Genomic DNA, 57,671 nt, shown 5'->3' with positions numbered 1-57,671 from the left:
TCCCGACGAACTGGTTGCGGGAGAGGCGGCGCGGTTCCGCTTCCTCGTCGACGGACAACCGGCATCGGGATTGAAGGTGACGGTGGTGCCCGGCGGCAAACGCTATCGCGATGCCGAGGGTGCGCGCGAGCTGACGACCGGCGCCGACGGGGTGCTGGCGATCGATTGGCCGGCGGCGGGGATGTATTGGCTGAACGCATCGCACGAGGATGCGAAGCCGAGCGTCGCGCGCGCGACCGCCCGGCGCATGGGCTATGTCACCACGCTGGAGGTGATGACGCCCTGAGCCCGCCGCCGCGCATCGTGCTGCCGACCGAACCATCGGCGGCGGCACTGACAGATCACGATCCGGGCGCAGCCGTCGCGACCCTGTCCGGGGTTGCGATGGGGACGCGCTGGACGGTTACGTGCGCGCTGTCCGAAGGGGCCGACGCGGACGGGCTGCGCGCGGCGATCGATGCCCGGTTGCGCGACCTCGTACTGCAGATGAGCCATTGGGAGCGGGCGTCCGAGCTCTGCCGGTTTAACGCGCTGCCTGCCGGGGGCTGGGCCGATCTGTCGCCGGACTTCGCGGCGGTCATCGACCTGTCGCTGCGGGTGGCCCATGCCAGCCACGGCGCGTTCGATCCCGCAATCGGCCGTCTGGTCGATCTGTGGGGGTTCGGGCCGCCCGGACCGCAGCCCGAACCCGGTATCGCCGCGATCGCCGCAGCGCAGGAGACTAAAGGATGGCATCGCCTTCGGCGTGATCCGGCGGGACGACGCCTGCGCCAGCCCGGTGGTTTGGCGCTGGACCTGTCGGGCGTGGCGAAGGGCTATGCCGCCGATGCGATTGCCGACCTGCTGGCCGAACGGGCGGTACGGCATTGTCTGGTCGAAATCGGCGGGGAATGCGTCGGGCGGGGGATGCGCCCGGATGGTGACCCATGGTGGGTCGACCTCGAAGATCCGCTCGACACGGGGCACCCGCCGTTGCGCCTCGCGCTGCACGAATGCGCCGTCGCGACCTCCGGCAACTATGTCCGCGGTGACCATTCGCTCGATCCCCGGACGGGGCGTCCGGCGACGAACGGGGTCGTGTCGGTCAGCGTCGTTGCCGGGACCGCAGCATTCGCTGACGCCGTGGCAACTGCGATCCTGGTGGCGTACCCAGATAATGGTTTGGTCGAAGAACAGAATATCGCGGCACGTATTTTGGTGACAACTGGTACTTCTGTGAAAGAAATTCTGACGCCGCAGTTTGCGCGTATGATCATTTAAAAATTTGTTCGATAACTTACGTAACAATATTCATAATTCTATAATAATGATCGCGCGTGTTCTCGAAGAACGTTCGTATTCGCAAAGCGCCATTTTAGCGGTCAGTGTTATGGATGTGTGGCGGGGTTGCGATAAAAAAGTAAATATGTGTCCGATGGTGAGCAGGGTTTAGCCAAATGTAAACGTAGATTTCTGGATCCGGTCAGGCGGTCAACTGCTGACCACTTTCGGATCTGCGACGGTAATAGCGGAAATCCTATAAGGACGTTGTTGACCTAGATGTTTCAATCGACCGGTGATTTCCAACGGCCGGATTACAAGCAGGAAACGGAAATTTATCTTCAGGAAACTTATCCGCATTTTATATCGACGATATAACCTTCGCCGTCCACGATCAGGTTGATGCGATCCTGCACGAAATCCATCGTCGCCATGTCACCCGGCCGCAGGATACGCACTCGCGAGTTGTTGGCAGCCGCCCGGCGGACATTGTCCGAAAGCTTTGCACCGACCTTCACGTTCGCGAGGCCGCATAAGGCCAGTGTAGGACCAAGATCGATGCCGGCACTACGCCCGGCCGGTGTTCCCGGTCGTGGCGGCGGCGATGCCTGAACCGTCATCGCGATCACTCCTGCCCAGATGAAAATCGACATATATCCCTCGATCGACACCGGTGCAGGCAACGCGCCTGCACCGGTGCTGCGTGGTATCAGGCGTACGCGGCCGGCATGTGGGTGCCGTCGTTCATGGCATACACGTAATACCCGTCCTTCATCCCCATATAGACGAGACCCTTCGTCGCGTCCAAACCGTCGATGGCGACCCGGTCCCCGCTGTTGCCCATATCGAGATTGAGGAGCTTGTTCGTTCCCAAACCGATATAGCCATCACGGTTGCCGTCGCGGATCGCGCGGGTCGTGTATAACCGGTCGTCCGACGCGAAGTCGGTGATGCGGTCCATTCCAGACGTACGGGCGTTGTCGAAGAAGAAGATGTCCGCGCCTGCCCCGCCGGTAAGGATATCCGAACCGGTGCCACCGTCGAGCCAGTCGCGGCCCGCTCCGCCGTTCAGCGTATCGGCACCCGCCGCACCGAACAGCTTGTCGTCGCCGCGCATGCCATGGAGTTCGTTGGCAAGGCTGTTGCCCGTCACGTTGTCGTTACCGTCACCGGTTACGGCATTCTCGATCACTGTCTTCGCGCCCAGGGTGAATGCGACCGTGCCGTCGAAGCTGTTCTGACCGCCCTTGGCGAGATTGATCGTCGCATCGCCGGAGATCGCCGCCGCGTTGATCCAGTCGGTGCCACCATTCGTATCGATCAGTGCGCCACGCCCGGACTCACCCGCAATCGCCGCCATCGCGAAGAATTCATCGGTGTACGTGTAGACGTCGTTCGCGTCGGCCTTGGCACCATACAGGTCCAACTTGACGCTGTTGATGGTCGTGACCGCCGATGAATAATGCTCCTGAAACTGAAGCGTCCAGGTGCCCTCGGTTTGGACGCCACGGAACCCGGCGAAGCCAAACGTAAAGGACTGATCACCCGCAACCGGCGAAGCGAACGCGTTCAGCGTATCTACAAACGCTTCGGTACCGTCGGGCGCGATGAGCTTCAGCTTGAGCGTGCCGAGCGACCCGGGAATGGCACCCCGTCCGGTAAAGTCATACAGGCTGCTGTAATTGATGGACATGTCGACGTGTTCGAGGTCGACATTGCCGTCGATCTTGAAACTGAACGACGTCGGCTTGGTCGAGAAATCGTTGTTTAGAGCGTCTCCGGAATAACTGTCGCCAGCCGCAGCAACCAGATTGACGGCAAGGGTCGGCGTCGACAGCTTCACCTCGTTCGCCGACGTGCGCGCCTCGCCGAACAAACCCCATACTTCCGACATGCGCACCGCGTTATAGGCGTTGACCCCGCCGAAACCGTAATCGGTGGAGTAATGATACGCACCACCGTTCCAGTTGGCGTCGTCGCCGGCCAGCTTGAAGGTCGAATCGTTCAGCACGAAGTCGGTACCGCCAAACTCGTACGTGGTGCGCGGCGTATCGAACGGGACCGGCATCGTCGCCGATGCGGCCAGAATGTTGGAAACGTCGCGCCAGCCCAGATCCGGGTTCGCATCGAGCATCAGGGCGACGACGCCCGTCACCATCGGTGCGGCTGCCGACGTGCCGCCGAAATCGTCGGTATAATCGAGCTTGCCGCCCGGATCGCCAACCAGATTATACCCGTCGCGACCCAGAAGATCGGTAGTGACCACGCCGTTGCCACCGAGTTCAACAAAGTCGCTCGAGGGTGCGGAAACCAGCAGATGAGCACCGCGTGTGCTATAATAGGACGAGCTGCCGTCCAGATCGCGATAGGCCCCGACGGCGACGACATGCCGATCGGTGGTCGAACCCTGCCCCTCGCCGTCGATACGGTTGTTGCCGGCGGCCTTCACGCTGATCGTGCCCAGCCCGTTGCGCCCGGCTTCGGCAACATAGGCGAACGTCTGTGTTAGCGTATATTCACCCGTATTCTCCGTACCCCGATCGCCGCCGGTGCCATAATAGGCTCCGCTGCCCCAGCTATGATTGACGACGTCGAACTTTGCCGCCTGGTTCATTGCCTGGTAGAAAAGCGTCAGATCGTTGGCATTGACGAAGATGCCCTGATCGAGCTTGCCACCGGAATAGGGGTCGAAGATGTTCGCGCTGCCGATCGTCGCCTCATAGGCGATGCCGACGGTGCCTTCGCCATTGCGTTCCGCGGCGATGATGCCAGCGACCGCGGTGCCGTGCCCCCCCGAAGCCGGACGATAGTCGCCATCGAACCGCTTGCCGTCGATAACGATATCGAGGCTCTTGTCATAGTTGCCGTCCAGATCGGTGTGATCATATTGTACGCCGGCGTCATAGACTCCGACTTTCACGCCATTGCCGGTATATTCCTGCCACACCGTATCGAGACGACCAATCTTAGCCAGATGCCATTGTTGGGCGGCGATGGGGTCGGTAACGCCGCCGATGGCGACAGACGACGTATTGGATGTCGATACACCGCCGATACCGGTCGACGGCATCAGATGATATTTGCCATCTCCCGACCCGATGATCGCGAAATCTGCGTTGTTGGAGATCGTGCCGGGAAGCCCGTAACGAATATTGGTGCTGGCTGTCATGCTGTTCGCCCCCATGGAAGTTTTCAACGGCCGCCAGCTTCGTCCCACGACGAACCTCACTGGCGTAATCGGACCGCAGGTCGGCACGGACGTCGCACCGAAGCGATGGGATACATAGTGAAGGCTACTATTAGCATGTCAACATTTTTGTAACCATTTTTGTGGGGCGGATGCGCAGGGGTAGGGCACATCGTTCTTTTGGATGTGGCCGATCGTGCGGCGGTTTGAAGCGTCCCGGGTTTTTTGGAAGGCTCCTATCGATGAGCAGGCGCGGAGACGGGCGCTGACGTCGATCGCCGGGAAGGTCGGTTGCACGACCGGGACACTGCGCCGTTGGTGCCACGAGCAGGCCAGCCGACGAGCGGTACCAGCGGCGCAAGCCGCCGATGACCGGGAATGGCTCAAATTACCGGAGCGGGAGGCGAAGGACTTGCGTCGGGCGACCTCTACAAGGTGGAGGGGATCCACAGATGAGGAACGCCCTAGCAGAGGTAAGTACCGAGCAGCGCGTCACGTCGTACGATGCCGAACATCATTCGGCCGTGAACCGCGTCTTCGTTGACGATGTTCAACACCTAGACGTTACGGGGGGCCATGTGTCGTTCCTGCCTGACGAGCAGTTCAGGCTGGAAGCGGACGGTATCTGCAAACGACCATTGTCCTGCGGGATAAGAAGTGTGTCAGACCGCTCCGCAGCAAAGAAGGCGACCGGCGCCTCGCCGCTGCGGCCTGCCGCGCTTTTGCGACGTGGCCGCAGGTGAAGCGCCAGCCGGCGTTGCAGTTCAGCTGCTGCCGATCCTGTGCCGCTACCGGTACGACCGTAGCCGGGCCGACTCCGGTCTGCGTGATGGCGGGCGTGGCGATCGAGCTCCGGCAACAACAGCGGGTTGCCGGCGTTCGCCCGCCATCGATCGGCAACATGTCGGGAAGGTTCGCTCCTCGTTTCGCTCCCTCAAAACCGCCGATGCGGTTGGTCAGGCATTTCTCAGATCACGGCGAAATCAAGCTGGTAGGATCGGCCCGCCTGCGCGGTGAAGACCGTCCATGGTCCATCCCGGCGCATCCGGATCGTTGTCCCGTCGTCGCGGATCGTCGTGATCCGCTGCCCCGGCGGCGCGAGGATCGCCTGATCGCCGGTCCGCGATGCGGTCAGCATGGCGTCTTGCACCGCACCCGCGGTCCAGCGCAGGTCGACCGTCGCCCCGCCGCGCGCGCGCAGTCCGGTGACCGCTCCGTCCTTCCATGCAGGCGGCAGCGCCGGTGCGAAAGCGATGCCGCCGTCATGGCTCTGCACCAGCATCTCCGCGATCGCGGCGGCGATGCCGAAATTGCCGTCGATCTGGAACACCGGCCGCGGATTGGCGGGGTGGGTGTCGAACAGGTTGGCGGCAAGGCTCTTGCGGACGAACTGGTCGACCGCATAGCCGGCGTGTTCGCGGTCGCCCAGCCGCGCCCAGATGCACGCCGACCATGCCCGGCTCCACCCGGTCTGCGCGCCGCCATTGGTCTCGCGCCGCTGCATCGACACCTGCACCGCCTTCGCCCATTTCGGCGTCTGCCGCGGCGTGAACTCGCCACCGGGGTAGAGGGGATAGAGGTGCGAGATATGGCGCTGGCCCGGCTCCGGCTCGGCGAAGTCGTGCGACCATTCCTGCAACTGGCCGTACCGGCCGATCCGGTAGGGTGCCAGCGCCGCGGCGAGCGCGGTCAGCCGCTTCGCGAACGCGGCATCGGTGTTCAGGATCGCGGCGGCGGCGACGCAATTGGCGAACAGTTCGCGGGTCAGCGCCAGGTCCATCGTACATCCCGCGCTGACCGCCGCGCGCTTGCCGTCGGGGGTGAGGAACATGTTCTCGGGCGAGGTCGACGGCGCGGTCGTCAGGTAACCGGTGTTCGGGTCCTTGATCAGCCACGCCGCGCAGAACTCCGCCGCGCCGCGCATCAGCGGATAGGCGGTATCGCGCAGATAGGCGACGTCGCCGCCAAAGGCATAATGTTCCCACAGGTGCTGCGCCAGCCACGGCCCCGCCATCGGCCAGTTCGCCCAGTTGGGGTCGCCCTTGCCCTCGCCCACCGGATTGGCGATCGCCCACAGGTCCGAATTGTGGTTCACGCACCAGCCCGGCATCCCGAAATAGCCCGACGCGACCCGACGCCCGGCGCGCGCGACATGGGTGATGAAGTCGATCATCGGACCATGGCACTCCGCCAGATTGGCGGTCTCCGCGTGCCAGTAGTTCATCTGGATGTTGATGTTGGTGGTGTAGTTGCAACTCCATGGGGGCCGGACCATGTCGTTCCAAATGCCCTGAAGATTGGCAGCCTGCGTGCCCGCACGCGAACTTGCGATCAGCAGGTAGCGGCCGAAGTTGAACAGCAGCGCCGCCAGCGCCGGTTCGGGCACCCCGTCATTGTCGCTGCGGCGGCGGTTGGTCGGCACGTCGTTGCGCGGCACGCCGATCGCCAGCCGGGACCGACGGTATAGCCGGCGGTGGTCGGCGACATGCGCCGCCTTCATCGCGTCGAACGTCTTCGTCCGCGCGGCGTCGATCTGCGCGGTCGCGGCCGCGACGATCTCCACGACCGGGCGATCCGGCGCAGCATCGAAGGAGCGGAAGCCGGTGCCGGTCGCGATCCGCAGCACGATCTCGCTGGCGCCGGTGACCGTCACGGCGTCGCCCTGCGCGGCGACGGTGCCGCCGGTCGCCGCGACGTCGACGATCGCGGCGAACGCCATGCCCCTGCCGGGCACCGGGTCGTAGATCACCGGGTCGGGCACGTTGCGATATTGCGGCTGCGACACGGTCGGCGCCTTGCCGGTCAGCACGACGCGCGAACCCGTCGCGGCCACCGTCCCCTGCAACGGCGTCTTCAATCCCACGCGGCACGACAGCGACCCCGGCCGGTCCGCCGATAGCCGGATCACCATCACCTGATCGGGATGCGACACGAACATCTCGCGCCGATGGCGGATACCGCCCTGCGTATAGCCGACGCTCGCCACCGCGCTGTCGAGATCGAGCGCGCGCCGGTATGCGCCGACCGCACCGTTGCCGGTGATGTCGAGGATCAGGTCGCCGAGCGGCTCGTACGCGTTGCTGAACGGGCCCTGCATCTGCTTGCTCAGCCCGTCGGCGTGGACATAGTCGCCCGCGAACACCGCCTCGCGCACCTGCGGCAGCACCGCGAGCGCGCCGGGATTGTCAGGGTTCGACGGCTGACCCGACCACAGGCTATCGTCGTTGAGCGACACGATCTCCCGCGCGACGCCGCCATGGACCATCCCGCCGATCCGGCCGTTGCCGATCGGCAGCGCCTCGATCCATCCATCCGCCGGTGCATCGAACCAGATCAGGTCGTGTTCGCCGATCGTGGCGGGGCCGTCCGCCGGTGCCGGTGCGGCGACCGCCTCTACGACGGTGCCGGCCGGTCCGACCATCGCAGCCATGCCGCTTTTCAATAGACCACGCCTGCTCCAACGTATCATGACGTACCTTCTTTCAGAACGATCGTATTTTCATCGAATGCGACAGCGACGCACCAAAAATTAGCATCCGACCTTGTTTCGCGATATATCGTCGATGGACATCATCCGTACGAAGTGCCCGGCGGTGATCGTTTGATATCATGCCGCGCCGTCTGCGCGCATCGTTACCGACATTGCCCGGCCGTTATAGGGTACGTCCCGCGTCGCTTTTTCGCCGGACAGCACGATGTGAAGCTGTCGCAACTGGACCTTTGCCATACGCGAACCGCGCGGCGCGGAGATCGACAGCGTCCGGTCGCGGTCGTTCCACGCGAAGTCGACCCAGGCGAACCGGCCCTCTTCGTACTCATAGCTGGTGCCGTCATCCTCATACAGGCTGAACCGGCCATCGGCGCCGGGATAGATGCGCAGTTCCAGGTCGGCGTTGGTCGCCTGCACCGTCGATTGCGCGACCGGCCCGAGGGGCACGATGCTGCCCGCGCGCGCGTGCAGCGGGACACGGTCGATCGTCGCCGCGACGCGGTGTTCGGTGCCGCCGGTGCGGCGCTCGCCCGTCCAGAAATCGTGCCAGCCGCCCGCCGCCTCGGGCAGGTAGACCGGCCATTCGGTGACGTCGGGCGCCAGCACCGGCGCGACATGGAACGCGTGCCCGAACATATAGGCGTGGCGCTGCGCCATCGCGCGGCCGTCCCGGGGGAAGTCCATGACCAGCGGCCGCAACATGCTGGAATCGCGGTGGGTCACCAGCGCCGCCTCGCTATAGACATAGGGCAGCAGGCGGTATCGAAGCTCGATCAGCGCACGCGCCAGCCCCTCGACCTTCGGGCCGTAGCGCCAGAATTCGGTGTCGGTCTGATAGCCATGGACCCGCTGCATCGGCAGGAAGGTGGCGTACTGGANNNCCCGCCGGCATCGACCGTCCAGTACGGCATCCCGGCGGCGGCGAAGTTCAGCCCCGCGGCGACCTGCCGCGCCAGCGTGTCCCAGTCGTTGCCGACATCGCCCGACCAGGTGATCGTGCCATAGCGTTGCTGCGCCGGCGCGGCCGAGCGGGTCAGCGTCAGCACCCGCTTGCCCGGGGCGTCGCGGCGTTGCCCCTCGTATACCGTTCGCGCGACCTGGAGCGGATAGATGTTGCGCACCGTCTCGCCGATCCCGGCCGCGGTCGTGTGGCCGGCCAGCGCATCGTTTTCCGGTTCGACCGCGTCCTGCCAGAAACAGTCGATGCCCAGCGACAGCAGCTTGTCGCGCTCGTTCTTCCAGTAGAAGGCCGCGGCCTCGCCGTTGAAGAAGTCGATCCATTCGGTGCCGGCGACGTAATAGCCGTGCGCGGTCATCTGCTTGCCCAGATCGGTGTCCAGCCCGACCTTCGGCCAGACCGACAGCATCAGCTTCATGTCCAGCGCGTGCAGGTCGCGGACCATCGCGGCGGGATCGGGATAGCGATCGCGGTCGAACACCATCGCGTTCCAGCCGTGCTTGCCCCAATATTCCCAATCCTGCACGATGATGTCGATCGGCAGCCGCCGCTGCCGGAACTCGCGCGCGTTGCTCAGCAATTCTTCCTGCGTATGGTAGCGTTCCCGGCTGTGGACATAGCCGAACGCCCAGCGCGGCGGCATCGGCGCGGTGCCGGTCAACTGGCGATAGGTCGACACGATCCCGGCGCCGTCGTCGCCCGCTACCACGACGTAATCGAGCGCCTCCGCCACCGGCGACCGCAGCACCGTGTCGTCCTGCGCCGCGCCGAAGAACAGGACGGGCGCGTTCCGGGCGTCGCCGATCACCCGCACCCGGTGCCGGCCGGGCGCCAGATCGGCGAACAGGCTGGTCGTCGGCGGCAGCCAGTGATTGGCGAAATCGACCAGCACCGTGCCGTCGATCTCCAGATGATAGCGGTTCGCCATCTCGCTGCCGACGTCGAGCAGCAGCGCGTGGCGGCCGGCATGGGTCGTCTCGAAACTGCCCTCGAACACATTGTCCTGACGGCGCTGCGTGCTGGAGCCGGCGGCGGTCGTCACCGTCTCCTCGCGCCCGGCCCCGGCCGCGGCGGCCCTGGGCAGCGCGACCGAATGCGGCAGGGGGTTGAGGTCGGTCAGCCCGTAATTGTGCCACAACACGCCGTAGCCGGCGCTCGACACGAAGAAGGGCAGGCTGACCTGCGTGTTCACCTGCGTCATCCGCCGCGGCAGCCGCTTGATGTCGAGGAACCCGTCCTGGAACTGGCCGCCGCCGAACAGCGTCTCGCCGGCCGGGCCGACGAAGGTCTGTTCGACCGCCAGCGTCGGCTGGCCCCGTACCGCCGACGGCGCGGCGCGGCCGGCCGGCGCGCGCAGGATCTCATGCCCCCGGGCGTCGGTGAAGGCCAGGTCCCCGGTCGCGTCGTCCAGCGAACAGGTCAGCCGGGCCAGCGACAGGGTCGATGTCCGCTTCGTCCGGCGCACCCGGCAGCGCGGCATCCCGGCGGGCAACAGGAACTGGCTGGCGGGCGCTTCGGCGCCGTCCGGCGACAGGCGGATACGCACCGCATTGTCGCGCAACGGCATGACGCTCAGCATCCCGCCCGGCACGCGGACCTGTAGCGGCGGTGCGGGGGCCTGGGTCACCGCGGCTGCGAGCGGCGGGCCAAGGCCGACGCCGCCACCCACGCCGGCGATCTGCAGAAACGAGCGTCGGTCAACACGGTATGACGGGCTGTTCATATTCCGACCTTCTGGCACAGGTTGCCGCTTATCATCGGCGGCTTGACCAAACCATTCGTTATCTGCGGAAGGCGCTCAGGTAAACGCACGCATCGTTCAGCGACCGCCAGAGCCGTTTCCACCGTCAATGCGGCCGCGGCGTGCGGCGACGAGAGTGCACGTGAAGCTGTACCGTGGCAGGTTGCCGCCGACCCTCGACGCCGACGAGCAGGATGGCGACATTCTTCGGGAATAATGGAATGGCGGCTTTTTCGATGCGATCGCGTTGCGCCGGGATGGGTGGGACCCAGCGGCCGCTGACGCCGAATGGGCCGATCCATGCCCCGGCGGTTCGGGGAAATGCCCAAGCAATGTTGCGCGCGACCTGACCCGCCGGACTTGGTGGACGATCTTTGTCGCGCCGGATCGACCAAGCGCTACCCGCCCGGAACACGGACGGGGAACACGGCCACGATACGATACGCCCGCTTATTTGGGGAAATGGATCCCGCAAAGCTTGTTGCCGTCGGGATCGCGCACGTACGTCAGTTCGATCGTGCCCATGGACGCCGTGTTGCGCGGCCCCGGCGGCGCTTCGATCGAGGTGCCGCCATTGGCGACCGCGATATCGTGGAACTGCTTCACCTGCTCGGGCGAATCGCACGCGAAGGCGACGGTACTGCCGTTCGCGACGGTTGCCGGTTCGTCGTTGATCGGCTGGCTGACGATGAAGTTGGTCCCGTTGCCGTTATTGTAGATCAGACGGGTATGCCCGCTGTCTGCGATGTTGAGCGTCGCTTCGCCAACGCCCAGGGTGCCGAGCACCGTGTCGTAGAAGCGCTTCGATCGCTGGATGTCGTTCGATCCAATCATCGTGTGAAACAGCACTTTATTCTCTCCTGCTCGGGGTATTTTCCAAACGAACCCGAACCGCGTCCGGTTGCACGGTTGCTGTGGGCGGCCATCCAGTTCCTGCACGCCGCTGCTGCGGTCGGCATAGGCGAACCGGGCGGGAGCGAAGTCAGGGCACGCGCCATCGATGCAGCGGTCGCGGGCGCACAACTTTTCGCGAGGGGCCGATCGGACATCGCGCTCTTCGATGCCACGATTGCCAGCTACCGGGCAGTCGGGCTTCTGCCGGTTTGATTGCAGCTGGGGATTGCTGATCGACAACGTGTTATATGCACGGTGCCGGAACCCGGGTTTGTGCCTGTGCGGATTTGGTGTGCTACAGGCGGGATCATGTCGAAATCCCGAATGAACGCCGGAACCGTTACCGTCGATGGTGCCAGCTATGACTGGCACCTGCACAGCGAACCCCACCAGTCGGATGACGAGGGGTGGAAGGGCATGACGATTGCGCTGCTCCAGCAAGACGCCAAGCGCGAAGCGCTGGTCGAATTTCCGCCGCCCAAGCGGCTGCTGAAGGGTTTGCCGCGCGGTCGGCTCCAGCTTGACGATGCCACGATCGCGCGCTGCGTGCGCTCGGCGGTGTCGGCCGGCTGGGAGCCGATGTCGCGCGGCAGGCCGATCGTGGTCATGGTCGACGCCGAAGGCAATTAAGCCACCTCTCTGCCCGCCAGGAAAGCCCGCCCCACCGGGATTTGCCTTGTCAGGAACTGTCGGGCGGGCCAACCTCATCTCAGATGAAGTTACCACCAATTTCCGATGAATATGCCCGCGGACGACGCGATGGATTGCGCATCGCGTTGTCGATCCTCGAAGCGGAGGAAGCGAAGTGGGAAGCGCGGCTCGGTGAGAGCCCATCCTGGCGGACGAACGCGATGCGGGTCATCCGCCACAAGGCGTATCAGGTCGCACGCAAACGCGTGGAGACGGCGCTTCACCGGCTGCTGCCCAAGTCGGAAGCCGCCTTGCCGGGTGAGGTCGCGGAGATGATCGAACAAGCCGGCCTGTAGGTCGATCCGCCACCTTCTCACGTCGGAACGGGGAAGCAAGAGGGAGGCGTACCGGTTCCGGATCGACGCCCTATTCAGATGCCGACCGCATACAGGGCGTGGTGCGCGAGGATATAGAGCGTGCGACGGTCCGGTCCGCCGATCAGCAACTGGAGCGGACGTTCCGGCACGTCGATGCGGCGAACCTCACGACCGTCCTTGTCATAGACCCAGATCTGTCCGTTCGCGACGTAGAGTTCGCCATCGGCACCGCGTGCCACGCTTTCGCCGCCGCGCGGCGCGACGACGCGAAGATCCGTCAGCGCCCCGCCGCGCGTCACCGCGCCGCTATAGGTCAGATTCTCGGACGCGTTGGTCAGGTAGATCCGCTCGCCCACGCGCGCGGTTACCAGCCCGTAGCTGTCGAGCGTATCGGACCAGCGCCAGCCCTGATGATCGTCCGGCCCCTGATTCCACACGCGGAATGCGGGGATCGCGACCGACCCGTCGGGCGATACATAGGCCTGCCGCTTCGCTTCGCCCATCTTGTCGGTGAAGAAGGACGACAGGGGCGGGAATGCGTAGGTCTTGCGATCGATGCGGTCGGCGAATTCGCCGTTCGCCCAGACAATGACCGGCAACGCCATCGCGCTGCCCGCGCGCGGCGCGGTGGCGGCGATCGTGCGGACGGCGTCGGGTGCCTTGGGATCGATGCTGTAGACGGTGCCGTCGCGCCCGGCCCCCGACAGCACCAGCAGCCGCCCCGACCGGTCGACGGTCAGGTTCACCGGGTCGAGGCTCGTCTGGCTCACCGTGGTCAGTCCCTCGGACGGCGACCAGCCATGAATGCGTTGGTGGAAGCGGTCGATGAAGTAGAGCTTGCCCTGCGCATCGGTTGCGCCCCCTGCGATCGAGTAGAACCCGTCCGCCAGCTTGCGCACGCCGGGCGTTACTGGAACCCCGACGGACGCAGCCGGGCGCGGGGTGGCAGCAGGCACGTCCAGTTTCGCGAATTCGCGCTCGCGTACTTCCTGCCCGGTCGTCAGGTCCTTGATGGCGTTCTCGAACGGATATTTGCTCGCCCGGACGAACGTGCCGCAGCCTTCGGTGTCGCAATGGGCATAGGCGCTTTCGGCATTCACATGGACGTTGCGGAAGCGGATGTCGCCCGAATTGAACAGCCGGACGGCGGTGTCCATCGGCTTGGCGGTGCGGGTGACGCGATAGCCGTGATAGTTGGCGAACAGGATGTTGCGGCTGTCGTGGAACTCGGTCGACACCGCGTAGACGCCGTCGCGGACCTCCTGTTCGGTCTGGGGGGCCAGAAACTCCCAATTCTCGACGTTGCGCAGCACGATCTCGTTCTTGAAATGATGTTCGGCCGACAATTCGTAGACGTGGCCGGGGGTTTTGGTGTCGCTGACATAGAAGCCGGTGGAGGCGAGGCCGTTCGGGGTCCAGATCGCGTTGAACGTGCCGCCGCCGCCATCGGTGACCCAGATGCTGGCCTGCTGCCCGTCCCAGCGCGCTTCGGGATCGATGCCGCCGCCACTGGCCTTGCCCTGATTGTAGATGACCGGGCCGTGGATGCGGACGTCGTTGACCATCGACCGTTCGCCCGCGCGCCAGATCAGGTTGGACGCACGCGGGTTCACGCCCCCGGCATAAAGGCCGAGCCCATAGAGGATCGCGCTGCCGCCCCGCGCACTCTCCACCATCGCTTTCGCGTCGCCGATGCCGGCGAAGCGTGGCGCGTTGTCGGGCAGGTAAAGCTGCGTCTGGTTCGGGTGGAGCGCGATCAGGACGCTGTCGGGGCGCAGCTTCAGCGTATCGGTGATGCGGTAGCGGCCGGTCGGGAGATAGACGACGCGGTGGGCATCGACCGCGCGTTGCAGCGCGGCGGTGTCGTCGGTCTGGTCGTCGCCCTTGGCACCGAGCGTTCTGGCGTTCGCCCATTCGCCGACGGGCGGCAGCAGCGGCAATGCCGGCGCGGGGCGTGCCGGGGCAGTGGCGAGCGGCGTCATGCTGATATCCGTTGCGATCTTGCCCATCTCGCCGACCTTTGCGAGCGTCAACCCGTGCGAAAAGTCGGCGACGCGCCACTGCGCGCCTTGCCCGCGGATCGTCCGGCCGCTCTCGCGGAACTGCGCGAAGACCGGCGTATTTACTCCGACCGCATTGTCGAACCCGATCTGGGTGAAGACGCTTTGTTCGCTGGAGATGACGACGCCGGCGCGGCTGACATTCTCGAACCGGACGTTTTTGCCCCATAGCGAGTCCGAATAGCCGCGATCGATCTCGATCCCGACCGGCGTATCGCGGATCGCAACGTTCACCAGCGTCAGGTCGACCTCATGCTCGCGGATCGCCGCGTCGCGCTGGCCCGAAAACTCCGAATCGATCAGCGTGAACTGCCATGCCGGCGACGTCTTTTCAGTGACGATGCCATAGCGGCCACCGAAGAAGCGCAGATTGTCGGCTTCGTTGCCCGCCTGATAGACGCCGGCAAAGCCCGAGCCGAGGCGGAAATCGATATGGCGCAGAAACCCGTGCTGCGCGACGCGGGAACGTACCGCGACGGCACCGGCATTGCCGTTGCCGATCTCGAAGTCGACATTCGCCAACGCAGAGTAGAAGGTCGTCGAGGTCGCATCGAACACCGCGTCATTGGCCGGAACGCTGGTGGGCGGCGGCACCGGCGGCTTGCCGGCGCGATACTGATCCTCGCCGGTGAAGCTCAGCATGGCCCCGATGCCGGTCGCATAGCCCGGCGTATTGTCGCCAAGGACGAAGACGGGACGTGTCGGTCCGATGCCGAACATCCGCACGCCCGACCGCAGGAACACGGTGCGCGAGATGCGATAGCGGCCGGAGGGCAGGAAGACGACGCCGCCCCCGCCGCGCTGCCGGTCGGCGGCGACCGCGTCGATCGCCTGCTGGATCGCGGCGGTGTCGTCCGCGCGTCCATCGCCGACGCCCCGGACCGTCACCGCGCGCGGATCGTCGGGGGCGGTCAGGAACACCGAGGTTGACTGCGCAAGGGCAGGAACGGGCGCGAGCAGGGTCGCGGCGAACAGCAGGCCGTACACCTTCATGGGGGAGGCTCCGTCAATATGGGGTTCCGGGGCGGGTGCCCCGGACAAGTGTCAGGCGGGGTGCGGCACCAGCAACTGCGCCGCGATCGCGACCTGCGTGCGGTTCTGCACGTTCAGCTTGCGCATCAACGCCGTCATGTGCGCCTTCACCGTCGCTTCGGCGATGCCGAGGTCGTGGGCGATCTGCTTGTTGAATTGTCCCGAACGGACGCCGCACAGCACCTTCACCTGTGTCGGCGTCAGTCGCACCGCCGAGCCGATGTCGCAGCTTCGCGACCTCGTCGTCGTGCGCGCTTCCATGGCTGCCCCTTTCATCGCACTCTCCCAAGTGACATCGCCCCGTGCTGCCGCGTCGGGCGGTCGCGGGGCGGGTATGTTTCGTTCCGGTTTGCCCGGAATCGGTTGGACAGGTTTCAGTATGTTCGACTATGACGATCATATTCAAGCGGTTTTTTCCGAAAAACCGATATGATCTGTTGGACAACTCGCACGGCTGACCGCAGCGGGTGCGCTTTGGGGGAGGGTGTCGATGCCGCAGCGAAACATGCGTGGGGTCGCCCGATGACCGGTGGCGGTGACCTGCGGCTGGTCGCAGCCGCGATCGCCGGTATCGCGCTTGCGATCCTGATGATCGTGCGCGGCCGGCTGCACCCGTTCATGGGGTTGCTGTGCGGTGCCTTTGCGGTCGGACTGCTCGCCGGACTGCCGCTGATCGACACCGCAAAGGCCGTGCAGAAGGGCGTCGGTGACATCATCGGCGGCACCGGGCTGGTCGTAGCCCTCGGCCTGTCGCTCGGCGCGATGCTGCATCTGTCGGGCGCGGCGTCGGCGCTGGCCAACAGCGCGCTGCGGCTGACCGGGCCGCGCGCCGCGCCATGGGCGACGCTGGGCATCGCCATCGTGATCGGCCTGCCGCTGTTCTTCGAAACCGGGCTGGTCCTGCTGCTGCCGATCGTGGTCGCGGCGGCCAAGGCGATGGCGGACGGCGCGACACCCGAAGCGCGCGACGCGGCGAAGCTGCGCCTCATCATGCCCGCGCTCGCCGGGTTGGGCGTGGTCCATGCGCTCGTCCCGCCGCACCCCGGGCCGTTGCTCGCGGTCGAGGCGCTGGGGGCCGATCTCGGCCTCACCATGCTGTATGGCGTGGTGATCGCCATTCCGATCGCGATCCTCGCCGGACCGGTGCTGGCGCGGTTCGTAACCCCCGGCATCCGCCTGATCGAGCCGGTGCTCAGCGATCCGGTGATCGACCTGGCCACGCCGTCGCGGGGGCGGGCGATGTTCATCGTGCTGCTGCCGATCGTGCTGATCGCGTCGGGCGAACTGGCCAAGCTGGTGCCGGCCCTTGCCGACTCGGCGATCCTTGCCGCCGCCGCCAATCCGGTGCTTGCGCTGTTGATCGCCAACCTGATGGCGTTGCCGCTCCTGTTCGGGCGGCGGTTGAGCGAGGCGGCGATCCAGGAATCGATCTGGCACGAAACCATGGGCGCGGCGGGCGCGATCCTGCTGGCGATCGGTGCGGGCGGCGCGTTGAAGCAGGTGCTGGTCAGCGCCGGACTGTCCGACCTGCTCGCGCGGGTGGTCATGATGTATGCGATCTCGCCGCTGCTGCTCGGCTGGCTGGTCGCAGTCGGTATCCGGCTGGCCGCTGGCTCCGCGACCGTCGCCACCATCACCGCCGTCGGCGTCATGCCCGGCGTCGTCGCCGCATCGGGGGCCTCGCCCGAGCTGGTCGTGCTGGCGATCGGTGCCGGGTCGGTGTTCTTCAGCCATGTGAACGATCCGGGCTTCTGGCTGGTAAAGGGCTATATGGGCACCAGCACCGCCGATACGTTCCGGACCTGGTCGCTGCTGGAAACGGTGATTTCGGTCGCCGGCCTCATCATGGTCGCGGGACTGAGCTACATCGTCTGACTCGATCAGCGTGACGGAGAGGACGGGCAGCCGTGACGGGCGAGAGACTGGCGGATCGCGCCTATACGGCGATCGTGCGGATCATCAACGAAGAGCATTTGGCTGCGGGCGACCGGCTGCCATCGGAAGCACGGCTGGCCGAGATGTTCGGCATGTCGCGCACCATCGTGCGCGAGGCGCTGGTCCGCCTTGCCGCCGATGGCATTACCGAGGCGCGTCGCGGTGCCGGTTCCTATGTGAAGCGCCGCCCGTCCGAACGGCTCGGCGCGCATGTGCCGCTCGACGGGCTGGCGGCGACGCTCGGTACCTACGAAGTGCGTTTCGTGGTCGAGGCGGAGGCGGCGCGGCTGGCGGCGCAGCGCCGCTCGCACCATGACCTCGACGTGATCGAGAAGCGTCTGGCGGCCCTGCGCGGCGCACTCCTGTCGAGTGCACCGGCGCATGACGAGGATTGGCAGCTCCATCGGGCGATTTCCGAGGCGACCGGCAACGACGCCTTCGTCGCAATCTTCGACCAGTTGCAGGACGGGGTGATGCGGATTCTGCGCGCCGGGGTCGACATCTCGCGCGCTCGCCCGCCGCAGGTGATCGAGGCGATGATGGAAGAACATGACGCGATCGTCGACGCCATCCGCACGCAGGACGGCGACGGTGCGGCACTGGCGATGCGCTGGCATCTGTCACAGGGACGCAAGCGGCTGATGCCGTAGCGATCGATCGCGGCAGTCGACCGGATCCGACGGGCAGGGTCAGCCGACCGGCTTACGCGTGAACGTACCGCAGCACGGCCGCCGCCAACCGTTCGACCGGCCAGCAACAGGGCAACACCAGCGCGCGCTCGTCCGGCGCGGGGCGTTCTAGCGTGGCGAACTGGCTGTCGAGCAGGCTGGCGGGCATGTAATGCCCCGCGCGCGCGGCCAGTCGTTCGGCGATGGTCGCCCGTTCGCCGTCGAGCAGCACGAACAGCAGCGGCACGCCGCTCACGCGTTCGAGGTGCCGGCGATAGTCCCGTTTCAGCGCCGAGCACGCGGCGACGGCGAGGCCATCGTCCCGCACCGCCGCCCCGATCGCCGCGCCGAGCCGGTCCAGCCACGGCCAGCGATCCGCATCGTCGAGCGGATGACCGGCACGCATCTTCGCGACATTGGCAGCCCCGTGAAACGCATCACCTTCGAACGCGGCGCAGCCCAGCCGCGTCGCGAGGTGGTGCATCAGTGTCGTTTTGCCGCAACCGCTCACCCCCATCACGACGACCGCGCGGTGGGCAAGGGCGGCGGGGGGCGATGGTGCGGGCAGGGGGTTCGTCCTTGCTCCCGGTCCGGCCGCTGCGGCCGGGGCGGTTCCTGCGCGGTTCCTGCCCGTATCTGCCGGTACTTACCATCGCGACCTTGGTCGTACCCATAAACCGCGACCATGGTCGTAGATGTTACCGCGAACATCATCCGCTATGACCGCTGCAACGGTTCGCGCCCTCGACGGGTGACGGATCGATCAAAAAGCTTTGGGGGATGGATGATGGATCGCTTTTCGCCTGATCGCTGCCGTCTGGGCACGAGCCTGTTCGCGCTGGCCTGTGCGCTGGGTGCCGCGCCGGCCTTCGCGCAGACCACGCCTGCCGTGCCGGCCGCTGCGCCACAGGACGTGGCGCCCGAACGCGAGCAGGCACCGGAACAGGATGCGGCGGACATCGTTGTCACCGGCAGCCGCATCGTCGCCAACGGGTTCAACGCGCCGACGCCCACCACCGTCATCGGCGAGGAGCAGATCGCCAACAACGCTCAGCCGAACATCTTCAACACGATCCAGCAGCTGCCGTCGTTGCAGGGGTCGACCGGCGCGTCGACCGGGACCTTCAGCACGTCCAGCGGGACGCAGGGGCTCAGCTCCTTCTCGCTGCGCGGACTGCAACCGATCCGCACGCTGACGCTGCTCGACGGCCAGCGCGTCGTCGGTGCCAATGTGACCGGCGTGCCGGATATCAGCATGTTTCCGCAGCTGCTGGTCAAGCGCGTCGACATCGTCAACGGCGGTGCGTCGGCATCCTATGGATCGGACGCCGTCGGCGGCGTGGTCAACTTCATTACCGATACCCGGTTCAAGGGGTTCAAGGCCAACGTCCTCGGCAGCATCACCACCTATGGCGACGACGAGACCGCGCTGGTGCAGGCCGCCTATGGCACGTCGTTCATGGGCGACCGGCTGCACCTGATCGTCAGCGGCGAATATGATCATGAGGGCGGGGTCGGCCCCGGCAATTACGGCACCGACCTAGCCGGCCGGCGCGACTGGCACCGCGCGTCGACGCTGCTCAACTCCGGGATCACCAGCGGACCCGGACCGCAATTCACCTATTCCGATTTCGCGCAGCCCTATCAGTACGCGAAATACGGCCTTATCAACAACGGCCCGCTTCAGGGAATCGCCTTCGACGCGAACGGTACGCCGGTCAATTTCAACTACGGATCGGGCGGCACGCCGCTCGGCAATGGCCGCGTGTCGAACTGCTATCCGGGCAATTCCTTCTGCGTCGGCGGTGACCTGTCCGGTGCGCCGGGATCGAGCGCGTCGCTGAAATCGAAGCTGGAGCGCATGAACGGCTATGGCCGGATCGGCTTCGACCTCGATGCCAGCAACGAGATCTACGGCACGGTCAACATCGCGCAGGTGAAGACCAGCAACCAGCCGAGCCCGGGCTATAACCGCCCCAACCTGACCGTACAGTGTGCCAATCCGTTCCTGCCGCAGCTGATCCGCGATCGTTGCGCCACCGCCGGCATCACCTCGTTCAACTTCGGGTCGAGCAACGGGCAACTGCCCAACCAGCTCGTTCAGACCGATCGCGACCAGTATCGCTTCGTCGTCGGGGCGAAGGGCAAGGTCGCGGTCGTCGGGACCGACTGGACCTATGACGCCTATTATCAGCACGGCACGACTAAGGTCGCGATCGATGTCGACCGGATCGTGCTGCAACCGCGCTACGTCGCGGCGACCAATGCGGTGGTGTTGAACGGCGCGATCGTGTGCGCCGATGCGCGCGCCCGCGCGCTGGGGTGTCAGCCGATCAATATCTTCGGCGATTTCCGCCCGAGCCAGGCCGCGCTCGACTATCTCATGCCGCAGGCCGGTCCGCTCCAGCGGACGACGCTGAAGCAGGATGTCGCCAGCCTCAACTTTTCGGGCCAGCCGGTCGATCTATGGGCAGGGCCGCTGTCGGTCGCGTTCGGCGGCGAATATCGCCGCGAATATTACCGGGTCCGGGGCGACGCCTATGGCGCGGGCGTGGCCGACGTCAGCCCCAACAGCGCGCTGTACCCCGCCGATCCGCTGCTGAACTCGGCGCAGGGCAGCAACTGGGCGGCCGGCAACTACAAGAACGGGACGGGCAAATACGACGTCCTCGAAGGGTTCGTCGAGGTCAATCTGCCGCTGGTGGACAGTGACGTGGCCGGTCGCGCCAATCTGAACGCCGCCGCGCGCCTGACCGATTACAGCACGTCGGGAACGATCTGGGCATGGAAGGTCGGCGGCACCTGGGCCACGCCGTTCGACGGGCTGACGCTGCGCGCGGTCACGTCGCGCGACGTGCGTGCCCCGAACCTGTCCGAACTGTTCGCCGCACCGACCGTCACTACGCTGCCGAGCTTCAACGACCCGTTCCGCAACGTCGCGGTACAGGTGTTCCAGAACACCGTCGGCAATCCGAACCTGCGGCCCGAAACCGCGCGCGATACCGAACTCGGCATCGTCTATGCGCGGCCGTCGTGGTTGCCGGGGCTGAGCCTGTCGGTCGACTATTACCAGATCAAGCTGAACGGCGTCGTCTCCAGCCTGTCGCCCGACCAGATCGTGCGCTTCTGTTTCGAAGGGGATCAGACGTTCTGCGGCGGCTTCCAGCTGGACGGACCGCAGGGCAGCAACTTCGTCAATGTGCAGCCGTTCAACCTCGCGTCGTGGAAAACCAGCGGTTTCAATCTGGAGGCCAGCTATCAATGGCGCCAGCCGCTCGGCCTGCCGGGCAATTTCACGATCCGCGCGCTGGGTACCCATGTCCGTGAATTCATCGTCGATGCCGGGATTGCGGGCGTCGCCAAACGCGACGACGCCGGTGCCAACAGCGGTGCCATCCCCGACTGGAAATGGCTGGCGACGCAGACCTATGACAGCGGCCGGCTGACGCTGACCGTGCAGGAACGCTGGTTTTCCGATGGCGTGTTCAACAACAATTATGTCGTCTGTCAGACCGCCTGCCCGGTTTCGACCGGCAATTACAACACCGTCAATTTCAACCGGATGAAGGGCGAATTCTACCTCGACCTCGGTGCCTCGTTCAAGATTACCGACAATGCCGTCCTGTATGGCAAGGTCGACAACGTCATGGACAATGATCCGACCCCGTCGCCGCAGACCAACACCGGCCTCGACGTAAACCCGGCGCTCTACGACACGCTGGGCCGTACCTACCGGGCGGGCCTTCGTTTCACCTTCTGATCCCGATCGGTGTCGGCAATTCTACGGCCTGCGGGCAGGGTCAGTCCGACGACGCGACGAAGGACATTCTGGTGGCCGTATCACGCCGCGCGGCGACCGGCATCGGCGCGGCGACCGCCTCGCCGATCAACAGCAGCGCGGGGTCGCTGTCGCTGATCGCGTCGACCAGAAAGGCGAGCGCCGATAGCCGCCCACGGATGATCCGTTCGGTCGGCAGCGATACGTTGACCGCGACCATGACCGGCGTGTCGGCGGCACGGCCGGCAGCGATCAGCTCGCGCGCGACCTCCTGCGCGGCGGCGCGGCCCATATAGACCGCCAGCGTCGCATCGGCGGCGGCCAGCATCTGCCAGTCGAGGTCGAGCGCCTCGCCGGCACGGGCATGGGCGGTGACGAAGGTCAGCTTGCGCGCAAGGCCGCGCAGCGTCAGCGAAACGCCGCCCGACGCCGCCGCTGCGCTGGCGGCGGTGATGCCGGGGCAGATGCGCGTCGCGACGCCGTGCGCGGCCAGATGCTCGATCTCTTCGGTCGACCGGCCGAAGATCGACGCATCGCCGCCCTTCAGCCGCACGACGCGCTGGCCCGCCAGTGCGGCGTCGGCGAGCAGGTCGTTGATCGATCGCTGATCCTTCGAATGGCGGCCCGACCGCTTGCCGACCGGGACGCGCGCGACCTGCGCCGGGATCAGGTCGAGCACGCCCGGCCCGACCAGCGCGTCGTAGAAGACGATGTCGGCGGCAGCGATCAGCCGCTCAGCCTTGCGCGTCAGCAGGTCGGGGTCGCCGGGACCTGCCCCGACCAGCCAGACCATGCCGTGCGGGAAATCATGCGGCATGGGTCGATCCTTTCTGGAGCAGCAGCTTGGCGAGCGCGGGGCGACACGAGCCGCAATTGGTTCCCGCACCGATGGCCTTGCCGATCGCAGCGACGTCGGTCAGCCGCTGGTCGGCGATGGTGGTCAGGATGGTATGCAGGCCGATGTCGAAGCATGCGCAGACGATCGGACCACGGTCGACCTGCACCCCCGGCGCACGGCCGGCGAGCAGGGTCGGCGCGGCGCTCGCCTCGGCCAGTTGCGCGACCAGCCAGTCGCGCGGCGGCAGCGATCCGTCACGGGTGACGAACAGGGCGGCGGCCAGTCGTCCGTCTTGCAGGATCGCGGTGCGACGGGTGCCGCGCGCGATGTCGATCGCCTCGATCCGTTCGCCACGCGGGAGCAGCACGTCGAGCCGGGCCGCATCGCCGTCGCCAGCCAGATCCCAGACAGTGCCGCAGGGGACCGCGATGCGCGTCGCCCACAGGCAATCGGGTCGCGCCGCCGCCTCGCCGCGCAGGATCAGGAAACCGCGCCAGCCGCACGCGACGGCGGTGATGCGCGCCGGGGTCGCCTTGAACCCCGGCTGGCCCGATACCGGATCGGCCAGCGGGCGGGGCAGGCGGCCGGAGCGGCCACCGGTCGAGGTACGATCGGTCCAGTGGATCGGCACGAACAATTCGCCCGGCCGCTGGGTCGGCGTGACCTGCGCACGGTACAGGCTGTCGCCCTGCGGCGTTGCGACCCGGGCGAGGCCGCCATCGGCGATGCCGAGGCGTTGGGCATCGTCGGGATGGACCTCGACCAGCGGCTCCTCGCGGTGGCGCGCCAGTTTGGGGCTCAGGCCCGTGCGAGTCATGGTGTGCCACTGATCGCGATAGCGCCCGGTGTTCAGCGTCATCGGCCAGGCGTCGAGCGTGCCGGCGACCGGTTTCTGCGCGACCGATACCATGCGGGCGCGGCCGTCGGGGGTCGAGAAACGGCCATCGGCGAACGGCGTCTCGTCCCAGCGGAACGGCTGCATCGCGTCATAGTCGGTGTTGCCGCGTGCGGCGTGCCCCGGCAGCGCGAAGCGGCGCGCGCCGTCATTCTGATAGGTCGACAGCCGGCAATGCTCGCGCCAGATGTCGGCGGGCCGGTCATAGGCAAAGGCACTGTTCCAGCCCATGCGCTGCGCGACCTGCGCGATGATCCACCAGTCGGGCTTGGCCTCGCCGGGCAAGGCCATGAAGGCACGTTGGCGGCTGACGACGCGTTCCGAATTGGTGACGGTCCCGTCCTTTTCGCCCCACGCAGCGGCGGGCAGGCGGACATGGGCATAGGCCGACGTATCGGTATCGGCGATCACGTCGGACACGACCACGAACGGACAATCGGCCAGCGCGGTGCGGACGCGATCGGCATCGGGCATCGAAACGGCAGGGTTGGTCGCCATGATCCACACCGCCTTGACCCGGCCTTCGCCCACGGCGCGGAACAGATCTACCGCCTTCAGCCCCGGCGCGGTCGCCATATTCGGTGCGGCCCAGAAGCGGCCGACCCGGGCCACATTTTCGGGCGCGAAGTCCATATGCGCGGCGAGCGTGGTGGCGAGGCCGCCGACCTCGCGCCCGCCCATCGCATTGGGCTGGCCGGTGATCGAAAAGGGCGCGGCACCGGGCTTGCCGATGCGGCCGGTGGCGAGATGGACGTTGACGATCGCATTGACCTGATCGGTGCCGGTCAGCGACTGGTTGATCCCCTGGCTGAACATCGTGACGGTGCGCGGGTTGGCGGCGAACCATTCGTAGAAGCGGCGCAGGTCGGCGGCGGGCACGTCGCAGGTTTTCGCGACCGACCACAGGTCATAGCCTTCGGCCAGCTTGTCCCAGAAACCATCGGGCACCGCGACATGGGCGTCGAGATACGCTTCGTCGAGCGCGCCGGTATCGCGGCACCATGCGAGCAACCCGTTCATCAGCGCGACGTCGGTGCCGGGCTTTACGGGCAGATGCAGATCGGCTTCGTCGGCGGTCTCGGTCCGGCGCGGATCGATCACGACCAGCTTCGCCCCGGCGTCGCAGCGGGCGCGGATGCGTTGATAGACGATGGGGTGGCACCATGCGGTGTTCGACCCGACCAGCACGATCAGGTCGGCGACGTCGAGGTCGCTGTAATTGGCGGGAACGACGTCCTCGCCGAACGCGCGCAGATGTCCGGCGACCGCGCTCGACATGCACAGCCGCGAATTGGTGTCGATGTTCGCCGATCCGATGAAGCCCTTCATCAGCTTGTTGGCGACGTAATAGTCCTCGGTCAGCAACTGGCCGGAGACGTAGAAGGCGACGCTGTCGGGGCCGTGCTGCGCGATGGTATCGCGGAAGCGTTTGGCGACGAGGTCGAGCGCCTTGTCCCAACTCGCCTGCTTGCGGCCGATCATCGGTGCGAGCAGGCGACCCTCGAGGCCGATCGTCTCGCCGAGATGGGTGCCCTTCGAGCACAGGCGGCCGGCATTGGCGGGGTGGTCGGGGTCGCCGGCGATCGTCGCGGTGCGTGCGCCGGTGGGCGTGGCAAGGATGCCGCAACCGACGCCGCAATAGGCGCAGGTGGTTTTGATGCTCATAGCCCTCTCCCCCTTGGGGGAGAGGGTTGGGAGAGGGGGAGTGCGGGGCAGTCGTTGCTATGCACGACCCCCTCTCCCCGACCCTCTCCCCTGGCAGGGCACCCACGAAAGTAATACTTTCGTGGGACCCGGATGGAGAGAGGAAGAGTCACGCCGCCACCTTCAGCGCACTGGCGCGACAGAGCAGGACGCGGCCGCCGCTGATCCTGACCGGCACCGTCGGCGTGCAGCCCTTGTCCTCGCCCATTGCCTCGCCGGTCGCCAGCGCGATGCGCCAGTTGTGGAGCGGACACGCGACCGCACCGCCATGGACGATGCCTTGGCTCAACCGCCCGCCCTTGTGCGGGCAGCGGTCGGCCAGCGCGAAGACCTTGCCCTCGCCGGTGCGGAACACGGCGATATCGTCGCCGCCGGTGACCTGTACGGTGCGGCTGCCGCGCACCGGGATTTCATCGACCCAGCCGATATCGAGCCATTCGCCGATCATGCCATTTCCTCCGTCGCGCGGGTGGGGGTGAAGGTCGCCATTGGCGCGTGATGTTCGCGTTCGGCCCCGGCGACGCGTGCCGCCCACGGATCGTCCTGCATGAACTGCTGCGAGAACGCGAAGCGTTCGGCCAGCGCGTCGCGGCCCGCCGCATCGTCGGCGATGCGCGCGCGGACATACTCGACACCGACCCGTTCGATCCACGGCGCGGTCCGCTCCAGATAGCGCGCTTCCTCGCGGTACAACTGGATGAAGGCGGCGCAATACTGCATCGCCTCTTGCTCGGTCGCGACCTTGCACAGGAAATCGGTCGCGCGGACCTTGATCCCGCCATTGCCGCCGACCGACAATTCATAGCCGCTATCTACACAGACGACGCCAAAATCCTTGATCGTCGCCTCGGCGCAATTTCTCGGGCAGCCCGACACCGCGATCTTGAACTTGTGGGGCATCCACGATCCCCACGTCATGCGTTCGACCTTGACACCCAGACCGGTCGAATCCTGCGTGCCGAAGCGGCACCATTCGGACCCGACACAGGTCTTCACCGTGCGCAGCGACTTGCCGTACGCATGGCCGCTGACCATGCCAGCGGCGTTCAGATCGGCCCAGACGGCAGGCAGATCCTCACGCTTGATGCCGAAAATGTCGAGCCGCTGGCCGCCCGTCACTTTCACCATCGGTGCGTCGTATTTCTCGACGACATCGGCGATCGCGCGCAATTCGCGGGGGTTGGTCAGGCCGCCCCACATGCGCGGCACCACCGAATAAGTGCCGTCCTTCTGGATGTTGGCGTGAAGGCGTTCGTTGACGAAGCGGCTCTGCTGATCGTCCTTGTAGACGCCGGGCAGCGCGCACAGCAGATAGTAATTGAGCGCCGGACGGCACGACGAACAGCCATCGGGCGTCGACCAGTGCAGCTTCTGCATGACTTCGGGGATCGAACGCATGTCCTGCGCCACGATCTCGCGCCGGACGTCGTCGTGACCGAAGCTGGTGCATTTGCACATCGTCTTGGGGCCGGCCTGCACATCGTCGCCCAGCGTCAGGGCGAGGATGGTTTCGACCAGCCCGGTGCACGATCCGCACGATGCCGACGCCTTGCAGGTGGCGCGCACCGCATCGAGGCTGTGCGCGCCCTTGGCGATGCAGCCGACCACCTGCCCCTTGGTCACGCCGTTGCAGCCGCAAATCTCCGCATTGTCGGAGAGCGCCGCAACGGCCGACTTAGGGTCCGCCTGCGCCCCTCCCGAAGCGAAGGCCTGTCCGAAGATCAACAGGTCGCGGATCGCGCCGATATCCTCGCCGCGCTTGAGCAGGTCGAAATACCAGTTGCCGTCGGCGGTATCACCGTACAGCACCGCCCCAACGATGCGGTCGTCCTTGACCACCACCCGCTTGTAGACGCCACGGCTGGCGTCGCGCAGGACGATGTCCTCCGCGCCCGCACCGCCCGAAAAGTCGCCCGCCGAGAACACGTCCAGCCCGGCGACCTTCAGCTTGGTCGAGGTCACCGATCCGCGATAACCGGTATGTGCGTCGGTCAGCCCATCGGCCAGCGCACGGCACATGTCCCATAGCGGCGCGACGAGGCCATAGACGTTGCCGTCATGCTCGACGCATTCGCCGACCGCGAGGATCGCGGGGTCCGACGTGACCATATGGTCGTCGACCTGGATGCCGCGCCCGACCGCCAGGCCGGCCGCGCGGGCCAGTGCCACCGATGGGCGGATGCCGACCGCCATCACCACGAGGCTGGCGGGGATCAGCGTCCCGTCCTTCAACCGGACCGCTTCGACATGGGTCGTGCCGACGATTTCGGCGGTGTCGGCCCCGGTCAGGATGGTCTGGCCGCGTGCTTCGAGCGCGGATTTGAGCAGCCAGCCCGCCGCTTCGTCGAGCTGCCGTTCCATCAGCGTCGGCATGATGTGCAGTACCGTGACCTTCATGCCGCGCAGCGACAGGCCGTGCGCCGCCTCCAGCCCAAGCAGCCCGCCGCCGATCACCACCGCATCGCCACCCCGTTCGGCGGCGGCGAGCATGTGGTCGACATCCTTCATGTCGCGGAAACCGATCACGCCGGGCAGGTCCTTGCCGGGCACCGGGATGATGAACGGATCGGAGCCGGTTGCGATCAGCAGCCGGTCATAGCCGGTGACCCGGCCCGATCGCGCCGTCACCGTCTTCGCCGCACGGTCGATGGCATCGACCGGATCGCCCGCGACCAGTTCGATCGCGTTCTGCGCGTACCAGTCGGCATCGTTGATGACGATCTGTTCGAACGTCTTTTCCCCCGCCAGCACCGGCGACAGCATGATCCGGTTGTAGTTCACATGCGGTTCGGCACCGAAGATGGTGACGCGGTACCGGCCGGGGTCGCGGGCCAGCAGTTCCTCGACCGCGCGGCATCCGGCCATGCCGTTGCCGATCACGACCAGGTGTTCGCGCGGGTCGCCGCCGGGGGTAATCGTTTCGTGTTTCATGACGGTGATCCGTGGCAAGGGGACAGGGTTCAGATCCGGACGCCGTCGGCGGCGGTCCAGTCGCGCCGCCAGCGGCGCTTGACCATGGTCAGTGCGGCAAAGGCGATCAGCGCGAGCGTGGCGAAGATCAGGAACCCGCTCTGGAAGCTGCCGGTCAGCTGCTTGGCGAGGCCGAGCGAGGAAGCGAGGTAGAAGCCGCCGATACCGCCGGCCATACCGACCAGCCCGGTCATCACCCCGATCTCGGCGGCGAAACGCTGCGGCACCAGCTGGAACACCGCGCCGTTGCCGGTACCGAGCGCCAGCATGGCGACGACGAACAGGGTTAGCGCCGCTTCGACGCTATCGGCCTGACCGACGCCGGCCAGCGCGGCGGCGGCGATGACGAACACCACCGACAGCGCCTTCACGCCCCCGACCTTGTCGGCCAGCGCCCCGCCCATCGGTCGCACCAGCGATCCGGCGAAGACGCAGGCGGCGGTGCAATAGCCGGCGGTGATCGTGGTCAGCCCGAACCGGTCGGTGAAGTAGATCGGCAGCGAGGCGGCAAGCCCGACGAACCCGCCGAAGGTGACGGCGTAGAAGCCCATCAACCACCATGCATCGCCTTGCTTCAGCGGACGGAAGTACTCGGTCAGCTTGCGCGCCGGGGGCGCGTTCGGCGCGTCCTTCGCCATCACCATATAGGCGACGAACACCAGCGTCAGCGGGATGCAGGCAAGGCCCAGCACCGCATTCCACCCGAACAGCTTGGCAAGCGTCGGCGCGAACAGCGCGGCCAGCACCGTGCCCGAATTGCCCATGCCGGCAAGGCCCATCGCCTTGCCCTGATGCTCGGGCGGATACCAGCGGCTGGCAAGCGGCAGGGCGATCGCGAAGCTCGCCCCGGCGAACCCGAGGATGACGCCCAGCGCGAGCGTGCCGGCAAAGCTGTTCACCCCCAGCGTCCATGCGCTGAACAGTCCGGAGATGACGATGATCTGGCTGATCGCGCCGGCGCGCTTCGGCCCGATCCGGTCGACCAACAGGCCGTTGACGACGCGCAGCAGCGCCCCGGCCAGCGTCGGCACCGCGACCATCAGGCCCTTTTGCGCCGGGGTCAGCAACAGCGTCTTGGCGATGTCGGGCGCGAGCGGGCCGAGCAGCACCCACACCATGAAGGCGAGGTCGAAATACAGGAATGCCGCGATCAGCGTCGGCGTATGTCCGCTGGACCAGAAGCTGTCCGGTTTGGCGGCGGTATCGTCTTTCCAATAGGCGGTAGCCATGGCAGTTCCCCGAATGCGATGGACAAAAAAAAGCCGCCCCGACGCGGCCCTTATCGGGCGCATCGGAGCGGCTTCGTTGCCGTGTGGCGATCATCGATCGCCCGACGCTATCGGTCCCGCCATTGGAACCGTTTCGCGCTTATCTCGTGCCCGACGCCATTGCCGGACGCGCACAAGATGACCGATTCGCGATCATCGTGCAAGGTGGTTTCGCAGTGCAGCACGATTTGCGACGAACGGAGTGTTAACTCGGTTCGTCGCACTTTTCCGACCTCGGCGACACGCGACACGTGCAACCTTTGCAAACTTCCGGCCATCCGCGCGCCAACGACTCAAATCGTCAGGGCAGGGCGCGCAGATATCCCGCGATATCGTCGGGATCGAACGACCGCCCGTCGAAGAACGGATCGCTGCCCAGCATCAGTCGCCCCTGTGTCGACCCCGCGGCGACGGTGCCGCCGATCGCGCCTTCCAGTTTCGAACTGGCCCCGGGCAGGGGGGCACCCGATCCCGCCAGCGCCGATCGGTACAGATCGGGACGGAAGACGCCCTGCGCGATCCGGGCTTCGTCCGCCGCGACAGGCGCGCGGTCCCAGCGCACCATCTGCGAATACAGCCACGCCGCCTGACTGCGCCACGGGAAATTGGCCGCCTCGCGATACTGGAACATGAAATCGGGGACGTGGAGCGGCTCGGCACCCGCTACCACCCGCACCCGGTCGCCGATGGCGCGGGCGATCGGATCGACCGGCGCGTCGAGATAGTCGGGACGGGCGAGGATCGCCGCGCTGGCGTCGCGCGTCGCCGGATCGATGAAGTGCGCGGCGGCAGCGTGGAGCGCGCGGATCAGCCGCTGCACCACCTCGCCGCGCTCGCCGACCGTCTCCTCGCGCAGCGCCAGCACCTTTTCCACGCCGCGCCGCCAGATCTGGGCGGTGACCAGCGCGATCCGCCCCACGCCGCGATCGACCGCGACGCTGTTCCACGGTTCGCCGACGCAGATGCCGTCGACCTCGCCCACCGCCAGTGCATCGGCGGCAAAGGTGGGGCCGATGGTGACGATCTCGACATCCATGTCGGGCCGGATACCGACCGCTGCCAGCCAGTAGCGCAGCATGTAGTTATGGCTCGAATAGCGATGCACCACGCCGAAGCGCAGCCGCCGCCCCGCCGCGAGGCGCGCCGCCGCCACGACCTTCAGCCGCGCGCCGAGCGTCACCGGATCGCCAAGACTGTCGCCGTCCAGCACCTCTTCCGCAAGCGGCAGCGCCAGCGTGATCGCATTGCCGTTCAGCCCGAGGACGAACGGCACCGCCAGCGGCACCGCCGGCCGCCCGCGACCCAGCGCGGTGGCGATGGCGAGCGGCGCGACCATGTGCGCGGCGTCGGTATGGCCGTAGAGCAGCCGGTCGCGCACCGTCGCCCACGTCGTGTCGCGGACCAGTTCGATCTCCAGCCCCTCGGCTTCGGCAAATCCCTGTTCGCGGGCGAGGATGGGCAGCGCGGCATCGACCAGCGGCAGGAAACCGATGCGGATCTTGTCCTGTGCCATCACAGCCCTCCCATCACTGCGTCGCTGGTCAGGATCGCGTCGGCGATCTCGGCGATCCGCCGGTTCGACCGCATCGCCTGTGCGCGCAGCAGCGCATAGGCGGCGGGTTCGTCGATCCCGCGTCGTTTCATCAGGATCGCCTTCGCCTTGTCGATCGTCGTCCGGTCGGCCAGCGCGCTCTTCGCCTCGACCAGTTCGGCCTGCAACCGCGCGAACGCCTGAAACCGGCGGATGGCGAGGTCGAGCACCGGCTTGATCCGCTGCTTGGCAAGGCCGTCGACGATATAGGCCGACACGCCGGCATCGACGGCGGCGGCGGTCGATTCGGCATCGCTCTGATCGACGAACATCGCGATCGGACGCGATATCGCGCGCGACACCGCAAAGAATTCCTCCAGCTCGTCACGGCTGGGATTTTCGAGGTTGATCAGGATGACCTCGGCGGCCGCCGCCTCGACATCGGCGACCAGTCGGCGGGTACCGTCGATGACGACGATATCGTCCAGCCCCGCCTCGCGCAGGCCGTCCGAAATGATCGCGGCGCGTGTGGTGCTGGTGTCGATGATCGCGATCCGCATGATCCCGCTACCCCCGAAGCTGACGCGCGGCCTGTGCCCCGCGCCAGTCGGGCGCGTCAAGCTATAGCGCGGTGAAGCGGAAGTTGTGGAAGCGCGCGGTGCCCTGTCCCGCCGAATAAAGGCCGGGGCGCAGCATCAGGAACCCGCCGCGCACATTGTGGTGATAGCCCGACACCTCCATGCCGCGGTCGAAGCGTTGCCACGTCCGGCCATCGTCGCTGCTGGTGTGATAGGCGACGATGTGCCGGTCGTTGGTGACGCGCATCCGCATCCGACGGCCATGGCGGTTGGCGGGCCGCCCGCGCTCGATGCCATATTGGTGGGTGACGAAGCGCTGTTCGTCGAAGCCCAACCCACAATACAGCTTGTCGTCGTAGAACAGGATCAGCCCGGCCGTCCCGCCCGGCGCGATCTCGATATTGCATTCGAAGCGATAGCCGGTATCGCCCGCGATCAGCAGCAGCGGCGCGCCGTCCGACGGCGCCTTGCCCTTCGCATCGAGCAGCAGCGCGCCGTCCTGCACCCGCACCCGCCCGCGATCATCGGGCGTGGGGCGGAAGAAATTCCATTTGGTGCCGAGCGCCAGTGTCGCGAAATCGTCCGACAGTGCCTGCCCATGGCGCACCGCCTGTCCGCCCTTGGGCTTGGCGATCGGCTGCGACAGGTCGCCACCGGTCATGCGGAACCAGCCATCGGGCGTCCATTCGACCGGGTCGAGCAACGCCTGCCGCCCCAGCGTCCAATAACCGTTTTCATAGCCATGATAGACCGACCACCAGCTGCCGTCCGGCCCCTCGACCAGCGTCGCATGGCCGCGCGACCACCATTTTTCGGTCATCGACGTGGTGCGGACGATCGGGTTGCCGGGATGATGCTCCCACGGGCCGTGGATCGATTTCGATCGCGCCGCGATCACCATATGCCCGGTCGGCGGCCCCGCCGTGCCGCCAACGGCGGTGACGAGGTAGAAATAGTCGCCATGCCGCGTGACCTTCGGCCCTTCGGGGCTGAACCCCTCGACATCCCATGTGTCGGGATAGCGCCATGGATCATAGACATGCTCGACCTTGCCGACCGTTTTCAGGCCATCGTCGGACAGGCGGATGCGGTCGCCACCCGACAGGAACAGCCAGCGCGACCCGTCCTCGCCGACCGCATGGCCCGGATCGATATGATCGGGCAGCTTCAGGTCGATCGGTTCCGACCACGGCCCGTCGATATGATCGGCCCAGATCACCCAGCTGGTCGTCGGGTTCTTGGTGGGCACGTAGAGGTAATAGCGGCCCTTGTGCCTGGTCAGTTCGGGTGCCCACACCGCACCGATATTCGTCGTCAGCGCGGCGGTGCGCGGGGTCCAGTTCACCAGATCGCGCGAATGCCAGATGACCAGCCCCGGATAGGAATCGAAGGTCGAGAAGGTCATGTAATAATCGCGACCATCCTTCAGGATCGTCGGATCGGGATGATCGCCCGCCATCAACGGGTTGAGGAAGCGCCCGTCGCCCAGATCGGCGATACGCTGGTTGTCATACCCGCGCCGATAGGGCGGGGCAGGGGCAGGCACCGCCGCACCCGCCGCGGGTAGCGTGGCGAGCGCGCCGCCCAGCGCCGCCCCCGCCATCACCCCCCGGCGCGAGAAACCGCTCACATCTTCACCCGCGCGCCGACCAGCAGCGTGCGCCCGAAATGGTTGTTCTCGTAATTACGGCGTGCATCGACGTCGACGATCCGGCGGCGATAGGCGTCGGTCAGGTTCGTGCCCTCGATCGACAGTTCGAGGAAGTCGGTCAGCTTGTACCGGATCGACGCATCGACGTTCGCGATCGAGTCATAGCCTTCGAAAATATTGCCGGTCCCCGATCCGCCATCGACATAGGGACCGCGATACGCGACCGACGTGCGCGCGCTGAACTTCGCGTCTTCGTAATAGAGCGTCGCGTTGAACTGACGCTTCGACACATTGTACAGCGTCTCGGTCCGGGTGATCGTCGGCAACGCGCCGCCGGGCACGGTCGCCGGACCCTGCTGCGTATAATCGGCGTCGGACCGGACGAAGGTCGCGTTCACGATCCCGCCGAAATTGCGCAGCACGCCCGGCAGGAAACGGAACGGAGCCTGCAACGCGATCTCGATCCCGTCGAGCGACGCGCCCGTGCCGTTGCCGGTGGTCGAGATCGTCCAGATGTCCTGCGACTGGAGCGCGGGGTTCAGCGCGGCGGGCGACGACGATACCAGCACCGATGGCGACAGCCCGGTTTCGGTGAAGGTGCCGCTGCGCGCGACCGCAACCGGGAAGCTCGCCACATCCTTGCGGAACACCGCGACCGAGAAAGCGGATTGCGGCGCGAAATACCATTCGGCGGCCAGATCGTAATTGGTCGCGCGGAACGGATCGAGGAATGGGTTGCCCGTAGTCACCCGGAAATTGAAGCCGTCGGCCGATCCGCCGGGCGTCAGGTTGCCGAGCGACGGGCGGGTGATGACCTTGGCAATCGCGCCGCGGACGATGATGTTGCTGGTCGGATACAGCGCGACGTTCATCGACGGCAGCCAATCCTCGTAATCGCGCTTCACCGTCACGTTGACGCCGCTGTTGATGCCATAGGACGACTGGTCGGTCCGGACATAGCGGATGCCGGCATTGGCAGCATATTCGAGGCCGAATACCGTGCCCTTGGCATCGAATTGCAGATAGCCGCCCTTCGTCTCCTCGACCACGCCGCGATTATTGCCGACATCGAGCGCGAGCGGGCGGTTATACAGGCCGGTAAAATCGGTCACCGCGTCGAAATTGGGGATCAGCCACTGTAGCGACGTGCCCGACGGCGCGTTCGACCCCTTCAGCGTGAACAGGTCCGACAGCGCATCGGTCGCCTGGAACCCATATACCGCGGTCGGGCCGAAGGCGGTGCTGGCCGAACAGGTGATCGTGCCCAGCACCAGATCGCGACCGCCATTGCCGCACACCGCGGTATCGCGGGTGAAGGCGGTGATGTCATAGTCGTAGCGCCGCCACATGCCGCCGGCGCGGACCTGAAACCCCTCCGCCACGTCCCATTCGGTGCGCAGTTGCGCGGTCTTGAACTGGTTCACCACGTCCGATGGTCGGTCGCGGATTTCGGCGAGCTGGAAATTCGCCGGATCGGTCACGCTGGTGCCGAAGGCGAGCAGCGGCGAGTCCCGGTTCGAATAATCGTAGCGATAGCCCTGCGCATCGCGATCGTCGAACACCAGCGTCGTTTCGACCGGCACGCTGGCGTCGGACTTCGAATAGCCGCCGAGCAGGGTGAAGCGGAACTTGTCGCTCAGGTCCTGATCCCAGGTGCCGCCGATCTGGTAGAATTCGGTCTGCGACTGGCGGAAATAATGCTCGGTGCGAACCCATGCGTCGTTCAGCGTCGCCGACACCATGTTGTTGTTATCGTCATAGGTCGGGTTGAGCACGTCGGTCTGCCGCTCGTTCGACCGCAGCAGCACCTCGCCCCATTTCTCGCGACGGTCGGCGCGGAAGCGTGAATACAGGCCGTCGATCGACACCTTGGTCGCGTCGGTCGGCGACCATTGCACACTGCCGGTCAGGCCGAGGCGCTCGCGGCTATGTTCGACCTCGCCATAGCGCGGGATACGCGGATGGAAGGCGAGGGCGGCACGGTCGCAGGCGGCACCGGCGATATACGTCCCGCCGCGATTGGGGGCAGTCCAGCACGGCGTGCCGTCGACCGAATCGAACCGTGCCTGTGCCCAGCGGACGGTATTGTTGCCAATCTCCTTGGTCCGCGTGTCCTGATACGCGGCGGAAATCGATGCGCCGAGCGTCCCGTCGGGTGATTTCCAGCCGACCAGCCCGGCAAAGCGCGGGCCGACCGTCTTCGACAAATCGTTGTAGTTGGCGACCGCCGACGCGGCGACGGTCAGCCCGGTCTTGCCCGCCAGCGGGTTGCCGGTGTTCAGGTCGACGACCGCGCCCAGCGACCCTTCGTCCAGATCGGCCGACGCCGTTTTGTGGACGACGATCGAGCTGAACAGTTCGGATGCGAACACGTTGAAATCGAACGACCGGTCGCGATTGGCCGACGCACCGTCGCTCGACGTCGTGACCGTCTCCAGCCCGTTGACCCGGACACGGGTGAATTGCGCGCCGAGACCGCGGACGGTGATCGCGCGGCCCTCGCCACCATCGCGCTGGATCGCGATGCCGGGAATGCGCTGCAGCGATTCGGCGAGGTTCTGATCGGGGAATTTGCCGATGTCTTCGGCGACGATTGCGTCGACCGCACCGACCGATTGGCGCTTCACGTTCAGCGCGGCGTTCAGCGACGCGCGAAAGCCGGTGACGACGATCTCGGCTTCGGCATCTTCGGTGGCGACCGGTGCCGGATCGGTTCCGGTCGGGGCAGCATCCTGCGCATGGCCGGTGCCGGTTAGCGTGACCAGCGAGGTGGCGGCCAGCAGTGCGCGGACGATCTGGCGGCGGTGACGAAATTGCATTGCGAACCCTCTCCCTATCGCGATGACACCGGGCGCAATCGTTTCACGCCTGATGTCATCCTCTGGTCGGCAAGGCGGAAAAATCGTTCCGCCGCGCCGTCGAACCCTTTCCGGGACGCCTGTCGGGTCCCGAAAATCCGGTTTTGCCGTTTTCGGCTTGAGAAACCGGTGTCAACGCGACATTGTGCCGACACGACGAAGCTGTCAAGAAGCGCGCGGAGAGGAAAATTATGAACCGACTGACCTGCTTGGCCCTTGGCGGCCTGCTGTCGATCGCGAGCGCGGTGCTGCCGGCGTCGGCGCAAACCGCACCGGCATCCGCGGCCATGACGGCCTTTCCGGGGGCGCAGGGTTGGGCGGCGGTGACCCCCGGCGGGCGCGGCGGACGCATTGTCCGCGTGACGACGCTGGCGGCGGACGGACCGGGATCGCTGAAGGCCGCGCTGGACACGAAAGGGCCGCGGATCGTCGTGTTCGAGGTCGGCGGGGTGATCGACCTCGGCCGTACGACGCTGACCATTACCGAACCGTATCTGACCATCGCCGGACAGACCGCGCCGTCGCCCGGCATCACGCTGATCCGCGGCGGTATCGACATTCGCGCGCATGACGTGATCGTCCGCCACCTGCGCGTGCGGCCGGGTCTGGACGGGCAACCCAAGCGATCGGGGTGGGAGGTCGATGCGATGAACACCGTGTCGGCGCACAATGTCATCGTCGATCACTGCACGATGACCTGGGCGCTCGACGAGAACCTCTCCGCCTCTGGCCCGCGCTTCGACGGGGCGACGCCCGACGACTGGCGGCGCGGCACCAGCCACGACATCACCTTCAGCTATAATCTGCTGGCCGAGGGGCTGGCCGATGCCAGCCATCCCAAGGGCGAGCATAGCAAGGGGTCGCTGATCCACGACAACGCGACGGGCATCCTGATCTGGCGCAACGTGTACGCCCATAATGTCGAGCGCAGCCCGCTGCTGAAGGGCGGGGTACAGGCGGCGGTGGTCAACAACCTGATCTACGACCCGGCCAGGCGCGCGGTGCATTACAACCTGATGGCGCTCGAATGGGCGGGTCATGTTTATCAGGAGGGCAAGTTGTCGGCGGTCGGCAACGTCATGCGCGGCGGGCCATCGACCGACGAAGGGTTGCCGTTCCTGATGCTGGGTGGCGATGGCGACCTCCGCTATCACGGGCGCGACAATGTCGCGGTCGACCGGCATGGCAATCCGCTGCCGATGTTCGGGCGCTATGGCGTGACCCGCGCGAAGCTGATCGAGGCGAAGACGCCGCCGGTCTGGCCCGCCGGCTTGCCCGTCCTGCCGGCGCAGCATGTGGAGACGCATGTGCTCGCCAATGCCGGCGCGCGGCCATGGGACCGCGACGCCGACGATATCCGCGTGCTGTTTTTCGTCGCCGAGGGGCGCGGAAAGGTCATCGACGACGAACGCGAAGTGAGTGGATATCCGCATCCGGTGCCGACCACGGCACCCTTTCTCGAACCGGAATGGGATCTTGCGACGATGGAGCCGAAATCGGGACGCTATCCGGGGCAGAAGGGGCCGATCCAGGAATCGCTGTCGGCCCGCGATCGGGCGATGCGGCAGTGATCCGGCGGGTCGTCGTCGCGGTGGTGGCGCTGCTGTGCGCCATGCCCGCCATCGCCGCGCCGCGCGTGCTGCTGTTCCACCGGGCGACCGGGTTCGTACATGACTCGATCCCGACCGCCGTCGCCGCGCTCGATCGGCTGGCGCGGGAGCGCGGGCTGGAGCCGGTAGCGAGCGACGACCCGGCGGTGTTCGACAAGGCCGTGGACTATGCCGCGATCGTGCTGGTGTCGACGACGACCGATCCCAAGCGTCCCGAGACCGAATGGTTCGTCGGGCCGCGCCGCGATGCGCTGCAACGCTATATCGAGGGCGGCGGCGGGGTGGTCGCGATCCATGCCGCGGCGGACTCGCACTATAACTGGCCATGGTATGCCAAGATGATCGGCGGCCGCTTCGCCCAGCATCCGCCGGGTGTGCCGGAGGCGGAGGTGAAGCGGTCGGCCGGGCGCCACCCGGCGATCGATGCGCTGCCCGACCGGTTCCGGATTCCCGACGAGTGGTATGGCTTTCGCGATTTGTCGACCGATCTCGATTCGCTGCTGACGTTCGATCCGCAGTCGATCGGCGCGAGCGACGTGAACCCCAAGCCGCTGGCATGGGCGCATCGTGTCGGACAGGGGCGCGTTTTCTATACCGGGCTGGGCCATCGCAAGGAAAACTGGGCCGATCCGCGGCTGCTGGCGCATGTCGCCGGCGCGCTGGACTGGGCGACCGGGCGGGCGAGGGCACCGGCGATGATCGTGATCGACGAAGCGTCGACGCGGGTGCGAGAGGCACCGCCGCATGGCGCGATCGGAACCGGCACGGCGTGGCGGATCACCGACCGGGTGCCGGGGCGGACGATGGAGTTCCGTCGCCGGACGCTAGACAAGGGCGCTGCGATCGGGCCGCACCGGATCGACCATGACGAGGTGTATCAGGTCGTGACCGGCGAAGGGGATGTAACCAGCGACGGCGTTACCCGGCGGGTCGCGGCGGGGACGACGGTGTATCTGTACAGCGGGGCCACGGTCGGGATCGCCCAGCGTGGCACGAGGCCATTGGCGCTGGTCGTCGCCTATCCGTTGGCAGCGCCGGTGCGTTAGGTCCCCGGCTGGATATAGGGGAACCGGGCGAAGAGTTCGCGTTCCCAGCCGCGGGGATTGTCGACGACGCGGCTGACGGTATCGAACAGCATCGTCTGGCGGCGGGGCAGGGTGTAGCGCGGCCAGTTCGCCCCAGGGTTGCCGTGCCGTGCCAGCGATGCGAAGGCGGCCTGCATCCGCCGGGACAGCGCACGGGCGGCGGGGCCGGTGCCGCTCATCGATCCGGGCGCGTCGAGCGTGCCGAAGACCAGCGGAATGTCGTCGGTATGTGCCGCGCGACCGCCGGGCCGGACGGGCGAACTGTAATCGAGCTGATAGACCCAGGCGGCGGCACTGGCGGCGGCGCGGGTCTCCGCCTCGATCACCTGCCCCGGCCAGCTGCGCCCGGCGGTGGTTGCGCGGTACAGGACGTCGTTCGGCGTCATCGCCGGGAATCGCGCGCAATACTGCGCGACGACCCATTCCGGCGGGGCGTCGACGCGCAGCTGTGGGGCGATGCGCGCCGCCAGATTGGTCCAGTTCAGGTCGGGCGGCGGCGCGATGAAGGCGCGGGTTTCCTCGCGGGTATTGCCCAGAATCAACGGAATAGCGCGACCTTGCGGGTGCGCGTCGGGCCAGAAGGGATGGCGGTGCAGCGACCGCATGTCGAGCACCGGCCCCATATACACGCCGCCGCCAAGGATCGGGTCTTCGGCATCCAGCGCGTCGATCAGGCGGGCCACGGGAAGGGTTGCGGCTTGTGCGGGTGTAGCTTTCAGGCGGGTCAGGAACGCTTCAGCGCGGCGGGTGGCGTTGAGGGGGCCGGAGGCGGTGACCTGTTGCCCGCTCATGGTCGCGGCGGCGTGGAACAGGCCTTTGGCATCGGGCATCGCCATGAGGGTCGCGATCTTCGCGCCGCCGCCCGACTGGCCGAACAGCATGACGCGGTTCGGGTCGCCGCCGAAGTTGGCGATGTTGCCACGTATCCATTGGAGTGCGAGCAATTGATCGCGTTGTCCGACATTGCCGCTGTCGGGAAAGCGCGGGTCGAGCCGGGCGAGATAGAGATAGCCGAGCGCATTCAGCCGGTGGTTGACCGTCACCACCACGACGTCGCCCGATGCCGCCAGATGATGGCCGTAGACCTGCGGTTCGACGACGGTACCGTTCGAATAGGCACCGCCGTGGAGATAGACCATGACCGGCCGGTTCGCACTGATGCGGGCGTCGGGCGTCCAGACGTTGAGGAACAGGCAGTCCTCCTGCTGGTCGCCGATGTTGGCACGTTGCGGACAGGAGGGGCCGAATGCCGTTGCCGCCTGTATGTGGCGCAGGGGAGCGGGGGCGGTAACCGGCCGGAATCGCTGGCGGCTGGCGTCGGTGCCGTAGCGGATTCCGCGAAAGACGTGGACGCCAGCTTCGGCCGTGCCGCGCCAGCGGCCGGCGGGGGCGGTGACGACCGGATCGGCTGCGGCAGCGCGGGCCGGGCGAACGAGCGCGAGGGCGGCGGCACCGGCGATCACGTCGCGCCGGGCGATCGATGGGGGCATGTTCCTCTCCCTTGCGTCCGAAGCCCGGGTCCGTTGTGGCGGTGCTTCGATACGGGTCTTCGACGTCGCTCAGCCCCTATGCAGCACGAGCGGGGATCGCGTTCAGGCGCAGGGTAATCGGTGTCATCCGTTGCCGCAAGTCATGCCTGCGGCTTGCCGACCGAGGCGCGGCGGATCAGCGTCGAGACGAACATCGTCGGTTCGGCGGGTTCGGCAGGATCGGTGGCGTCCTCGTCGTCCTCGCCAATCAGTTTCAAGGCGGCGGCGCGGGCCATGGTCGCGATCGGCCAGCGGACGGTGGTGAGCGGCGGCCAGAGGTGCGAGGCGATCGAGGTGTCGTCGAAGCCGACGATCGACAGATCCTCGGGCACGTCCAGCCCGCGTTGGCGGGCGATATGCAGCGCGCCCGCCGCCATTTCGTCGTTGGAGGAAAAGATCGCGGTCGGGCGCGGCGACAGGTCGAGCAGCCGTTCGGCGGCGCGCATCCCCGATTCGAACTGGTAATTCCCCTGCGCGATCCAGGTCCGCTGCACGCCGAGACCGGCGGCCTCCATCGCCTCTTCATAGCCCTGCTGCCGTTCGAACGCCGAGCGGAAGCCGTGCGGGCCGGCGATCATGCAGATGCGGCGATGGCCGGCGGCAAGCAGATGCTCGATCGCACCGCGCACCGCCTCCCGATCGTTCGACGACACCATGTGCGCGGGATCGTCGAACGCAGCCGAGCCCATGCGGACATAGCGACAGCCGATCTGCGTACAGAGTTCGGCCAGCGCATCGTTTTCGGAAATGGGCGGCAGCAGCATCACCCCGTATGGGCGCTGCCGTTCGAGGAAGCGGCGGATTTCGTCGCGCATATCGGGCGCGCCGCGATCGACCGGGTGGACCAGCAGTTCGAATTCGGTGTCGCGCAACACCTCCAGCAACCCCTGCTGCACGCGCAGCACCATTTGCGCATTGGGATTGTCGTGGATCAGCGCGATCAGGAAATTGCGGCGCAGCGCGAGCGCGCGCGCCTGCGGATTGGGGATATAGCCCAGTTCCGCGATGACGCCCTGTACCTTTTCGCGCGTATCGTTGTTCAGCAGCGGCGACTGGTTGATGACGCGGCTGACCGTCTTTTTGGAGACACCGGCTAGTCGGGCGACGTCGTTGATCGTCGGTTGGCCGCTTTTCTTCATGCACCAGCGATAGCCGGGGCCGGGGCATCCGCCAATGTCCCGCCCGGACGATTCTTCCCGCTTGTGACTGACACCGGTTTCCATTACGCCTTCGGCAGCAACAGGAGAGGCAAGTCGCATGGATAATCGCGATCGGATCGCGCACGCTTTCGTTGGCGCGCGGCAGCAGGCACAGGGCCTGCCGACCTATCCGGGCGAGCGGCCGACGACCCTGACCGATGCCTATGCCATTCAGGACCGGGCGATCGGGATCGATGGCCGGCAGATCGTCGGGTGGAAGGTCGGACGGATCAACCCGCCGCTCGACGCGACGCTGGGGAGCAACCGGCTGGCCGGACCGATTTTCGCCGAACAGGTGGTGGGCACCGAGACCGAGGCATTGCCGGTGATCGCCGATGGCTTTGCCGCGGCGGAGGCGGAATTTTGCGTGCGGATCGGGCGAAGCTCGGCGGGGCTGAGCGGGCTGACGCCTGAACAGGCGCTGGAACTGGTCGACGCGGTGCATGTCGGGATCGAAATCGCCAGCTCGCCCTATCCGGGGATCAACGCCGACGGGCCGTTGGTGACGGTCAGCGATTATGGCAATAATTTCGGGCTATTGGTCGGCGAGGAAGTTCCGGGATGGCGCGACCTGTCGTTCCTCGACTGGCCGGTGGAATCGCGGATCGACGGCGCGGTCGTCGGCCGGGCGACGGCGCGGACGATGCTCGACGGGCCGATCGGAGCGGTGGCGTTCCTGATCGATTGTCTGGCAGTGCGCGGGTTGACGCTGGAGCCGGGACAGTGGGTGTCGTCGGGCGCGGTGACCGGCGTGCACGGGATTGCGCCGGGGCAGCGGTTCGAGGCGGATTTCGGCCAGCTGCGCGTTGCGTGCGGGATCGTTGCGGCCGGGGTTCGGGCAGTGGCAGGGTGAGATTTGTTGGCGGGATGCCGCCGGCCGCAAACGCTTCAATACTCCGGATCACGTCGGGGCCTTTACGAAAGTCGTGTGCTTAGCCACCAATCCGCCGTATCCCCGCCTTCGCGGAAGTACGGCAAGGAAGTCGAAACGCGAAACGCCGGTCGTCGGCCGTCGAACGAATGGAACGAGACCCTTTCCAGAGGGCGGAACAGCAAGGTCGACAAGGATCGGCCGCCGGGAATGTGGAGGCGAGGAATGGAAGGTGACGGCATCGAGCGCGCGGTACGCCGGGCGGGGCGGTATCGCTGGGGGATCGTCGCGCTGTTGTTCATGGCGACGGTCATCAACTATGTCGATCGGCAGATGATCGGCGTGCTGAAGCCGACGCTGTCCAAGGATCTCGGCTGGACCGAGACCGACTTCGCCAACGTCATCTTCTTTTTCCAGATGGCCTATGCCATCGGCTATATCGGGTTCGGGCGGATCGTCGACGTGATCGGCGCGCGCATGGGCTATGCCGTCGCCTTCGTCATCTGGCAGGTCGCGCATATCGCCCATGGCGGCGCGTATAGCGTGACGCAGTTCGCGATGGCGCGGTTCGGGCTGGGCATCGGCGAGGCGGGGAACTTTCCGGCCGGGATCAAGGCGGTGACCGAATGGTTTCCGGCCAAGGAGCGTGCCTTTGCGATCGGGGTGTTCAACGCCGGCGCGAATGTCGGCGCGATCATCACCCCGCTGGCGGTGCCGGCACTGACCGTCGCCTATGGCTGGCGCATGGCGTTCGTCGTGACCGGCGTCGTCAGCTTCGTGTGGCTGGTCGCGTGGCTGAGCTTTTATCGTCGCCCTCGCGAGCACCAGAAGGTGTCGTCGGGCGAACTGGCGTGGATCGAACAGGACCCGGCCGATCCGGTGCAGCCGCTGCCGTGGCGACGGCTGATCGCCAAGCGCGAGACATGGGCCTATGCGCTTGGCAAATTCTGTATCGACCCGATCTGGTGGTTCTTCCTGTTCTGGCTGCCCGGCTATCTGGGCGACCGTTATGACCTCGATCTGCTGAGTTTCGGGCCGCCGCTGGTCGCGATCTATCTGTTGTCCGATCTGGGCAGCGTGGCCGGCGGGTGGCTGTCGTCGCGGCTGATCGCGCGCGGGCGGACCGTCAACTATGCGCGCAAGGTGACGATGCTGGTCTGTGCGTTCGCGGTGCTGCCGGTGCTGTTCGCGCAGTCGATCGACAATCTGTGGGTGGCGGTGCTGGTCATCGGCATCGCGACGGCGGCGCATCAGGCGTTTTCCGCGAACCTCTACACGCTGCCGTCGGACCTGTTTCCGCGGGCGGCGGTGGGGTCGGTGGTCGGGATCGGCGGGACGGTCGGCGCGGTCGGCGGCATGTTGATGGCGAAATATGCCGGCTATGTGCTCGACGGGATCGGCAGCTACGCGCCGTTGTTCTTCGTCGCCGGGTCGGCGTATTTCGTGGCGCTGGCGTTGGTGCACCTGTTGTCGCCGCGGTTGGCGCGGGTGGAGGCGGCGTAACGATCCGCTGCGGATCAGCCCCATCCGTTCGTCCTGAGTAGCCGCTGAGCTTGTCGAAATGGCGTATCGAAGGATCGGGGCAGATGCTTCGATACGAGCCTTCGACAAGCTCAGTCTCTACTCGGCACGAACGGTCGGGGAGGTTTCTCCCCCACCTACCCCGTTCGGTTCGAGCAGCTTCGAGCTTGTCGAGAAGCGACAGTCGAGAACGCTCCGTTTGGGGCAACCCGTTCTCGACGGACGTTTCTCGACTTCGCTCGAAACTGCTCGAACCGAACGGACGGGCAGGGGGTGAGCGGGCCTATTGCCCCGCCAACCCCATCACCACCTCCCATTCGGCGTCGGTCACCGGCGACACCGACAGCCGCGACTGGCGGAGCATCGCCATGTCCTTGAGGTCCTCGGTAGCCTTCATCGTCGCCAGCGTCACCGGGCGGGGCAGGGGCTGGTCGGGTTCGACACGCACCGACACCCAGCCTTCGTCGTCATCGGGCTGCGCCGCGCGCGCGATGCGGGCGATGCCGACCGCCGCCTTGTCCTTGCCCGAATGGTAGAAGAGCGCGCGGTCGTCGACCGCCATCGCGCGCAGGTGCCTGGCGGCGGTATGGTTGCGCACGCCGTCCCATTCGGTGCCGCCGTCCTTGACCAGATCGTCCCAGCCATAGCTGTCGGGTTCGGATTTCAGCAGCCAGTACGCCATGTCGGACCCTCACGATAAACCGCGGGTGAATATAGCATTCCGCGTGCGTTCAGTCGCTGCCTGCCATGACCCGATCATCGGCGCAGGTGCGTCGACGTGGACAGGGGCGGCACGGCCCCCACGCACTTGAGGAGATTGGCATGAAGACCTTGCTGACCAAGGCGGGCCTGGGGCTGTCGCTGGCGGCGACCGCGCTGACCGCCGCTGCTGCCCCGGCCGAGGCGCAGTGGCGTCGCGGATATGACCGTGGATATGACCGGGGATATGATCGCGGTTGGGACCGTGGCCATGATCGCGGGTGGAACCGGGGCTGGAACCGTAATCGCGGCAATGGCGGCACGGCCGTCGTCGCCGGCATCGCCGGCCTGGCGATCGGCGCGGCGCTGGCATCCAGCGCGAACGACCGCCGCTATCGCGAGCGTTATTATCGCGATCGCGGCTATGCGTATAATTACGACGATCGGTTCTATCAGCAGCGCGGATTCTATCCGAACGACGGCTATTATGCCCAGCGCTACAATGACTATCAGCGGTGCTGGGTCGAACGGCGCTACGACCCCTATTACGACCAGATGGTTCGCGTCCGGGTCTGTAGCTGATGGCAGGGGCGGGGGGCAGGTCCTTCCGCCCTTTGCACTTGGCGCGCGGGGCGTTTTGCGGCATGGGCCGCGCCCATGACTGATACGCCCCCCGATCGCCTCTCGATCAATCCGCGCAGCCCGCATTTCAACCAGCCCGTGCTGGAGCGCGGCATCGGCATCCGCTTCAAAGGCGCCGAGCGCACCGATGTCGAGGAATATTCGATCTCCGAAGGCTGGATCCGCGTCGGGCTGGGCAAGAAGGTCGACCGCAAGGGCCAGCCGCTGACCATCAAGCTCACCGGGCCGGTCGAAGCCTATTTCCAGACGCCGGCCGAGGGTGAGGAAGCTGCGACCGACGACGCCGCGGCGGAGGACGACAAGGCCGACGGGGCGGCGTAACCTTCGCCGATGCCCCTTCCTTGCCGGGGAGGGGTGGTCAGCCGTCCCGCTCCATCCGCTTGCCGACATGCTGCTCGCCGCGTCGCGCCGCCAGCGTCACCTGCCGGTGGCGTTCCGCCTTGGCCGCGAGCGTCGCTGCGTCGCGGGTGCCGGCGCAGGCAGGGCATTGCACGCCTTCCTCGAACAGCGGTGAGGTGCGGTCCTGCGGGCTGACCGGCATGCGGCAGCCGCGGCACAGGTCGTGGGTGCCCTGCGTCAGGCCGTGGCCGACGGCGACGCGTTCGTCGAACACGAAGCATTCGCCCTGCCACGCGCTGGCGTCGGCGGAGATGTCTTCCAGATATTTCAGGATGCCGCCGTCGAGGTGGTAGACCGCGTCGACGCCTTCGCTTTTCAGGAAAGCGGTTGATTTTTCGCAGCGGATGCCGCCAGTGCAGAACATCGCGACCTGCGTCTTGCCGGCCAGCAGCTTGGTCCGATTGGCGCGGAACCAGTCGGGGAAGTCGCGGAAGCTGTCGGTGTGCGGATCGACCGCGCCCGCGAAGGTGCCGACCTTCACCTCATAGGCATTGCGGGTGTCGATCACCACGGTCGACGGATCGGCGATCAGCGCGTTCCAGTCGGCGGGCGCGACATAGGTGCCGACGATTCTGGTCGGATCGGTGCCGGGCACGCCCATCGTCACGATCTCGCGCTTCACCCGTACTTTCAGGCGGTGGAACGGCATCGTCTCCGCCGTGCTGAACTTGGGCAGCAGGTCGTCGCAGCCGGGCAGCGCACGGATCGCCGTCAGCGCGGTGTCGATCCCCTCCGCGCTGCCGGCGATGGTGCCGTTGATCCCTTCCGACGCGATCAGCAGCGTGCCGCGAATGCCGGCGCTGTCGAGCACCTGCTCCATCGCATCGCGGAGCCCTTTCGGATCGGCAATCGAAACAAAGCGGTACAGCGCCGCGACGGTAATCCCGGCCATCAGTGGACGAAGCGCGCCACCACGTCGCGGTACGATCGGCTGACCTTCACCTGCGCCCCCGATTCGAGGATCAGGAAACATTCGCCATTGGTGTGCGGCTTCACCTGCTTGACCAGGTCGAGGTTGACGATGGTCGAGCGGTGGACGCGCTGAAACCGGCGCGGATCGAGGCGCTTTTCGAGGTCCTTCATCGTTTCGCGCAGCACCAGCGAATTGTCGCCGGTGTTGATGACCATGTAATCGCCCGCCGCCTCGATCATCTCGATCGTATCGACATCGACGCGGAAGATCTGGCCGCGATCCTTGATGTTGATGAGCTTTTCGAAGCGATTGGCCCCGTGCGCATCGTCGCCGCCACCATCGGCCGCTTCCATTTCCGCCGCGGTGTCGGGGGCGACTTCGGCGAGCACTTCCTTGAGCTTCTCGACCTCGGCCTGCCCGCGCTTTTCGGAGAGGCGCTGGCGCACCCGGTCGAGCGTGTCGGCGAGGCGCGATTCCTCGACCGGCTTCATCAGATAATCGACGGCCTGCGCCTCGAACGCGCGGATCGCGTGGTCGCTATAGGCGGTGACGAACACCACCAGCGGCGGTTCGACCTCCATCAGCCCCTGCACCACCGAGAAGCCGTCGAAACCGGGCATCTGGATGTCGAGGAAGACGAGGTCGGGCTTGTGGGTCTTGATCGAACGGATCGCCTCGCGACCGTTCTGGCATTTGTCGATGATTTCGACATCCTCATGCGCCTGCAACCGCAGTTCGAGGCCCTGAATCGCCAACGATTCGTCGTCGACAAGGATGGTACGGATGGTCATGCAGCCTCTTTGGTAACGTCTTGCGTCTGGAACGGCAGTTCGATCTCGACCACGAATCCGCCCCCGTTGCCCGAACGGGTGTCGAATCGATGGTCGGGGCCATAGGCCTGCGCCAGCCGGTCCCGGATATTTTGTATGCCGACACCGGTGGACAGCGTCGGCCGCTTCGGTCCGTCGATCAAGCCGGGGCCGGTATCGGAAACGGCGATCTGCACCCGATCCCCGGCCAGTCGAGCGGTGATCGCGATATCGGCCCCATCCTCCTGCGGCGTCACCGCATATTTGATCGCGTTTTCGACCAACGGCTGGAGCAGCAGCGAGGGCAGCCGCGCGTGCATGACGCGGGCGTCGATATCGAATTCGGTGCGCAGGCGATGTTCGAACCGCATCTTTTCGATATCGAGATACAGTTTCAGCGTTTCAACCTCCTGCTCCAGCGTGACGTGCGCGGTCGGCTCGTTCGCCAGCGTGTACCGCAGGAACGAGGCGAGGCGGCTGAGCATCACATTCGCCTTCTCGGTCTGTTTGAGCAGCACCAGCGTCGAGATCGAATTGAGCGTGTTGAACAGGAAATGCGGGTTCAGCTGATAGCGCAGCATGGCCAGCTGTGCCGACGATGCCTGCATCTCCAGCATCCGCATCTCGTCGACCTGCTGTTCGACGACCAGATAGAAATTGATGCCGAAATAGGCGGCCGACCAGCCGGCCAGCACGGTGAAATTGATGAACAGCGTACCCAGTACCAGCGAGAAGCTGACATCGGGCGACACGTTGCGGATGAAGGTGAAGACGAACGCATCGATCAGCGAATAGGCGAAGGTCGCCGCCGACAGGGTGCACAGCGTCAGGAAGATCGCCGGCACGCGCGGCAGCGAGCGGTAATAGCCGTAGAGCACGCTCATCAGCAGCGTCAGGCAATAGCCGACGATGACCTCGACGATATTCGCCAGCACGCTTTTGAGCGACGCGGCGTTCGACAGCGTCGAGACCGAGCGCAGGATCAGATAGCCGGTCCAGCCGGCGGCCTGCAGCAGCCAGAAGGCGCGGTTCTTCTGTTCGAAGAAGGGGCGCGAGAAAATGGCGGGCTTAAGCGTCATGCGCTCCGTCGCAACTATGGCCCCTTGTCGCCGTCATATCGCGGCGGGGCCGGGATGGAAACCGGGCTGTAGCGCAAAGCCGCCCCAAACGAAAACCGCCGCCCCGTTGCCGGGACGGCGGTTCGCGTCGGTTGGTCCGGTTGGGCTTAGAAGCCGAACTTGATCGAACCGATGACGGTGCGCGGATAGCCGACCGACAGGTTCGGGTTGCCGGACGATGCATCGACCTGCGTGCTGATGTTGCCGAAATACCGCTCGTTGAAGAGGTTGCGGACGTTGAGCGACAGGTTGGTCTTGGCGAGGCCGTACTGTTCGAGGCTGAAGCGCGCGTCGAGATCGACGAGCGTGTAGGCACCGACCACCACGTCGTTCAGGTCCGTCAGGAAGCGTTCGTCGACCCACTTGCCCTGCACGCCGACATTGACCGGACCGTAGTTGAATTCGGCGCGACCGCCGAACTGCCATTCCGGAGTCTCCGGCACGGCCTTGCCCTTGGTCTGCGCAACGGCGGTACCGGTGGTCTGCACGTTCGAGAGGAGCTCGGTATGGGTGTACGATGCGATCGCCGTCAGGCCCAGCCACGTGGTCGGACGCACGGTGACGGTGCCGTCGAAGCCATAGCTGTCCACGGCGCCGATGTTGCGGTCGAACGAGATGCCCTGATCGAAGTCGAAGGATGACACGATGCGGTTCTTGTACTTGATGTACCAGCCGGTCAGCTGCGACTGCACCATGCGGCTGTTGTAACGCAGACCCAGATCGAACGAGTCCGTCTTTTCCGGCTGCACGCCGATGAACGGCGCACGATACAGGTTGTCGGTGCGCGGTGCGGAGAAGCCCTTCGCATAGCTACCGAACATGCTGACGTTGGTATCGACGAAGTTATAGGTGAAGCCGGCGTTCGGCAGGATCGCGTCGTACTTGTAGGTCGTCGCGAACGGCGCATAGTACGGCGTAGCCCCCGTGGTCGGCACGACGGCGTCCGGCGCGATGATGCGCAACGACGTGAGCGGCTCGCTGGTGCAATAGGCGAAGCCCGAACCGCGTGCCTCGATCGGGCAGTTGGTCTGCAGGTCGCGCTTGAAGAATGGTGCCCGCAGACCGACCTGCAGCGTGAAGGCGCGATCGAAGAAGCGACCGATATATTCGCCCGACACCTGATTCAGGAGCGCGGTCGATTCACGGTCACGCTGGCTAATGGTGAAGCCATCGGCGGTCAGTACCGGACGACCGTTACGACCCGAGAAGATGTCTTCGGGCATGCCGTTCGAGAAAAGGTTGCCCCATTCTCCGGTCTGGCGGTGGTTGGCATTGTCGTAGGTATAGGCGACGCGGACGCGCTGGTCTTCGGTGATGTCGTAGCGCAGCGATGCGATGCCGGTGTAACGATTGGTGTTGGTGATGTTCGGCGAGAAAAAGCGGACGGTGTCGAGGACATCGCCGTCGCCGTTGAAATCAACGCCCGCCGACGTGGTTAGGCCGCCGTTTGCACGCGCCGAATTCTCGGCCAGCGTCGAGGTGCCACCGCCATGGGCCAGCGTATACTGGTACGAACCATCGAGCGTCAGCGTCAGCTTGTCGGACAATGTGAAGCGCGAGTTGGCGCGGATGTTGCCGGTGTTCGACGGGTTGACGCGAATGCCGTAATAATTCGAGCAGTTCGCGGCGTCGCCCTGCGCCTCGTTCTGGGCGGTGCCGCGAACCGGGGTCGGACGGTTGCAGAACTCGTTGTTCTCGAAATTGTTGACGGTTTCGAACTGCTGTTCGTTCAGATCGATGCGGATCGGATTGGCGGGCGACGCGCTGGCGTTCGCCGGGATCACGCCGGTGCCGAACAGGGTGCGCATGTCACCCACCGATACCGCACGATAGAAGTTGTTGCGGTTCTCGTTGTAATGGCCCGACACCCGGATGAAGTCGCCATTGTCGCCAAGCGGCTGATAGATGCCGGCGTTGAACTGCTGCTTGCGGATTTCGCCGGGGCCACGGAACTTGTCGTTCGACGCGGTCGACGCCGACAGGAAGGCGCGGGTGCCGAACGAGGTCAGGTTGCCGGTTTCGATCAGGCCGAACACGCGGTGGAAATCGAAATCGCCGTACGATGCGACCATCGTCGCCGACAGCGTTTCCGACGGGATCAGCGTGCGATAGTTGATCGTGCCGCCGGCCGCCGATGCGGTCGGGCTGTCGATGTCGGTCGCGCCGAGGTTCACGTTAATCTCGTCGACCAGTTCGGGATCGAGCTGCTGGTTCGAATAGATCGCGTAGTTGCCCGAATCGTTCAGCGGGAAACCGTCGAACGTCAGCGAGACGCGGTTGCCGTCGAAGCCGCGGATACGGATGTTGCCGCCCGACGAACCGAACGGATCGCTCTGCGTGAAGTTGACGCCGGGAACGATGTTCAGTGCGTCGAGCACCGTGTTTCCGGGGGTCTGCTTGGCAAGAAATTCCTGATCGAGCACGACGCGTGCCTTGGGGCCGTCGGGGATCTTGATGCCGTCGACGCCATTGTCGGTGCGGCTGCCGGTGACGACGATGTCTTCCGATTCGAAATCGGTCGAACCGGTCGATTGCGCGAAGGCCGAGGCCGGGAGCAGGAGCGCGGCAAAGGCCACGCCGGCATGGAGCTTGGTGTTCATAGGTCCCCTTGGAATCGCAAATGGGTGGCGCGACTCTCTCGCTGGTTCAGGCGGTGCGCTTCACCGTCCCGGCGCCAATGAACGTCCCATATTTCTATTTTGCGACAACCGGAAGCGGGGGCATCAGTCTGTTTTGATGCGTTGCAAAAACATCACGTCGTCGCGCCGGATACGATCGCCGACCATGCGGCTTCGTCGATCACGCGGATACCCAGTTCCTCTGCTTTGGCCCGTTTCGATCCGGCATCGGCACCGACCACGACCAGATCGGTTTTCTTCGACACCGACCCGGCGACGCGCGCACCCAGCGCATCGGCCTGCGCCTTGGCCTCGTCGCGGCTGAGGGTCTCGAGCTTGCCGGTGAAGACGACGGTCTTGCCAGTCAGTTCGCTCTGCGTCGTCGCATGGGCGATGTCGTCGGGGCGGACTTCGCGCAGCAGGTCCGCGACGACGTCGCGATTATGCTTTTCGGCGAAGAAGGCGAGCAGTGCGTCGGCGACTTCGGGGCCGATCCCCGCCGTTTCGACCGCGGCGACCAGGGCGCGGCCGCGGCGCAGCGTGAATTTCCGGTCGTTCTCGCCGATCGCCGGCTGGGTGGTGCGGCGGACATGGAGCGCGCGGCGGATCATCGCGGCGAAGTCCTTTGCCGAAGTCCAGCGGCGGGCGAGGTCGCGCGCGGTCACTTCGCCGACATGGCGGATGCCGAGCGCGAACAGGAACCGGTCGAGTCCGATCGTGCGGCGCGCGTCGATCGCCGTCAGCAGCTTGGTCACGACGAGGTCTGACATGCGCTCGCGCTGGACCAGCGCTTCGCGGTGGGTGTGCAGGCGGAAGATGTCGGCGGGCGAGGCGATCAGCCCGTCGCGGAAGAATTCCTCGACCCGGACCAGCCCGAGTCCCGCAATGTCAAAGGCGTGGCGCGAGACGAAATGGATCAGCCGTTCGACCCGTTGCGCCGGGCAGACGAGGCCGCCGGTGCAGCGCACCACGACTTCGCCCTCGCCGCGCTCGGCGAGCGAGCCGCATTCGGGGCATTCGGTCGGGAACGCCCATGGATCGCGGACGTCGTCGCGGGTCAGGTTGTCGACGATCTGCGGGATGACGTCGCCGGCGCGCTGCACGACGACGCGGTCGCCGGGACGCACGCCCAGCCGCTCGATCTCATCGGCATTGTGCAGCGTGGCGTTGGTGACGACGACGCCGCCGACCGTCACCGGCTCCAGCCGCGCGACGGGGGTGAGCGCGCCGGTGCGCCCGACCTGGATATCGATCGCCTTCAATGTGGTCTGCGCGCGTTCGGCGGGGAATTTGTGCGCGATCGCCCAGCGCGGCGCGCGGCCGACGAACCCCAGCCGCTCCTGCCAGTCGAGCCGGTCGAGCTTGTAGACGACGCCGTCGATATCGAACGGCAGGTCGGCGCGGCTCCCCTCGATCGCACGATAGACGACCAGCGCTTCGGTCGCGCCGTCGCAGCGCTGAAAGGCGTCGGCGATCGGGAAGCCCCAGTCCTTCAACGCCGCAACGACGCCGGCCTGGGTGTCGGCGGGAAGGGCGGTGACTTCGCCCCAGCCATGGGCGAGAAATTTGAGCGGGCGCGCGGCGGTGACGGCGGCGTCCTTTTGCCGGAGCGATCCGGCGGCGGCGTTGCGCGGGTTGGCGAACTGGCGCGCCTTGGCCGGATCGACCGCATCGGCCAGCAGGCGGGCGTTGAGCGCGGCGAAGTCGTCCTTCGCCATATAGACCTCGCCGCGCACCTCGAACACATCGGGCGCGGCGGCGGGCAGGGTTTGCGGAATATCGGCGATGGTCGCGACATTGGCGGTCACGTCCTCGCCCACCGCGCCGTCGCCGCGGGTCAACGCGCGGACCAGCTTGCGGTGTTCGTAGCGCAGCGATGCCGAGAGGCCGTCGATCTTCGGCTCGGCGGTCAGCGATACGGCTTCGTCGTCGGACAGGCGCAGGAAACGGCGGATGCTGGCGACGAATTCGGCAACGTCCGCATCGGCGAAGGCGTTGTTGAGGCTGAGCATCGGCCGGGCATGGGCGACCTTTGCCAGATGCTTCGCTGGAGATCCGGCAACAGCAGCTGTCGGATCGAATAAATCTGCTAAATCCGGATCTTTTCGCTCCAGCTCTCGCAGTCGTAGTTTGAGGTTGTCGTAGTCAGCATCACTGATGGTAGGATCATCATGCACGTAGTATCTTGTGTCGTGACCCGCTATCTCATGCATTATATGAGAATGTTCTCGTTGCGCGTCTTCCGGAGCAACGTGAAGTTTCGACGTATTAACTTTGTTTATTTTTGCCATCTTGCTCGTGCGATGCGCTGCCATGCAGAAATTGGCTGAAATTATTTGTCTACCGAACGTAGATAGAAAGCGTTGGAACGACGGGCAACAGGCTTAGAGCGGTTTCCTCACGTTTCCTTGCGGCGGATGGTCATGCGGCGTTCGACCACGATCGGGCGGTCGAAATGGAGGCCGGCGCGGCCATCCTCCGCCCAGCGGATCGTCGCGGCAGCCCAGTGGCCGCCGCCGGTATCGATCCGGACGACCGATCCGATCGCGGTCTCGCCGAAATCGACCAGATCGATCAGCGCGCCGGTGGTCGACAGGTCGCGGATGCGCGCCGGGCGGGTGCGACCACCCAGTTCGATCGTGGTCGATCGCAGCATCCGCGTCCGTGCCGCGCGTTCCGCCTTCGGCCCCTGTGGGGTCAGCGCGCCGCCTTCGTCCAGCAGTCGCGCGGCGGCGGTGGCACCGTCGAGCGGCACACCATAGACTGGCCCCTGCACGTCGGTGCAGCCAAGGTCGCGCAGGACCGCCAGTTCGTCATGATATTCGATGCCCTTGGCCGTCGTGACGATACCGAGCTGGTCGGCGAGCGTCACGATCGAGCGGACCACGGCGGCGTTGCGTCCTTCGGGATCGCTGACGCCGCGCACGAACGACCGGTCGATCTTGATCCGGTCGAACGGCAGGCGGCGCAGGCAGGTCATCGACGCCTGTCCCGCCCCGAAATCGTCGAGCGCGAGGCGGATGCCGATCCCCTGCAACGCGGTGAAGGTCGCGACGGCGGCCCGCATGTCGCGAAGCGCGCTCGCCTCCGCAATGCTTAATTCCAGTCGTTCGGCGGGCAGCCCGGAGCGCGCGACGGCGTTGGCCAGGATGGCGGTCAGCGCCGGATCGGCGAATTGCGCGCCCGACAAATGGACCGACAGCCGCGTGGCTTCCGGCCAGGACGCCGCATCGTGACAGGCGGTGCGCAGGACCCATTCGCCGATCTGCCCGGTCAGCTTGCATTCCTCCGCCACGCCGAGGAAATCCTGTGGCGGCACGGTGCCGCGGGTCGGATGGTCCCAGCGTACCAGCGCCTCGAACCCGGTGATCCGCCCGTCTTCCAGCGCGACGACCGGTTGATAGACGATGCGCAACTGGTCGCGCGACAGGGCGACGCGCAGGTCGTCCGCCATCTGCTGGCGCGATCGCGCACCTTCGAGCAGCGTATCGTGGAAGAAGCGGTGGACGCCGCGTCCGGCATCCTTGGCGGCATACAGAGCGAGATCGGCGTGGCTGACCAGCATGTCGGGGGTGGCCCCGTCGTCGGGCGATACGGCGATGCCGACCGAACAGCCGATCGATACCGTATGGCCGTTCAGGAAATAGGGTTGCGACAGCGACGCGATGATCGCCTGCGCCAGCGTCGCCATCTGCGTCCGGTTGCCGATGCGCGGCAGGACGACCTGAAATTCGTCGCCGCCCAGCCGCCCGACGAGCCCGGCATCGTCGACGACGCGGAGCAGCCGTTCGGCGACCTGTTTGAGCAGCGCGTCGCCGACCGGATGGCCGAGCGTGTCGTTCACCGCCTTGAACCGGTCGAGATCGAGCAGGAACAGCGCGGTGCCATCATAGCCCGGCTGCGCCAGCGTCTGTTCGAGTGAAATGTGCATCCGCTGGCGATTGGCGAGGCCCGTCAGGCTGTCGAACAGCGCGAGGCGGGTGATCTCCGCATCCGATTCGCGCACCGCCGCCATGTCGGTGCCGGTGCCGACGAACCCCTCGAACCGGCCGAACGGATCGGTGAACGGGCTGCCCGATACGCTCCAGCTCCAGTTGCGCTCGCCGGTGATGGCCGGGGTGACGGCGTAACCGGTGAACGCGGTGCGGGCCGACAGGTGAAAGGCGAGGGTGCGTTCCGGATTATCCGGTGCGGTTTCACCGCCGGCGATCCGCAACAAATCGGTAAGCGCGGCGCCGACCGGGTCGATGTCGGCTGCGGCAAATACGCCGACGATCTTGTCGCTCAGATAGGTGACGCGGCCGTTGCGATCGGTCTGCCAGAACCAGTTAGGGCCGTGATCCTCCGCCTCGCGCAGCAGCCGGACGGCGCGCTCGGCGGGCAGGGCGGCCGAATCGTCCGGTCGCTGCACCCACGATCGCAACGCTGCCTTCATTCCGCCGATCGCCAACTGTCCGTCCCTTTCCGTATCGGGGCGATGATAGCGGCGCATCGTGAACGAATTCTTTGCAACGGGCCGCTTCCTGCCTGTAGGGCAGTATGGAAAAATGACCGATATGGACCCTGCGATGACCGTCACCATCACCGAAGCCGATCTGATCGACAGCGTGGCCGATGCGCTGCAATTCATCAGCTACTACCATCCGATGGACTATATCCGCGCGCTCGGGGAGGCCTATGCCGCCGAAACCTCGCCGGCCGCCAAGGACGCGATTGCGCAGATCCTGACCAACAGCCGGATGTGTGCCGAGGGGCATCGCCCGATCTGTCAGGATACCGGCATCGTCACCGTGTTCGTCAAATGGGGCCAGAATTGCCGGCTCGACAGCGACCGGTCGTTGCAGGAGGTCGTCGACGAGGGCGTGCGCCGCGCCTATCTCCACCCGGAGAACAAGCTGCGCGCGTCGATCCTCGCCGATCCGGCGTTCACCAGGCGCAATACCAAGGACAATACGCCGTCGGTGCTGCACGTCGAAATGGTGCCGGGCGACAAGGTCCATGTCGATGTCGCGGCCAAGGGCGGTGGCTCCGAAAACAAGTCCAAGTTCAAGATGATGAACCCCAGCGATTCGATCGTCGACTGGGTGCTGGAAATGATCCCGCAAATGGGCGCGGGCTGGTGTCCGCCGGGGATGATCGGCATCGGCATCGGCGGCACCGCCGAAAAGGCGATGGTGCTCGCCAAGGAATCGCTGATGGCCCCGATCGATATGGGCCAGTTGAAGGAACGTGGGGCCCAGACCGATATCGAGGCGCTGCGGATCGAATTGATGGACAAGGTCAACGCCCTCGGCATCGGCGCGCAGGGACTGGGCGGACTGTCGACAGTGCTCGACGTGAAGATCCTCGACTGGCCGACGCACGCCGCGTCGAAGCCCGTCGCGATGATCCCCAACTGCGCCGCCACCCGCCACGCGCATTTCACGCTGGATGGCAGCGGTCCGGCCTATCTCGAACAGCCGAACCTTGCCGACTGGCCCGACGTCAACTGGACCCCGGACAAGGCCGCGATCCGCGTCGATCTCGACACGCTGACCCCGGACGTCGTCGCAACGTGGAAGCATGGCGACCGGCTGTTGCTCAACGGCAAGATGCTGACCGGCCGCGACGCCGCGCACAAGCGGATCGCCGACATGCTGGCGAGGGGCGAGGAACTGCCCGTCGATTTCCGCGGTCGCGTGATCTATTATGTCGGGCCGGTCGATCCGGTCGGCGAAGAAGTAGTCGGCCCGGCCGGTCCCACCACCGCGACCCGCATGGACAAGTTCACCCGCATGATGCTCGACCAGGGCCTGCTGGCGATGGTCGGCAAGGCCGAACGCGGTGCCGACGCGACCAAGGCGATCGCGGAGCGGAAGTCCGCGTACCTGATGGCGGTCGGCGGGGCGGCCTATCTGGTCGCGCGGGCAATCAAGGGGTCGAAGGTCGTCGGGTTCGAGGACCTCGGCATGGAAGCGATCTACGAGTTCGAGGTGCAGGACTTCCCGGTCACGGTCGCGGTGGATAGCGAAGGGCAGAACGTCCACCACCTCGCGCCCTTGGTGTGGCGCGAGAAGATCGCGAAGGAGCGGTTGCTCGAAGGGGCGTAAGTCGTCGGCCCATCGTCATTCCCGCGCAGGCGGGAATCCATACGCGCCAGCGTTTCGGCTCGATCCACAGGCGTTGCGTCTACGGGTTCNCCGCCTGCGCGGGAACGACGAAGGGCTTGGAAGCTGTGGGTATCCTCCCAACTCCGTCATCCCGGCGAAGGCCGGGATCCACCGTGCCGCATGACCGACGAGTTCGGCGCTTGCGGGACCATGGATCCCGGCCTTCGCCGGGATGACGGCGAGGCCGCCCCCGATCGCCCCGTCAC

40 protein-coding genes and 2 pseudogenes (1 of these 42 cut by a window edge) are annotated in these 57,671 nt (G+C 66.1%); 15 read left to right on the top strand and 27 right to left on the bottom strand.

Going from position 1 to position 57,671, the window contains the following annotated elements:
• Together ASE91_RS17970 and ASE91_RS17965 are read left to right on the top strand one after the other, a co-directional pair.
• A protein-coding gene (locus tag ASE91_RS17970) for a DUF4198 domain-containing protein (RefSeq protein ID WP_056628910.1) crosses the window boundary here: on the top strand, nt 1–286 show its 3' end. Its footprint begins 560 nt before the window's first position; only the last 286 of its 846 coding nucleotides appear in the window; its start codon lies off the left edge, out of view; the stop codon is at nt 284–286.
• 17 nt (nt 287–303) lie between these two features.
• Complete coding sequence (locus tag ASE91_RS17965; RefSeq protein WP_235530553.1) at nt 304–1,260, top strand: FAD:protein FMN transferase; 957 nt, start codon at nt 304–306, stop codon at nt 1,258–1,260.
• 350 nt (nt 1,261–1,610) lie between these two features.
• On the opposite strand, the gene ASE91_RS17960 is transcribed toward ASE91_RS17965, so the two are convergent.
• The 6 genes and pseudogenes from ASE91_RS17960 to ASE91_RS17935 all read right to left on the bottom strand — a co-directional run bounded on the left by ASE91_RS17960 (nt 1,611) and on the right by ASE91_RS17935 (nt 11,485).
• Nucleotides 1,611–1,880: an I78 family peptidase inhibitor gene (locus ASE91_RS17960; RefSeq protein WP_235530559.1), complete on the bottom strand. Its 270-nt coding sequence runs from the start codon at nt 1,878–1,880 to the stop codon at nt 1,611–1,613.
• A gap of 89 nt (nt 1,881–1,969) precedes the next feature.
• Nucleotides 1,970–4,429 carry a S8 family serine peptidase gene (locus ASE91_RS17955; RefSeq protein ID WP_162233684.1) on the bottom strand — a complete coding sequence of 820 codons (2,460 nt, stop codon included), beginning with the start codon at nt 4,427–4,429 and terminating at the stop codon, nt 1,970–1,972.
• 985 nt (nt 4,430–5,414) lie between these two features.
• The gene (locus ASE91_RS17950; protein ID WP_056628692.1) at nt 5,415–7,877 is read right to left on the bottom strand and encodes a glycoside hydrolase family 95 protein; all 2,463 of its coding nucleotides are present in this window, start codon (nt 7,875–7,877) and stop codon (nt 5,415–5,417) included.
• A 177-nt stretch (nt 7,878–8,054) separates the two neighbouring features.
• Nucleotides 8,055–8,815, bottom strand: a pseudogene (locus ASE91_RS21090) (DUF5110 domain-containing protein); the annotation flags it as partial.
• 3 nt (nt 8,816–8,818) lie between these two features.
• Nucleotides 8,819–9,538: pseudogene (locus tag ASE91_RS21085) on the bottom strand (TIM-barrel domain-containing protein); the annotation flags it as partial.
• A gap of 1,548 nt (nt 9,539–11,086) precedes the next feature.
• Nucleotides 11,087–11,485 (bottom strand): VOC family protein, encoded by a 399-nt coding sequence (locus ASE91_RS17935; RefSeq protein WP_056004247.1) that lies wholly within the window; start codon nt 11,483–11,485, stop codon nt 11,087–11,089.
• On the opposite strand from ASE91_RS17935, the gene ASE91_RS20310 reads away from it, so the two are divergent.
• The 3 genes from ASE91_RS20310 (at nt 11,474) to ASE91_RS17920 (ending at nt 12,516) form a co-directional block, all read left to right on the top strand.
• Nucleotides 11,474–11,743 carry a hypothetical protein gene (locus ASE91_RS20310; RefSeq protein WP_200910941.1) on the top strand — a complete coding sequence of 90 codons (270 nt, stop codon included), beginning with the start codon at nt 11,474–11,476 and terminating at the stop codon, nt 11,741–11,743. The genes ASE91_RS17935 and ASE91_RS20310 overlap by 12 nt on opposite strands.
• Nucleotides 11,744–11,839: 96 nt before the next feature.
• Nucleotides 11,840–12,160, top strand: coding sequence for a hypothetical protein (locus ASE91_RS17925; RefSeq protein WP_056004253.1), 321 nt, complete (start codon nt 11,840–11,842; stop codon nt 12,158–12,160).
• A gap of 83 nt (nt 12,161–12,243) precedes the next feature.
• Nucleotides 12,244–12,516: a hypothetical protein gene (locus ASE91_RS17920; protein ID WP_235530552.1), complete on the top strand. Its 273-nt coding sequence runs from the start codon at nt 12,244–12,246 to the stop codon at nt 12,514–12,516.
• 74 nt (nt 12,517–12,590) lie between these two features.
• Here ASE91_RS17920 and ASE91_RS17915 read toward each other — a convergent pair whose 3' ends face one another.
• On the bottom strand, nt 12,591–15,590 hold the full coding sequence (locus ASE91_RS17915; RefSeq protein ID WP_056628683.1) for a glycosyl hydrolase family 28-related protein: 3,000 nt from the start codon (nt 15,588–15,590) through the stop codon (nt 12,591–12,593).
• A gap of 51 nt (nt 15,591–15,641) precedes the next feature.
• Nucleotides 15,642–15,890 (bottom strand): response regulator transcription factor, encoded by a 249-nt coding sequence (locus tag ASE91_RS17910; RefSeq protein WP_056628679.1) that lies wholly within the window; start codon nt 15,888–15,890, stop codon nt 15,642–15,644.
• Nucleotides 15,891–16,151: 261 nt separating this feature from the next.
• On the opposite strand from ASE91_RS17910, the gene ASE91_RS17905 reads away from it, so the two are divergent.
• Nucleotides 16,152–17,504 carry a GntT/GntP/DsdX family permease gene (locus ASE91_RS17905; RefSeq protein WP_056628676.1) on the top strand — a complete coding sequence of 451 codons (1,353 nt, stop codon included), beginning with the start codon at nt 16,152–16,154 and terminating at the stop codon, nt 17,502–17,504.
• 32 nt (nt 17,505–17,536) lie between these two features.
• A complete protein-coding gene (locus ASE91_RS17900; RefSeq protein WP_056004265.1) occupies nt 17,537–18,214 on the top strand; it encodes a FadR/GntR family transcriptional regulator in 678 nt (225 codons plus the stop codon).
• A gap of 52 nt (nt 18,215–18,266) precedes the next feature.
• On the opposite strand, the gene ASE91_RS17895 is transcribed toward ASE91_RS17900, so the two are convergent.
• Entirely contained in the window at nt 18,267–18,749 is a 483-nt protein-coding gene (locus ASE91_RS17895) for a gluconokinase (RefSeq protein ID WP_056628673.1), read from the bottom strand.
• Between the two features lie 267 nt (nt 18,750–19,016).
• On the opposite strand from ASE91_RS17895, the gene ASE91_RS17890 reads away from it, so the two are divergent.
• Nucleotides 19,017–21,992: a TonB-dependent receptor plug domain-containing protein gene (locus ASE91_RS17890; RefSeq protein ID WP_056628670.1), complete on the top strand. Its 2,976-nt coding sequence runs from the start codon at nt 19,017–19,019 to the stop codon at nt 21,990–21,992.
• Nucleotides 21,993–22,032: 40 nt separating this feature from the next.
• On the opposite strand, the gene cobA is transcribed toward ASE91_RS17890, so the two are convergent.
• From cobA to ASE91_RS17845, 9 genes are all read right to left on the bottom strand, one after another.
• On the bottom strand, nt 22,033–22,827 hold the full coding sequence (cobA, locus tag ASE91_RS17885) for a uroporphyrinogen-III C-methyltransferase (RefSeq protein WP_056628667.1): 795 nt from the start codon (nt 22,825–22,827) through the stop codon (nt 22,033–22,035).
• Nucleotides 22,817–25,408, bottom strand: a complete 2,592-nt coding sequence (locus tag ASE91_RS17880) for a nitrate reductase (protein ID WP_056628664.1) — start codon at nt 25,406–25,408, stop codon at nt 22,817–22,819. Before ASE91_RS17880 ends, cobA begins: the two co-directional genes overlap by 11 nt.
• Nucleotides 25,409–25,556: 148 nt before the next feature.
• The gene (nirD, locus tag ASE91_RS17875; protein WP_200910942.1) at nt 25,557–25,895 is read right to left on the bottom strand and encodes a nitrite reductase small subunit NirD; all 339 of its coding nucleotides are present in this window, start codon (nt 25,893–25,895) and stop codon (nt 25,557–25,559) included.
• Nucleotides 25,892–28,378, bottom strand: coding sequence for a nitrite reductase large subunit NirB (gene nirB, locus ASE91_RS17870; protein ID WP_056628661.1), 2,487 nt, complete (start codon nt 28,376–28,378; stop codon nt 25,892–25,894). Before nirB ends, nirD begins: the two co-directional genes overlap by 4 nt.
• 29 nt (nt 28,379–28,407) lie before the next feature.
• Nucleotides 28,408–29,646 (bottom strand): nitrate/nitrite transporter, encoded by a 1,239-nt coding sequence (locus tag ASE91_RS17865; protein ID WP_056628658.1) that lies wholly within the window; start codon nt 29,644–29,646, stop codon nt 28,408–28,410.
• Between the two features lie 340 nt (nt 29,647–29,986).
• Nucleotides 29,987–31,198, bottom strand: coding sequence for a CmpA/NrtA family ABC transporter substrate-binding protein (locus ASE91_RS17860; protein ID WP_056628653.1), 1,212 nt, complete (start codon nt 31,196–31,198; stop codon nt 29,987–29,989).
• The gene (locus tag ASE91_RS17855) at nt 31,198–31,776 is read right to left on the bottom strand and encodes an ANTAR domain-containing response regulator (RefSeq protein WP_056628650.1); all 579 of its coding nucleotides are present in this window, start codon (nt 31,774–31,776) and stop codon (nt 31,198–31,200) included. Before ASE91_RS17855 ends, ASE91_RS17860 begins: the two co-directional genes overlap by 1 nt.
• Nucleotides 31,777–31,837: 61 nt before the next feature.
• Nucleotides 31,838–33,397, bottom strand: coding sequence for a family 43 glycosylhydrolase (locus ASE91_RS17850; protein ID WP_056628646.1), 1,560 nt, complete (start codon nt 33,395–33,397; stop codon nt 31,838–31,840).
• Nucleotides 33,398–33,420: 23 nt separating this feature from the next.
• Entirely contained in the window at nt 33,421–36,264 is a 2,844-nt protein-coding gene (locus tag ASE91_RS17845; RefSeq protein WP_056628643.1) for a TonB-dependent receptor, read from the bottom strand.
• 230 nt (nt 36,265–36,494) lie between these two features.
• Between ASE91_RS17845 and ASE91_RS17840 the strand changes: the two genes are divergently transcribed.
• Both ASE91_RS17840 and ASE91_RS20985 read left to right on the top strand, forming a co-directional pair.
• Entirely contained in the window at nt 36,495–37,874 is a 1,380-nt protein-coding gene (locus tag ASE91_RS17840; RefSeq protein ID WP_056628641.1) for a pectate lyase family protein, read from the top strand.
• Nucleotides 37,871–38,959, top strand: a complete 1,089-nt coding sequence (locus ASE91_RS20985) for a ThuA domain-containing protein (RefSeq protein WP_056628638.1) — start codon at nt 37,871–37,873, stop codon at nt 38,957–38,959. Before ASE91_RS17840 ends, ASE91_RS20985 begins: the two co-directional genes overlap by 4 nt.
• Here ASE91_RS20985 and ASE91_RS17830 read toward each other — a convergent pair.
• Together ASE91_RS17830 and ASE91_RS17825 are read right to left on the bottom strand one after the other, a co-directional pair.
• On the bottom strand, nt 38,956–40,488 hold the full coding sequence (locus tag ASE91_RS17830; protein WP_056628637.1) for a carboxylesterase/lipase family protein: 1,533 nt from the start codon (nt 40,486–40,488) through the stop codon (nt 38,956–38,958). The two genes, ASE91_RS20985 and ASE91_RS17830, sit on opposite strands and share 4 nt — an antisense overlap.
• A 140-nt stretch (nt 40,489–40,628) precedes the next feature.
• On the bottom strand, nt 40,629–41,666 hold the full coding sequence (locus ASE91_RS17825) for a LacI family DNA-binding transcriptional regulator (RefSeq protein WP_056628634.1): 1,038 nt from the start codon (nt 41,664–41,666) through the stop codon (nt 40,629–40,631).
• A 118-nt stretch (nt 41,667–41,784) separates the two neighbouring features.
• On the opposite strand from ASE91_RS17825, the gene ASE91_RS17820 reads away from it, so the two are divergent.
• The gene (locus ASE91_RS17820) at nt 41,785–42,579 is read left to right on the top strand and encodes a 2-keto-4-pentenoate hydratase (protein WP_056628632.1); all 795 of its coding nucleotides are present in this window, start codon (nt 41,785–41,787) and stop codon (nt 42,577–42,579) included.
• A gap of 243 nt (nt 42,580–42,822) precedes the next feature.
• Nucleotides 42,823–44,100, top strand: coding sequence for an MFS transporter (locus tag ASE91_RS17815; protein ID WP_056628629.1), 1,278 nt, complete (start codon nt 42,823–42,825; stop codon nt 44,098–44,100).
• A 301-nt stretch (nt 44,101–44,401) separates the two neighbouring features.
• Here the strand turns inward: ASE91_RS17815 and ASE91_RS17810 are convergent, their stop codons facing one another.
• Nucleotides 44,402–44,800 (bottom strand): EVE domain-containing protein, encoded by a 399-nt coding sequence (locus ASE91_RS17810; protein ID WP_056628625.1) that lies wholly within the window; start codon nt 44,798–44,800, stop codon nt 44,402–44,404.
• 140 nt (nt 44,801–44,940) lie between these two features.
• Between ASE91_RS17810 and ASE91_RS17805 the strand changes: the two genes are divergently transcribed.
• On the top strand, nt 44,941–45,399 hold the full coding sequence (locus ASE91_RS17805; RefSeq protein ID WP_056628624.1) for a hypothetical protein: 459 nt from the start codon (nt 44,941–44,943) through the stop codon (nt 45,397–45,399).
• A 75-nt stretch (nt 45,400–45,474) separates the two neighbouring features.
• The gene (locus tag ASE91_RS17800; RefSeq protein ID WP_056004318.1) at nt 45,475–45,780 is read left to right on the top strand and encodes a DUF3297 family protein; all 306 of its coding nucleotides are present in this window, start codon (nt 45,475–45,477) and stop codon (nt 45,778–45,780) included.
• A 37-nt stretch (nt 45,781–45,817) separates the two neighbouring features.
• Here ASE91_RS17800 and trhO read toward each other — a convergent pair whose 3' ends face one another.
• The 6 genes from trhO to ASE91_RS19800 all read right to left on the bottom strand — a co-directional run bounded on the left by trhO (nt 45,818) and on the right by ASE91_RS19800 (nt 55,766).
• Entirely contained in the window at nt 45,818–46,750 is a 933-nt protein-coding gene (gene trhO, locus ASE91_RS17795; RefSeq protein WP_056628622.1) for an oxygen-dependent tRNA uridine(34) hydroxylase TrhO, read from the bottom strand.
• A complete protein-coding gene (locus tag ASE91_RS17790; RefSeq protein ID WP_056506582.1) occupies nt 46,750–47,562 on the bottom strand; it encodes a LytR/AlgR family response regulator transcription factor in 813 nt (270 codons plus the stop codon). Before ASE91_RS17790 ends, trhO begins: the two co-directional genes overlap by 1 nt.
• Nucleotides 47,559–48,659 (bottom strand): sensor histidine kinase, encoded by a 1,101-nt coding sequence (locus ASE91_RS17785; RefSeq protein ID WP_056004327.1) that lies wholly within the window; start codon nt 48,657–48,659, stop codon nt 47,559–47,561. The genes ASE91_RS17790 and ASE91_RS17785 overlap by 4 nt, the downstream gene beginning before the upstream one ends.
• Before the next feature lie 146 nt (nt 48,660–48,805).
• Nucleotides 48,806–51,298, bottom strand: coding sequence for a TonB-dependent receptor (locus tag ASE91_RS17780; RefSeq protein ID WP_056628619.1), 2,493 nt, complete (start codon nt 51,296–51,298; stop codon nt 48,806–48,808).
• 152 nt (nt 51,299–51,450) lie between these two features.
• Nucleotides 51,451–53,529: an NAD-dependent DNA ligase LigA gene (gene ligA / locus ASE91_RS17775; protein ID WP_056628616.1), complete on the bottom strand. Its 2,079-nt coding sequence runs from the start codon at nt 53,527–53,529 to the stop codon at nt 51,451–51,453.
• 185 nt (nt 53,530–53,714) lie between these two features.
• A complete protein-coding gene (locus ASE91_RS19800) occupies nt 53,715–55,766 on the bottom strand; it encodes an EAL domain-containing protein (RefSeq protein WP_162233683.1) in 2,052 nt (683 codons plus the stop codon).
• A 118-nt stretch (nt 55,767–55,884) separates the two neighbouring features.
• Between ASE91_RS19800 and ASE91_RS17765 the strand changes: the two genes are divergently transcribed.
• Complete coding sequence (locus ASE91_RS17765) at nt 55,885–57,405, top strand: fumarate hydratase (protein ID WP_056628907.1); 1,521 nt, start codon at nt 55,885–55,887, stop codon at nt 57,403–57,405.
• The last annotated feature ends 266 nt before the right edge of the window (nt 57,406–57,671 follow it).

This window comes from Sphingomonas sp. Leaf62 (assembly GCF_001421915.1).
Lineage (GTDB): Bacteria > Pseudomonadota > Alphaproteobacteria > Sphingomonadales > Sphingomonadaceae > Sphingomonas.
Note: the sequence above shows the minus strand (reverse complement) of the source record. Positions and strands in the feature narration are given on the sequence as shown.

Bases quoted from the DNA above. Each gene is read 5' to 3' on its own strand.
- ASE91_RS17960 (WP_235530559.1), bottom strand. From the start codon at position 1,880: ATGACGGTTCAGGCATCGCCGCCGCCACGACCGGGAACACCGGCCGGG.
- ASE91_RS17955 (WP_162233684.1), bottom strand. From the start codon at position 4,429: ATGACAGCCAGCACCAATATTCGTTACGGGCTTCCCGGCACGATCTCC.
- ASE91_RS17950 (WP_056628692.1), bottom strand. From the start codon at position 7,877: ATGGCTGCGATGGTCGGACCGGCCGGCACCGTCGTAGAGGCGGTCGCC.
- ASE91_RS17925 (WP_056004253.1), top strand. From the start codon at position 11,840: ATGTCGAAATCCCGAATGAACGCCGGAACCGTTACCGTCGATGGTGCC.
- ASE91_RS17920 (WP_235530552.1), top strand. From the start codon at position 12,244: ATGAAGTTACCACCAATTTCCGATGAATATGCCCGCGGACGACGCGAT.
- ASE91_RS17915 (WP_056628683.1), bottom strand. From the start codon at position 15,590: ATGAAGGTGTACGGCCTGCTGTTCGCCGCGACCCTGCTCGCGCCCGTT.
- ASE91_RS17910 (WP_056628679.1), bottom strand. From the start codon at position 15,890: ATGGAAGCGCGCACGACGACGAGGTCGCGAAGCTGCGACATCGGCTCG.
- ASE91_RS17905 (WP_056628676.1), top strand. From the start codon at position 16,152: ATGACCGGTGGCGGTGACCTGCGGCTGGTCGCAGCCGCGATCGCCGGT.
- ASE91_RS17895 (WP_056628673.1), bottom strand. From the start codon at position 18,749: ATGGGGGTGAGCGGTTGCGGCAAAACGACACTGATGCACCACCTCGCG.
- ASE91_RS17890 (WP_056628670.1), top strand. From the start codon at position 19,017: ATGATGGATCGCTTTTCGCCTGATCGCTGCCGTCTGGGCACGAGCCTG.
- cobA (WP_056628667.1), bottom strand. From the start codon at position 22,827: ATGCCGCATGATTTCCCGCACGGCATGGTCTGGCTGGTCGGGGCAGGT.
- ASE91_RS17880 (WP_056628664.1), bottom strand. From the start codon at position 25,408: ATGAGCATCAAAACCACCTGCGCCTATTGCGGCGTCGGTTGCGGCATC.
- nirD (WP_200910942.1), bottom strand. From the start codon at position 25,895: ATGATCGGCGAATGGCTCGATATCGGCTGGGTCGATGAAATCCCGGTG.
- nirB (WP_056628661.1), bottom strand. From the start codon at position 28,378: ATGAAACACGAAACGATTACCCCCGGCGGCGACCCGCGCGAACACCTG.
- ASE91_RS17865 (WP_056628658.1), bottom strand. From the start codon at position 29,646: ATGGCTACCGCCTATTGGAAAGACGATACCGCCGCCAAACCGGACAGC.
- ASE91_RS17860 (WP_056628653.1), bottom strand. From the start codon at position 31,198: ATGGCACAGGACAAGATCCGCATCGGTTTCCTGCCGCTGGTCGATGCC.
- ASE91_RS17855 (WP_056628650.1), bottom strand. From the start codon at position 31,776: ATGCGGATCGCGATCATCGACACCAGCACCACACGCGCCGCGATCATT.
- ASE91_RS17850 (WP_056628646.1), bottom strand. From the start codon at position 33,397: ATGGCGGGGGCGGCGCTGGGCGGCGCGCTCGCCACGCTACCCGCGGCG.
- ASE91_RS17845 (WP_056628643.1), bottom strand. From the start codon at position 36,264: ATGCAATTTCGTCACCGCCGCCAGATCGTCCGCGCACTGCTGGCCGCC.
- ASE91_RS17840 (WP_056628641.1), top strand. From the start codon at position 36,495: ATGAACCGACTGACCTGCTTGGCCCTTGGCGGCCTGCTGTCGATCGCG.
- ASE91_RS17830 (WP_056628637.1), bottom strand. From the start codon at position 40,488: ATGCCCCCATCGATCGCCCGGCGCGACGTGATCGCCGGTGCCGCCGCC.
- ASE91_RS17825 (WP_056628634.1), bottom strand. From the start codon at position 41,666: ATGAAGAAAAGCGGCCAACCGACGATCAACGACGTCGCCCGACTAGCC.
- ASE91_RS17820 (WP_056628632.1), top strand. From the start codon at position 41,785: ATGGATAATCGCGATCGGATCGCGCACGCTTTCGTTGGCGCGCGGCAG.
- ASE91_RS17815 (WP_056628629.1), top strand. From the start codon at position 42,823: ATGGAAGGTGACGGCATCGAGCGCGCGGTACGCCGGGCGGGGCGGTAT.
- ASE91_RS17810 (WP_056628625.1), bottom strand. From the start codon at position 44,800: ATGGCGTACTGGCTGCTGAAATCCGAACCCGACAGCTATGGCTGGGAC.
- ASE91_RS17805 (WP_056628624.1), top strand. From the start codon at position 44,941: ATGAAGACCTTGCTGACCAAGGCGGGCCTGGGGCTGTCGCTGGCGGCG.
- ASE91_RS17800 (WP_056004318.1), top strand. From the start codon at position 45,475: ATGACTGATACGCCCCCCGATCGCCTCTCGATCAATCCGCGCAGCCCG.
- trhO (WP_056628622.1), bottom strand. From the start codon at position 46,750: ATGGCCGGGATTACCGTCGCGGCGCTGTACCGCTTTGTTTCGATTGCC.
- ASE91_RS17790 (WP_056506582.1), bottom strand. From the start codon at position 47,562: ATGACCATCCGTACCATCCTTGTCGACGACGAATCGTTGGCGATTCAG.
- ASE91_RS17785 (WP_056004327.1), bottom strand. From the start codon at position 48,659: ATGACGCTTAAGCCCGCCATTTTCTCGCGCCCCTTCTTCGAACAGAAG.
- ASE91_RS17780 (WP_056628619.1), bottom strand. From the start codon at position 51,298: ATGAACACCAAGCTCCATGCCGGCGTGGCCTTTGCCGCGCTCCTGCTC.
- ligA (WP_056628616.1), bottom strand. From the start codon at position 53,529: ATGCATGAGATAGCGGGTCACGACACAAGATACTACGTGCATGATGAT.
- ASE91_RS17765 (WP_056628907.1), top strand. From the start codon at position 55,885: ATGACCGTCACCATCACCGAAGCCGATCTGATCGACAGCGTGGCCGAT.